Source organism: Salegentibacter holothuriorum, from assembly GCF_900168045.1.
Classification (GTDB): domain Bacteria; phylum Bacteroidota; class Bacteroidia; order Flavobacteriales; family Flavobacteriaceae; genus Salegentibacter; species Salegentibacter holothuriorum.
Map to the genome: position 1 here is coordinate 576715 of NZ_FUYY01000002.1, position 57671 is coordinate 634385.

47 protein-coding genes (2 of these 47 only partly in view) are annotated in these 57671 nt (G+C 37.8%); 40 read left to right on the forward strand and 7 right to left on the reverse strand.

The window, feature by feature from the left end; genetic code table 11:
* Nucleotides 1–2319: the 3' portion of a phosphoenolpyruvate carboxylase gene (locus tag B5X51_RS06955; protein ID WP_079720292.1), read on the forward strand. Its footprint begins 363 nt before the window's first position; only the last 2319 of its 2682 coding nucleotides appear in the window; its start codon lies off the left edge, out of view; the stop codon is at nucleotides 2317–2319.
* Between the two features lie 52 nt (nucleotides 2320–2371).
* Here B5X51_RS06955 and B5X51_RS06960 read toward each other — a convergent pair whose 3' ends face one another.
* From B5X51_RS06960 to B5X51_RS06975, 4 genes are all read right to left on the reverse strand, one after another.
* A complete protein-coding gene (locus B5X51_RS06960) occupies nucleotides 2372–3121 on the reverse strand; it encodes a succinate dehydrogenase/fumarate reductase iron-sulfur subunit (protein WP_079720294.1) in 750 nt (249 codons plus the stop codon).
* A gap of 74 nt (nucleotides 3122–3195) precedes the next feature.
* The gene (locus B5X51_RS06965; protein WP_079720296.1) at nucleotides 3196–5118 is read right to left on the reverse strand and encodes a fumarate reductase/succinate dehydrogenase flavoprotein subunit; all 1923 of its coding nucleotides are present in this window, start codon (nucleotides 5116–5118) and stop codon (nucleotides 3196–3198) included.
* Entirely contained in the window at nucleotides 5115–5789 is a 675-nt protein-coding gene (locus B5X51_RS06970; RefSeq protein WP_079720298.1) for a succinate dehydrogenase cytochrome b subunit, read from the reverse strand. Before B5X51_RS06970 ends, B5X51_RS06965 begins: the two co-directional genes overlap by 4 nt.
* Before the next feature lie 31 nt (nucleotides 5790–5820).
* On the reverse strand, nucleotides 5821–6909 hold the full coding sequence (locus tag B5X51_RS06975) for a porin (RefSeq protein WP_176132734.1): 1089 nt from the start codon (nucleotides 6907–6909) through the stop codon (nucleotides 5821–5823).
* 438 nt (nucleotides 6910–7347) lie between these two features.
* Between B5X51_RS06975 and B5X51_RS06980 the strand changes: the two genes are divergently transcribed.
* The 12 genes from B5X51_RS06980 (at nucleotide 7348) to B5X51_RS07035 (ending at nucleotide 29105) form a co-directional block, all read left to right on the forward strand.
* Nucleotides 7348–8136, forward strand: a complete 789-nt coding sequence (locus B5X51_RS06980) for a universal stress protein (protein WP_079720302.1) — start codon at nucleotides 7348–7350, stop codon at nucleotides 8134–8136.
* An 11-nt stretch (nucleotides 8137–8147) separates the two neighbouring features.
* On the forward strand, nucleotides 8148–9977 hold the full coding sequence (locus tag B5X51_RS06985) for an SLC13 family permease (protein ID WP_079720304.1): 1830 nt from the start codon (nucleotides 8148–8150) through the stop codon (nucleotides 9975–9977).
* Between the two features lie 19 nt (nucleotides 9978–9996).
* Complete coding sequence (gene pckA / locus B5X51_RS06990; protein ID WP_079720746.1) at nucleotides 9997–11631, forward strand: phosphoenolpyruvate carboxykinase (ATP); 1635 nt, start codon at nucleotides 9997–9999, stop codon at nucleotides 11629–11631.
* Nucleotides 11632–12029: 398 nt separating this feature from the next.
* The gene (locus B5X51_RS06995; protein WP_079720305.1) at nucleotides 12030–14798 is read left to right on the forward strand and encodes a helix-turn-helix and ligand-binding sensor domain-containing protein; all 2769 of its coding nucleotides are present in this window, start codon (nucleotides 12030–12032) and stop codon (nucleotides 14796–14798) included.
* A gap of 238 nt (nucleotides 14799–15036) precedes the next feature.
* Nucleotides 15037–18063 (forward strand): SusC/RagA family TonB-linked outer membrane protein, encoded by a 3027-nt coding sequence (locus tag B5X51_RS07000; RefSeq protein ID WP_079720307.1) that lies wholly within the window; start codon nucleotides 15037–15039, stop codon nucleotides 18061–18063.
* A gap of 11 nt (nucleotides 18064–18074) precedes the next feature.
* Nucleotides 18075–19538, forward strand: a complete 1464-nt coding sequence (locus tag B5X51_RS07005) for a RagB/SusD family nutrient uptake outer membrane protein (protein WP_079720308.1) — start codon at nucleotides 18075–18077, stop codon at nucleotides 19536–19538.
* A gap of 12 nt (nucleotides 19539–19550) precedes the next feature.
* The gene (locus tag B5X51_RS07010; protein ID WP_079720309.1) at nucleotides 19551–21614 is read left to right on the forward strand and encodes a hypothetical protein; all 2064 of its coding nucleotides are present in this window, start codon (nucleotides 19551–19553) and stop codon (nucleotides 21612–21614) included.
* A gap of 17 nt (nucleotides 21615–21631) precedes the next feature.
* On the forward strand, nucleotides 21632–23269 hold the full coding sequence (locus B5X51_RS07015; RefSeq protein WP_079720311.1) for a glycoside hydrolase family 16 protein: 1638 nt from the start codon (nucleotides 21632–21634) through the stop codon (nucleotides 23267–23269).
* A 122-nt stretch (nucleotides 23270–23391) separates the two neighbouring features.
* The gene (gene bglX / locus B5X51_RS07020; protein ID WP_079720313.1) at nucleotides 23392–25668 is read left to right on the forward strand and encodes a beta-glucosidase BglX; all 2277 of its coding nucleotides are present in this window, start codon (nucleotides 23392–23394) and stop codon (nucleotides 25666–25668) included.
* 2 nt (nucleotides 25669–25670) lie between these two features.
* The gene (locus tag B5X51_RS07025) at nucleotides 25671–26429 is read left to right on the forward strand and encodes a glycoside hydrolase family 16 protein (RefSeq protein WP_079720315.1); all 759 of its coding nucleotides are present in this window, start codon (nucleotides 25671–25673) and stop codon (nucleotides 26427–26429) included.
* 137 nt (nucleotides 26430–26566) lie between these two features.
* Nucleotides 26567–28657, forward strand: coding sequence for an ATP-binding protein (locus B5X51_RS07030; RefSeq protein WP_176132735.1), 2091 nt, complete (start codon nucleotides 26567–26569; stop codon nucleotides 28655–28657).
* A gap of 259 nt (nucleotides 28658–28916) precedes the next feature.
* Nucleotides 28917–29105, forward strand: coding sequence for a PID-CTERM protein-sorting domain-containing protein (locus tag B5X51_RS07035; RefSeq protein WP_176132736.1), 189 nt, complete (start codon nucleotides 28917–28919; stop codon nucleotides 29103–29105).
* On the opposite strand, the gene B5X51_RS07040 is transcribed toward B5X51_RS07035, so the two are convergent.
* Nucleotides 29106–29693, reverse strand: coding sequence for a riboflavin synthase (locus B5X51_RS07040; protein WP_079720321.1), 588 nt, complete (start codon nucleotides 29691–29693; stop codon nucleotides 29106–29108).
* Nucleotides 29694–29838: 145 nt separating this feature from the next.
* Between B5X51_RS07040 and pdxA the strand changes: the two genes are divergently transcribed.
* The 9 genes from pdxA to B5X51_RS07085 all read left to right on the forward strand — a co-directional run bounded on the left by pdxA (nucleotide 29839) and on the right by B5X51_RS07085 (nucleotide 37537).
* Complete coding sequence (pdxA, locus tag B5X51_RS07045; protein WP_079720323.1) at nucleotides 29839–30885, forward strand: 4-hydroxythreonine-4-phosphate dehydrogenase PdxA; 1047 nt, start codon at nucleotides 29839–29841, stop codon at nucleotides 30883–30885.
* Nucleotides 30886–30981: 96 nt separating this feature from the next.
* Nucleotides 30982–31521, forward strand: coding sequence for a YceD family protein (locus B5X51_RS07050; RefSeq protein ID WP_079720747.1), 540 nt, complete (start codon nucleotides 30982–30984; stop codon nucleotides 31519–31521).
* 9 nt (nucleotides 31522–31530) lie between these two features.
* Nucleotides 31531–31728: a 50S ribosomal protein L32 gene (rpmF, locus tag B5X51_RS07055; protein WP_079720325.1), complete on the forward strand. Its 198-nt coding sequence runs from the start codon at nucleotides 31531–31533 to the stop codon at nucleotides 31726–31728.
* 176 nt (nucleotides 31729–31904) lie between these two features.
* Nucleotides 31905–32900, forward strand: a complete 996-nt coding sequence (locus B5X51_RS07060; RefSeq protein WP_079720327.1) for a beta-ketoacyl-ACP synthase III — start codon at nucleotides 31905–31907, stop codon at nucleotides 32898–32900.
* 20 nt (nucleotides 32901–32920) lie between these two features.
* On the forward strand, nucleotides 32921–33430 hold the full coding sequence (gene accB, locus B5X51_RS07065; RefSeq protein ID WP_079720329.1) for an acetyl-CoA carboxylase biotin carboxyl carrier protein: 510 nt from the start codon (nucleotides 32921–32923) through the stop codon (nucleotides 33428–33430).
* Between the two features lie 54 nt (nucleotides 33431–33484).
* Nucleotides 33485–34837 carry an acetyl-CoA carboxylase biotin carboxylase subunit gene (gene accC / locus B5X51_RS07070; RefSeq protein WP_079720331.1) on the forward strand — a complete coding sequence of 451 codons (1353 nt, stop codon included), beginning with the start codon at nucleotides 33485–33487 and terminating at the stop codon, nucleotides 34835–34837.
* Nucleotides 34838–35161: 324 nt separating this feature from the next.
* The gene (locus B5X51_RS07075) at nucleotides 35162–36277 is read left to right on the forward strand and encodes an NAD(P)/FAD-dependent oxidoreductase (RefSeq protein WP_079720334.1); all 1116 of its coding nucleotides are present in this window, start codon (nucleotides 35162–35164) and stop codon (nucleotides 36275–36277) included.
* Nucleotides 36274–36945 (forward strand): monofunctional biosynthetic peptidoglycan transglycosylase, encoded by a 672-nt coding sequence (gene mtgA / locus B5X51_RS07080; protein WP_079720336.1) that lies wholly within the window; start codon nucleotides 36274–36276, stop codon nucleotides 36943–36945. Before B5X51_RS07075 ends, mtgA begins: the two co-directional genes overlap by 4 nt.
* 139 nt (nucleotides 36946–37084) lie before the next feature.
* Nucleotides 37085–37537, forward strand: coding sequence for a transcription elongation factor (locus B5X51_RS07085; protein ID WP_079720338.1), 453 nt, complete (start codon nucleotides 37085–37087; stop codon nucleotides 37535–37537).
* 399 nt (nucleotides 37538–37936) lie between these two features.
* Here B5X51_RS07085 and B5X51_RS07095 read toward each other — a convergent pair whose 3' ends face one another.
* Nucleotides 37937–38905, reverse strand: a complete 969-nt coding sequence (locus B5X51_RS07095) for an ABC transporter ATP-binding protein (protein ID WP_079720341.1) — start codon at nucleotides 38903–38905, stop codon at nucleotides 37937–37939.
* Between the two features lie 54 nt (nucleotides 38906–38959).
* Nucleotides 38960–40006, reverse strand: coding sequence for a ferredoxin--NADP reductase (locus B5X51_RS07100; protein ID WP_079720343.1), 1047 nt, complete (start codon nucleotides 40004–40006; stop codon nucleotides 38960–38962).
* Nucleotides 40007–40201: 195 nt separating this feature from the next.
* Here B5X51_RS07100 and B5X51_RS07105 point away from each other — a divergent pair, with 195 nt between their 5' ends.
* The 18 genes from B5X51_RS07105 to B5X51_RS07190 all read left to right on the forward strand — a co-directional run.
* The gene (locus B5X51_RS07105) at nucleotides 40202–41686 is read left to right on the forward strand and encodes a DUF5687 family protein (RefSeq protein ID WP_079720345.1); all 1485 of its coding nucleotides are present in this window, start codon (nucleotides 40202–40204) and stop codon (nucleotides 41684–41686) included.
* Nucleotides 41687–41698: 12 nt separating this feature from the next.
* Nucleotides 41699–42427 (forward strand): ABC transporter ATP-binding protein, encoded by a 729-nt coding sequence (locus B5X51_RS07110; RefSeq protein ID WP_079720346.1) that lies wholly within the window; start codon nucleotides 41699–41701, stop codon nucleotides 42425–42427.
* 87 nt (nucleotides 42428–42514) lie between these two features.
* Nucleotides 42515–45025 (forward strand): type IX secretion system periplasmic lipoprotein PorW/SprE, encoded by a 2511-nt coding sequence (gene porW, locus B5X51_RS07115; protein ID WP_079720348.1) that lies wholly within the window; start codon nucleotides 42515–42517, stop codon nucleotides 45023–45025.
* Between the two features lie 18 nt (nucleotides 45026–45043).
* A complete protein-coding gene (locus B5X51_RS07120; RefSeq protein WP_079720350.1) occupies nucleotides 45044–45274 on the forward strand; it encodes an AtpZ/AtpI family protein in 231 nt (76 codons plus the stop codon).
* On the forward strand, nucleotides 45264–45647 hold the full coding sequence (locus B5X51_RS07125; RefSeq protein WP_079720352.1) for a hypothetical protein: 384 nt from the start codon (nucleotides 45264–45266) through the stop codon (nucleotides 45645–45647). The genes B5X51_RS07120 and B5X51_RS07125 overlap by 11 nt, the downstream gene beginning before the upstream one ends.
* A 134-nt stretch (nucleotides 45648–45781) precedes the next feature.
* The gene (gene atpB, locus B5X51_RS07130; RefSeq protein ID WP_079720748.1) at nucleotides 45782–46873 is read left to right on the forward strand and encodes a F0F1 ATP synthase subunit A; all 1092 of its coding nucleotides are present in this window, start codon (nucleotides 45782–45784) and stop codon (nucleotides 46871–46873) included.
* 23 nt (nucleotides 46874–46896) lie between these two features.
* Nucleotides 46897–47121, forward strand: coding sequence for an ATP synthase F0 subunit C (gene atpE, locus B5X51_RS07135; RefSeq protein ID WP_079720354.1), 225 nt, complete (start codon nucleotides 46897–46899; stop codon nucleotides 47119–47121).
* An 84-nt stretch (nucleotides 47122–47205) separates the two neighbouring features.
* Entirely contained in the window at nucleotides 47206–47700 is a 495-nt protein-coding gene (locus tag B5X51_RS07140) for a F0F1 ATP synthase subunit B (protein WP_079720355.1), read from the forward strand.
* Between the two features lie 6 nt (nucleotides 47701–47706).
* Nucleotides 47707–48261, forward strand: a complete 555-nt coding sequence (atpH, locus tag B5X51_RS07145; RefSeq protein WP_079720356.1) for an ATP synthase F1 subunit delta — start codon at nucleotides 47707–47709, stop codon at nucleotides 48259–48261.
* Between the two features lie 75 nt (nucleotides 48262–48336).
* Nucleotides 48337–49917, forward strand: coding sequence for a F0F1 ATP synthase subunit alpha (gene atpA / locus B5X51_RS07150; protein WP_079720358.1), 1581 nt, complete (start codon nucleotides 48337–48339; stop codon nucleotides 49915–49917).
* A 119-nt stretch (nucleotides 49918–50036) separates the two neighbouring features.
* A complete protein-coding gene (atpG, locus tag B5X51_RS07155) occupies nucleotides 50037–50897 on the forward strand; it encodes an ATP synthase F1 subunit gamma (RefSeq protein ID WP_079720359.1) in 861 nt (286 codons plus the stop codon).
* Nucleotides 50898–51012: 115 nt separating this feature from the next.
* Nucleotides 51013–51456 carry a hypothetical protein gene (locus B5X51_RS07160; protein ID WP_079720749.1) on the forward strand — a complete coding sequence of 148 codons (444 nt, stop codon included), beginning with the start codon at nucleotides 51013–51015 and terminating at the stop codon, nucleotides 51454–51456.
* 25 nt (nucleotides 51457–51481) lie between these two features.
* A complete protein-coding gene (locus B5X51_RS07165; protein WP_079720361.1) occupies nucleotides 51482–52933 on the forward strand; it encodes an oligosaccharide flippase family protein in 1452 nt (483 codons plus the stop codon).
* Nucleotides 52934–52935: 2 nt separating this feature from the next.
* Nucleotides 52936–53370, forward strand: a complete 435-nt coding sequence (dut, locus tag B5X51_RS07170; protein WP_079720363.1) for a dUTP diphosphatase — start codon at nucleotides 52936–52938, stop codon at nucleotides 53368–53370.
* A gap of 87 nt (nucleotides 53371–53457) precedes the next feature.
* Nucleotides 53458–54474: a sugar phosphate nucleotidyltransferase gene (locus B5X51_RS07175; protein WP_079720750.1), complete on the forward strand. Its 1017-nt coding sequence runs from the start codon at nucleotides 53458–53460 to the stop codon at nucleotides 54472–54474.
* A 170-nt stretch (nucleotides 54475–54644) separates the two neighbouring features.
* Entirely contained in the window at nucleotides 54645–56021 is a 1377-nt protein-coding gene (locus B5X51_RS07180; protein ID WP_079720365.1) for a tetratricopeptide repeat protein, read from the forward strand.
* The gene (locus B5X51_RS07185; protein ID WP_079720367.1) at nucleotides 56022–56792 is read left to right on the forward strand and encodes a lipoprotein insertase outer membrane protein LolB1; all 771 of its coding nucleotides are present in this window, start codon (nucleotides 56022–56024) and stop codon (nucleotides 56790–56792) included.
* On the forward strand, nucleotides 56792–57671 hold the 5' portion of the coding sequence (locus B5X51_RS07190) for a murein hydrolase activator EnvC family protein (RefSeq protein WP_079720369.1). The gene runs 344 nt beyond the window's last position; 880 of the gene's 1224 nt are visible here — the first part of the coding sequence; the start codon lies at nucleotides 56792–56794; its stop codon lies off the right edge, out of view. The genes B5X51_RS07185 and B5X51_RS07190 overlap by 1 nt, the downstream gene beginning before the upstream one ends.

Consider the following 57671-nt stretch of genomic DNA (forward strand, 5'->3'; position numbering starts at 1 on the left):
ATAAGTGTGACTCCTGTACTTACCGCTCACCCTACCGAGGCTAAGAGAATATCTATACTGGAATTACACCGGGAGATCTATCTCAAACTCATCAAGTTGGAAAATAACGCCTATTCCTCGGCAGAAAGAAAGCTTATTGGCGATGATATTATGACTCTCCTGGAAAGATGGTGGAGAACCGGGGAGATCTACCTGGAAAAACCAACAGTAGAAAAGGAAAGGAATAACGTGGTGCACTACCTTAGTAAGGTTTTTCCTTTAGCACTTAAAAAAACCGATATTCAACTTAAGCAAAGCTGGGCTGAAATGGGTTTTGATCCCGAAAAACTTATTTATCCAAGACTGCAATTTGGCTCCTGGGTGGCTGGAGACCGGGACGGGCATCCATATGTTACTTCTGCTATCACCGAAAATACCCTTGTAGAACAAAGAAAAACGGCTCTGGAATTAATCTATAGCCAGTTAAATGAGCTCGTTTCACATCTTAGCTTTTCAAAAAAACGAAATCCCACACCAGAGATCTTAAATAATGCAATAGAGAATAAGCTGGACCTATTAGGAGAATCTGGCAAAGTGGCTGCGGAAAGAAACCCTTATGAACCATGGCGGCAATTCCTGGCGTTGATGCTGGTGCAGTTAACAAATACAATGGAAGAGCAAAATTTCCAAAACCAGGAAATTTATAATAGTCCGGAAGATTTTCTTGAAGATTTACTAGTTTTAAAGTCCTCCCTACTGGAAATAGGTGCTAAAAGAATTGTTGAGGATCTTATTTTTCCAACAGAACGTTTGCTGCAGTGTTTTGGGTTTCATTTGGCTCGTTTAGATATAAGGCAAAACAGTGAATTCCATGACAAGGCAATGGAGCAAATTTTAAAAGCTACCTATCCAGACCTCCCGGAATATAGAACCTGGAGTGAAGAGGAAAAGATTGAATTTTTAACCGAAGAATTAAAAACGAACCGGCCATTTGGCATTGCAGGTAAATCTTTTGAACCGGAAGCAGATAAAGTATTGGATTGTTACCGTGTGGTAAGAAATCATTCTGAAAAATACGGTCCCCAGGGAATAGGTGCTTTTATAATAAGCATGACCCGCGGTTTAAGTGATCTCCTTCTGGTGTATGTGCTTATGAGGGAAGCCGGCCTTAGCTCTAATACTTTCCAGGTAGTTCCTTTATTTGAAACTATTGACGACTTGTTGGTTTCGAATAAAGTTATGGATAGTTTTCTAAAACATCCCGCTTACAAGCAAAGTAAAGATGGAGTACAGGAAGTAATGCTGGGTTATAGCGATAGTAATAAAGACGGAGGTATTATTGCCAGTAGATGGCATATTTACCAGGCAGAAGAAGCACTTACCAGAACAGCGAAAGAAAATGATGTACGCTTTAAATTCTTCCACGGGATTGGAGGTACTATAAGCAGGGGTGGAGGTAAGTATCACCGTTTCCTTGAAAGTATGCCGCCCGGAAGCCTAAGTGGGGAAATTAAATTAACAGTACAGGGAGAAACTATTTCCCAGCAGTTTGCAAACCGACTTACAGCGAGTTATAACCTGGAGATGTTACTTTCTGGTACTGCCTTGCAAACGGGGCATAACAGCTTTCCACAGCGCGCAACCACTTACCCTGTGGCAGCTTTGCGAAAATTGGCTCAATATTCTCAAGAGAAGTATCAGGATTTGATACAACACCCTTCTTTTCTGGAATTTTATGGAGAGGCAACGCCTATTGATGTATTAGAATTAAGTAAAATAGGATCTCGCCCTGCACGTCGTACTGGTACAAGAACCCTGGGAGATTTACGAGCCATTCCGTGGGTTTTCAGCTGGAACCAATCGCGATTTAATATTACAGGTTGGTTTGGAATTGGATGTGCACTGCAAAAGCTAAAAAAAGAGGATAATGAGAGCTATATGCAGCTTAAGGAATTTGCTGAACAATGGCCTTTGTTACGCTATATTCTAATTCAAGTGGAGACTAATCTAATGAATGCTTCGCCAGCTATAATGAGTCTTTATGCCGATTTGGTTAAGAGCGAAGATGTAAGACAGGAACTTACAGAGATTATTAAAACCGAACATTCTGAGAGCCTTGCCCAGATAGATGCTATGTTTGATGAAAGCAGGGAAGAACGCCGTCAAAGTCTGCTGGACAACCTTAGCCGAAGAGAAGATGCTTTAATGGCGCTACACCATTTGCAAATTAAGAATCTTAATCTATGGAGGGAAAGCAAGGACCGTAAGGAAAGTAACCAGGTAACACTTTTACTGGAAATAACAACAGCCCTTGCTAGCGGACTTAAAAATACCGGTTGATAACAGCGTTTTTTAAGGATTTGGTAGCTAAAAAAAATGAAAATTCTTAAAACTATTTTTTAAACAGAATTTTTGCCCGGTTATATTCATAGTTCATTCTTGCGATTGTGAGCACCGAAATATTTTCCGGGCATTCAACCTGGCAGGCTTCAGTATTACTGCAATGGCCAAAATTTTCTTGTTCCATTTGATCTACCATTGCCATTGTTCTGGAGGCGGTTTCTTTTTCACCCTGTGGTAAACGTGCCAAATGGGTAATCTTAGCGCCTGTGAACAAAGCGGCACTCGAATTTTTACAACTTGCTACACAAGCCCCACAGCCAATACAAGCTGCAGCGTCAAAAGCACTTTCGGCTTCTTCATAGGTAACAGGAATATTATTAGCTTCCGGTGCCTGGCCTGTATCTACTGAAACATATCCGCCAGATACGATAATATGGTCCAGAGATGAACGGTCAACTTTCAGGTCCCGTACCACTGGAAAAGCACTTGCTTTAAAAGGTTCTACATAAATGGTATCACCATCTTTAAATTCCCGCATATGCAACTGGCAGGTGGTTGTATTCTTAAGGGAACCGTGGGCTATTCCATTAATCATTACTCCACATTGGCCACAAATGCCTTCTCTGCAATCATGATCAAACTCTACAGCGCGATCTCCTTGCTTTACGAGTTTGTTATTAAGCATATCTAACATTTCCAAAAAAGACATATCCCTGGTCACATCCTCCAAAACATAATCACAAAATTCACCTTTGTCTTGCCTGTTCTTTTGTCTCCAAATCTTTAAAATTATCTTCATCCTAATGTTTTTAATTCATTGCTGTTTTTAAAATTTCTTTCCCAATTATCTTAATTGCAAAAGCATGCAGTTTCCTATTTGTAGCTTCTTATGGTTGGGGTCACTGTCTCAAAAATTAATGGTTCTTTTTTGAGATTAGGAGCAGAAATATTTCCGGTCCATTCCCAGGCTGCGGAATAACTGAAATTTTCATCATCCCTTCTTGCTTCGCCTTCTCCCGTCTGGTGTTCTGCTCTAAAGTGAGCACCACAGGATTCTTCTCTTTCCAGGGCATCTATACACATAAGCTCTGCCAGTTCCATATAATCTGCAACCCTTCCAGCTTTTTCCAATTCGCTGTTAACCTCTTTTGCATCCCCGGGCACCATAAGATCTTCCTCAAACTCCTTTCTTATTCTACGTATGTTTTGAATTGCTTCCTCCAGGCCTTTTTTGGTTCGGAGTAGGCCGCATTTATCATACAATTCCCTGCCGAGAATTTTATGGAAATCTTCTGCTGTTCGTTTTCCTTTACAGCTTAAAAATCTTTCCATTTGCCTGTTTACTTTGTCTTCTGCTTCTGCAAAGGCAGGATGGTCTATTGGAGGTGTTGATCTATCTGTCTCATTTCCAATATAATTCTGTAACGTATAGGGTAGTACAAAATACCCATCTACACAGGCTTGCAATAGAGAATTAGCTCCCAGTCTGTTTGCACCGTGGTCAGAAAAATTAGCTTCACCTATAGCAAAAAGCCCTGGAATAGAGGTCATAAGTTCATAATCTACCCATAAACCTCCCATAGAGAAATGGGCAGCCGGAGAAATTTTCATCGGTTCTTTATACGCGTCTATTCCTGTGATTTTTCTATACATGGTGAATAAGTTCCCATACCTTTCAGCAATAATATCTTTTCCGTTTTCTTCAATAGCTTTTGAGAAATCCAGGTATACCGCATTCTTTAAAGGACCTATACCTTTTCCCAGGTCTATTTGTTCTTTTGCTGCCCTGGACGCAATATCCCTTGGTGCAAGGTTCCCGAAAGATGGGTATTTTCGCTCCAGGTAATAATCCCTCTCTTCTTCGGGTATTTCTCCGGGAGGTCGCGTTTCACTTTTTGCTTCGGGCACCCATATTCTTCCATCATTCCGAAGGGACTCACTCATTAAAGTTAGTTTAGACTGATATTCTCCACTTTGTGGCAGGCAGGTAGGATGAATTTGAGTCCAACTGGGATTAGCCATATACGCCCCTTTTTTATGAGCCCGCCATATAGCCGAAGCATTGCAGCCCATGGCCAGCGTAGAGAGGTAATATATCTTACCAAATCCGCCGGTAGCAAGAACTACAGTATTTGCGGCGTATCGTTCAATTTCTCCGGTGTCCAGGTTACGTGCAATTATTCCGCGCGCCTTGCCATCAATGAGTACCAGATCTAGCATTTCGTGACGGGTATAAAGCTTTACCTTACCTTTTTTTTGCTGCCTAAGTAGTGCCTGGTAAGAACCAAGAAGTAGTTGTTGTCCGGTTTGTCCCCGTGCATAAAAAGTTCTGGATACCTGCACTCCGCCAAAAGAACGGTTCCTTAGATATCCCCCATATTCTCTTCCAAAGGGAACACCCTGGGCTACTGCCTGGTCTATAAGACTTGCAGAGCATTCGGCTAAACGATAGGTGTTTGCTTCCCGGGATCTAAAATCCCCTCCTTTAATAGTATCATAGAACATTCGGTATACGTTGTCACCGTCATTCCTGTAATTCTTGGCGGCATTTACGCCTCCTTGTGCGGCTACAGAATGTGCTCTTCTTGCTGAATCCTGAAAACAGAAGCTTTTTACATTATACCCCATTTCTGCGAGGGAAGCAGCGGCTGAAGCACCCGCCAGACCGGTGCCCACTACGATCACCTCAAACTTTTTTCTGTTATTTGGACTCACTAATTTTGCGGTTGCCTTATAATTGCTCCATTTCTCAGCCAGCGGTCCTGCCGGTACTTTAGTGTCTGTTATTTTAGTCATGTCTGGTGATTTATATAAATGAAAATCGGAATAATAATATAGCCTATGGTAATTACAAGCGCGAAAATAATTCCCAATACCTTAATTATTGAGTTATAAACCGGATGGTATAAACCTATGGATCTGTGGGCGCTAAAGACCCCATGAAGTAAATGGTAACCCAGGGCAACTATTGCTATCACGTAAAGAATTACATACCATAATTGTTCAAAAGATACTATTACCAGTGTATAAAGGTCTTTATTGCCATTCTCATCTAAAGGCAGTTCACCGAATTTATACCTATACCAGTAATCTTTAAAATGGATAACTAAAAAAACAAAGACTATTATTCCTAAGGCCATCATATGCCGGGAATACCAGGTGCTTGCTCTTCCCCTCTTGTCTTTTGAACAGGAAACTCCATTGGCCTTTTTTCGCTTTATTCCCAGATAAATAGCATCTACAGTGTGAAGAATTATACAGGCATAAAGAACAAAAGAAATGAGTATTACCAGGGGATTGCCACCCAGAAATTGGCTATAAGCATTGTACTGCAGTTTAGCCTGCACTTCTGGAAGCAGGAGTTGCAAATTTCCGGCAAGGTGGACGATCAAAAAGAATGACAGAAAAAGACCGGTTAAGGCCATAAGGTTTTTCCGTGTAACTGAGTTTTTAATAAACCATATCATAGGTAGAAGGTTTTATTGTTACTTATTCATTTTAATAAGCAACTTGAAATTGTATTAACATTTTACTGGAATCGTATTGGGTAGTATTGGGTATATTTAGTTTATAATCATTAATTACTCCTACAAGAGATAATTTAGCATCATAAGTTCCGGCAAATACCAGGCTTAGCATAGGTACATAAGTCACAATCTCATCATCTTCAAAAGAAGTGTTTTTGTCCAGGTATTCGTGCCTTAAACTTAATTCTAATGCTCGTAAACGCGGTGCGTCAAGCCTATATCTAAGTCTATAAAGAAAATAAAAGCCTTCCATCATGTAATTGTCAAGTTTTGCGAGGGGTTCTTCTGTCATTCGGAAAGCCTCAAAATTTGTCCCCTTTTTAAACTCCGCATTAATATCAAGATCAAATCTATTTCCTAATGGCTGTTGGAGCTGAGCGTCTATACCATAGGCATTGGCTTTTTGACCCTTATAACTTGCTCTACCGCCGTTTAGTCCAATTTGAAGTACTGGAATAGGCATATATTCCAGGCGTAAAGTCAAATTCTTAGAACTGTCGTTATCTCCCATTATGTTTTTATTATTACCATTATAAACGGTAAGATAATAGGAGAAGATATTTGATTTAAGCGACCCAAAAGCAGCAGCTCCAATTTGAAAACTTTGCCACCCGTTTCTGCCGAAGAGGGAATACTGCCGGGACCATGCATATGAATTATCAAGCTGGAAAGGATGTAAATCTTCAAGTCCAAAAAATGGCCTGAACTGGCCAGCCCTTAATTTTAGATAAGAATTATGATAATAAGTAACAAAGGCATTTTCCAATACTTTTCCCCTTACATTTTCTTTTTTAAAATCGGCTAAATTTACCAGAATGGAAGTCGAGATCCTGTCATTAATAAAAAAAGTGGTGGATAAGCGTGCGTACTGCATTTCAAAAGAGTTGCTCACAAAATCTTCACCGGTATAGTGCTGCCCCATAAAATCTACATCCTTATTAAGGGAGGTGGTATATCTACCTACCACCAGTGCGTTTAATTTGAATTTTCTTTTATAATAAGAATAATCATCAATCAGGCTGTCATTTTGCCCAAATCCATTAAAATTACCTAGAAACAAAAAAAATATTATGTAAAATACGGGTATACTGTGTTTTGAACAGCTTTTCATAGTGGGGATACTAAGGTTAGTAAAACAAGATTAATTTTTATAAAAGTATGTAATACGGTGAGGCCAAAAATTGATCGTAATCAGTTTTTGAAGCATTTTAAATTTAGAATGATTCTTAATTTAGATTAAGGTTTTTTGGGCATAATTTTGCTTTGTAGACCTCCCTTTTAAGGCCTTTTTTAAAATCCCTCTCAACTATATCGTTTTCGCTAATAGCAAGGGCTTGCAGCGCATTTTCATCCTTATGGAAACAAGTGAAATATGATCTTCGTCATATTTTTGAGGTAAGAGTAAAAGTACCTTTAATTACTTTCTGAAACCAGTTTTTTTCTTGAGGATTGTAAGGAAAGTAGAGTATTCTTTTTTAACAGTTCAAAAACAACAATCATGAAAAATTTATTAATTCCCTTCGACTTTTCTGATGTTTCTATGAATGCACTGGATTATGCCACGAAATTTGGATCCAAGTGCCAGAAAGCCACAATTCATCTGCTATACATTTCTAAGTCAAAATTGGAAAAGGATAAAGAAAATGAGCTAAAAAGCAATTTTGAAGAATTGCTAGAAAAGTATCAGGGACCTGGTGCTCCTCCTATAAGCTACTATTTTCGTACCGGAAATTTTTCAGATGCTATAGTTGATGCTCATAAATCTCTGGATACTGATCTTGTATTAATGGGAACAAGTGGTGCTGAAGAAGGAGCTGAATCTCCAGTTACCAGAACTTCCAGATTGGTATTGGAAGCAGATTTGCCGGTATTGGTCATACCCGTAAGCCATAAATACTTTAAACTGGATAAGATATTGCTAGCCCTGGGAGAAGATGTGATGCACGATACTTCCACCTTAAATTTATTACTTGATGTCTCCAGTAGGTCTGAAGCAGAGGTAGATGTGCTTACGGTGAGTCGTAATCCAGAAGGCGCAGGATACTCTGAAGCTGATGAAATAAATGAAAACACGCTGCAGTACTATCTTGAAATGTTCTATTCGCATCATAGCTTTGCTGAAAATGAAGATATACTGCAAGGAATTGACGATTATATTAAAAAACACCAGGTTGATATGCTTGCTATTATGCCTAAAACCCATTCAAATAACAGTACTCCTTCAAAAGGAAAATTAACAATGGAAGTTACATTGAAGAGTGACATTCCTGTCCTAGTTTTGGATTAATACTATAAAAAATGTATCTACTAATAGTTATTCTTGCAATTACCATAGTTCTTTTTGTTTGGGATAAATACCCACCAGATGTTGTTGCCTTAATGTCTATGCTGGCTCTTTTCCTCTTTGGGATTCTAGATCTTTCTGAGACACTTAGCGGGTTTAGTAATCCTACGGTAATCATGATTGCCGCTTTGTTTATTATTGGCGAAGGACTTTCCAGAACAGGATGGACTGCTCTCGCTGGCAGGAAGTTTGTAAAGCTCGCAAAAAAGAGCAACAATAGGCTACTTATACTTATTACATTGGGCTCTGGATTGCTTTCAGGTGTAGTGAGTAACACCGGAGCCGTAGCGGCACTTATGCCAATGACGGTTTCTGCGGCCTGGACTGCAGGAACCCTGCCTTCTAAATTACTTATCCCAATGGCTTATGGTTCTAATACAGGTGGGCTTCTCACATTAACGGGTACTCCCCCAAATATCATTGTGAGCGATACGCTTATCCAAAATGGTATGGATGGCTTTTCCTTTTTTGAGTTCAGCCTTATAGGTATACCACTACTTATAGTTACGCTATTGTATTTTAGATATTTAGGTCAAAAGCTTCTTCCTTCAAGAGAGAGTAAAGACCGACCTATAAATATTGATTCTGAAATGCATAAGTGGATTGAAGATTATAGTATAGGAGATAATTTATACCGTTTAAGAATAAGGTCTATGTCTCCGCTTCTAAATACCAAAATTTCAGATTGGGATCTTGAAGAAAAATACGGTGTATCTATTGTGAGACTTATACGTAGGCATCCTAAACCTTTTAAAAGGAAATCGAAATTTGTGGAGTTACCGTCGCAGGGTACTAAATTACTTTACCATGATATTATTGTAGTAAAAGGTAGTACAAAAGACGTAGATAAGCTAATTCTTAATTTTCATCTTAATATTATTCCCAATGCTAAAGAGCTCAAGGAAGAATTGATAAATCTGGAAGTTGGTATGGCCCAAATGGTGATTACCCCCAACTCGAGGCTTGTAGGACAAACCGTTGCGCTAGGTTCTTACCTTGAGCAAGCAGGAATCCAATTATTGGGAGTTTCCCGCGCAAATAAGCCTTTTAGGGAAAATAAAATAAAAATACAGGCAGGTGATAGCTTTGTTGTAAGAGGTTCCTGGAAGAATATAGATAATTTGAAAACTATTCACGAAAATCTTGTGGTTGTTGGTAGTCCCGAAGCTATGAGTAAAGACGTGGATACGCTAAATTACAGATCCTTTATTGCAATGGGGGCGCTGTTGATGCTTATACTATTATTGGTCTTTAATGTTATGCCGGGATCTGTAGCAGCTTTAATATGTGCAGGAATAGTGATGCTTACCGGTTGTGTGCCTATAGCAAAGGCCTACAGAGGTATTAGCTGGACCAGTGTAGTGATGATTGCCGCCATGATCCCAATGGGTCTGGCTTTGCAAAAAACCGGCCTGGCACAAATTGCAGCCAATGGCCTGGTGAACTCCCTGGGTGCTATTCATCCTACTGCTCTTCTTGCCGGCATATTTCTGGTGACCTCCCTTTTTAGTCAGGCTATCAGTAATTCGGCAACGGCTATACTTATGGCTCCAATAACTTTATATGCTGCCAATAAACTTGGGTTATCAGTAGAACCTTTTTTGATGGTGGTGGCAGTAAGTGCATCTACCGCCTGTTTAACGCCAGTTGCAACCCCAACCAATGCAATGGTGATGACAGCAGGGAATTACAAATTTGCTGATTATTTTAAAGTTGGAGCTCCTCTACTTTTATTGCTTTTCATTATTACCATTATCCTAGTGCCATTAATATGGCCATATTAACATGATTAAATTTGAAATTATGGAAACACAAGTGAAAAATTTCGATGCCAACCTTTTAAACAAGTACGGATTAAAAGACACTGTAGCCCACCGCAACCTTTCGGGAGAAGAGTTACAGAAGATCACCGTACAAAACAATTGGGGTGAAGAAACAGAGAACGGTACATTAGTAGTTCGAACTGGGAAATTTACAGGACGATCACCACAAGATCGCTTCCTGGTAAAGGATGATTATACAAGAGAAAAAGTTTGGTGGGGTAAAATTAATAAACCCCTTTCTCCAGATAATTTTGATGAGCTTTATAATAGAGTTACGGGCTATCTAGGCGGGAAAGAAGTCTACGTTCACGATGGATACGTTGGAGCATATCCTGAATACCGCTTTAATGTTAGAACAATTGCCGAGTATCCATGGTCTGCTTTCTTTGTAAAAAACATGTTTCTTCGTTTAGATGATAAGGAACTAGAAAATTTCACTGAGGACTGGCTGGTAGTTTGTGCTCCTGGTTATGTAGAGCAAGATCCTGAGAAGTATGGATTAAGACAGGGGAATTTCAGCATACTTAACTTTAGTAGAAAAATTGCTTTAGTGGCAGGTTCGGCTTATACCGGTGAAATGAAAAAAGGTATATTCTCTGCGCTTAACCTTATTTTGCCGATAGAAAAAAATGTGTTGCCTATGCACTGTTCGGCCAACGTTGGAAAAGATGATGATACTGCCATTTTCTTTGGGCTTTCCGGTACGGGTAAAACAACCTTATCTGCAGATCCTGAACGCAAGCTTATTGGCGACGATGAACACGGCTGGACTAATGAGGACATCATTTTTAATTTTGAAGGCGGTTGTTATGCTAAGATTATAGATCTTACCGAAGAAAAGGAACCGGATATTTACAGAGCTATTAAACCTGGTGCTATGTTAGAAAACGTGGTGTTTAAGAAGGATAGCAAAGAGGTAGATTTCGAAGATAGCAGCATTACCCAGAACACTCGGGTAAGTTATCCTATAGATCATATTGAAAATATAAAGGAACCTTCTTTTGCAGAGAATCCTACTAATATTTTCTTCCTAACCTGTGATGCTTTTGGTGTACTCCCTCCGGTTTCTAAACTTACTCCCGGGCAGGCAGCTTATCATTTTATCTCAGGATATACTGCTAAAGTAGCCGGAACAGAAGCAGGAATTCACGAACCTGTTCCTTCTTTCTCTGCTTGTTTTGGAGAACCATTTATGCCATTGCACCCAACGGTGTATGGAGAAATGCTAAGTAAAAAGATGACAGAATCAAATGTGAATGTTTGGCTTATAAATACAGGCTGGAGCGGTGGTTCTTATGGAGTTGGTTCCAGGATTAAGCTAAAATATACACGCACAATGATCTCAGCAATTCTTGAGGGACAATTGGAAAACATGAAATTTAAAGTTCATCCAATTTTTGGTCTTCATACACCTGAGTATTGTCCAGGAGTCCCAACAGAGAAACTGGATCCTATAAACACCTGGGAAAACAAGGGAGCTTATATTCAAAAGGCGATTCAGCTAGCTCACTCATTTCATTTAAATTTTGAAAAATTTTCCAAGGAGGCTTCTAGTCAGATTTTATCAGGGGGGCCACTTATTGATGAACACCATCATTTGGAAGAACATTTTTAAATGAAAAAGAAGGATAATTGAATGGTGATTTTAAAAGCTTTGGATGCCTGTTAGTTGGTATCCGAAGCTTTTTTTATTGAGATGGGATAAGCATGGTTTTAAGCAGCTACACTAATATTATATATGACGGTTTAAAAAAGCTATATTAGCTTTACCGTCATATTCGAATTTAAAAGAAAAGTTCCCAAAAAATCATAAGGCTACCGGATGAAAATATATTCCACCAACTAGAGGAGGATAATTCTTTTAAATCTTAAAGGATTCTAAAAAGTCTGCTTCAATAATTGCGATTAGGAATTCCGAAATTCAAACTCTTTTACTACTTTATAAAAAGTCAAAAAAAAAATCTTCTTAGTAAAAGCCCATTTTATTTAGTAATTTCCGTTTTTCACTAAACTATGCGCTTACTAGCCTTTTTTATCTTTTTTAGTTATAACCTGTTTGCGCAGGAATTACCGCCAATTACCAATTTTGATCCCGGTATCTATAATGCTGGCAATCAAAACTGGATGATCTCTCAGGGATCTAATAATCATATTTTTATTGCAAATAACCTTGGATTACTCAGTTTCAATGGTCAGCAGTGGAACCTTCACAGAGTCCCTAATGCTAGCGCAGTTCGCTCGGTATTAGCTCATGACGATAGGATTTACACAGGTTCTTATATGGATTTTGGCTTTTGGAAGCACAACAAAAAAGGAGAACTAACTTATACCAGTCTTACTAATCTTTCTAAAGAAGCACTGCTAGACGGCGAACAATTTTGGCATATTGCCGCCCTGGAAGAGTATATTGTTTTTCAAAGCTTACGTAGATTGTATAGTTATAATAAAAAAACCGGGCAAATAAGTACTATTGCTGCGAGTGATATTATTTCAAATTTATTTAGCTTAAACAATAAGTTATACTACCAGGTGGCTGATGATGGTCTATATGTTATAGATAACGGCCTAATAGAACGCGTTATTACTAATTCGAAAATTAAGGATAAACCAATTGTTGGCCTTTTCCCATTTGAGGAAAATAAAATATTGGCTGTGACCCGTGACGACGGACTTTTTACGATAGAAGGAAATAATTGGAAACCCTATAAATTTGAGAATTACCCTATAGACGAAAGTATTTTTACCGCACAATTCCTTGAAGATAAAACATTGATTCTGGGAAGTATTGGAAATGGATTACACGTTTATAACCTTGAAACTTCTTTAAATTATCAGCTACTACAACCTGTAATTAATAATAATACGGTTTTATCAATAATGGTAGATAAAGCCGGTAATATTTGGGGTGGCCTGGACAATGGCCTGGTACTTATTAATCGCAAAAGTCCGTTTAGATTGTTTACAGATATTTATGGAAAAGTAGGCACGGTATATTCCAGTTATAAATTTCAGGACTATTTATATTTAGGTACTAATCAGGGTTTGTACGTTAGTAGTGATACCTCCAAAAATTATGAACTTATTTCTGGTACCAGTGGGCAGGTTTGGAGTATTAATGAAATAGGCGGGAAATTATTCGCCGGTCATGATCGGGGGGTTTTCGCTATACAAGGCATTAAAGCGACTCACATTTTTGATGGTCCAGGAGTTTGGGAAATCAAAGAGTTTAAAGATGGATTGCTTCAGGGACATTACGATGGAATTAGTTTTTGGGAAGATGATAAGTTTGATGAGGATCCCGAGTATTTAGCTAATTTCGATCTATCTTCACGTAACCTTGTGGTTGAAAACGATTCGGTAATTTGGGTGGGGCATGATCACAAAGGAATTTTTAGACTGGAGATAGATACTGAGGTAAGGGAAGTACAGGATGAAGAAAATTATATCGTATCCTATCAGGGAGGAATGGGCTTAAAAGTGTTTGAGTTTAATGATTCTATTTATTACTCTACCGAAGATGAGATTTATAAATATAATCCTTCTAAAAATAAATTTATTCAGGAAAATAATTTAAGTACACTCATTAAAGAACCTAGAATCACTGGAATTTCTGAGGTTCTGCCAGATAATACATGGTGGGGTTTTGGAAAGGAAAATCTTATTTATGCCACTAGAGACGCCTTTCAGGATAGGTTAAGTATAAAATCAGTGCGCATTCCTATAGAATATAGAACGATATCAAAAGGTTTTGAAAATATCTCTCTAATTAATGAACGGGAATACTTGGTAGGTTCTAATTTGGGCTACACTATTTTTTCTACGCCTTTAGGTCTTCCTGATATGGAGAAACTTAGCATTAATAAGGTTTCTACGGCTAGTTTAGAAAATAAATTTAATAGTCATGAATTGCAAATTGAGGAATTGGAGTTGCCAAACTCGATAAACAATATCAACTTTGAATTTAGTATGCCTGTTTACTCAAAACTTACAGAACCGGTATACAGCTATAGAATTAAAGGCTATAGCACTGGTTGGAGTGATTGGCAAGCCGAAGGAAATGCTACTTTTGAAAATCTGCCTTCTGGCGATTATGTTTTTGAAGTAAGAGGTAAATACAATAATAAACTTAGCGATATAGCTTCTTATGCTTTTAGTATTGCACTGCCCTGGTATGCCACTACTACGGCGATTATCATTTATGTTTTGTTATTTTTACTCCTCATCTTTATTTTGCATAAAATATATACTGGATATTTCCGAAAGCAACAAAACAGGTTAGTGGAGCGTAACCGAAAGCAACTTGAAATAAAACAGTTGGAATCTCAACAGGAGATAATCACGCTTCAAAATCAAAAATTAGAGTCAGATATGGAATCTAAGAATCGGGAACTCGCCGCTTCTACGATGAACCTAATTAAGAAGAATGAATTTTTAAATGAGCTCAAGAAAAAGTTAAGTTCAGCAAATAGTGATGCCGATATACAAACGGTAATTTCAGTAATTAATAAAAATATTGCCGAAAAAGATAATTGGAAATTGTTCAAAGAGGCATTTGATAATGCTGATAAAGACTTCCTGCAATCGGTAAAAGAAGCACATCCAAATCTTACTTCTAACGATCTTAAACTTTGTGCTTATTTAAGATTAAATTTATCTTCAAAAGAGATCGCTCCATTGCTAAATATTTCTGTACGAAGTGTCGAAATAAAACGATATCGATTGCGTAAAAAGATGGAATTAGACCATGATCAGGGTTTAGTGGAGTACATCCTCAAGTTTTAAGCACTTAACATTTAAGCATTTTACCACAACATCGCCTCAACATTCTTGTTAAAAGCGCTAAAATCAATACTTCAAGGGATTTTTTTTGAAACTGCGTGATCTTCGGTTTCAGAGCTCTATAATACTAAATTCATAATTTTTGCCCTTTAAAATTGTAATGTTGAAGTATTGTAAAGGTGCTTTTTTCCTTGCCTTAACAATTAATTAATACATTGAAATCGAATTAAAATCTCAACAAATGAATAGAATACTTGTACTAATTTTGTTTTGTATTGGAAGCTTTTCCTTACAAGCACAAAACTTCTCGGTTTCGGGAACAGTAGATGAAGCAGACACGGGTCTTCCGCTCCCGGGGGTGAACATTATTGTTAAAAACACCAGTAACGGAGTAGTAACCGATTTTGACGGTAACTATACCATCAATAATATTTCTGCAGGAGATGTTATTGTTTATTCTTATGTAGGTTTTCTACCGCAGGAAATAACTGTAGAGGAAAATCAAACCACAATTAATGTGAGTCTAAAAACAGATTCTGCTGCTTTAGATGAAGTAGTAGTAATTGGATATGGAACGCAACAAAAGAAGGATATTACAGGAGCTGTTTCTGTGGTTTCTAATGAAACCATTGAGCAACTTAATCCTATTAAGGTAGAACAAGCTTTGCAGGGTACTGCAGCTGGGGTTAATGTTACACCATCTTCGGGTGCACCCGGTGCAGGTATTAATGTAAATATTCGAGGTATTGCCTCTAATAGTGAGAATGGTCCACTTATTCTTATAGATGGTTACCAGGGAGATCTAAATACTATAAACCCCAATGATATAGAATCTATTTCTATTCTAAAAGATGCCCAGGCTGCTATATATGGTATTGCGGGTGCTAATGGGGTAGTTTTAGTAACCACTAAATCTGGTAAAAAGAATACCGCACCTACTATTCAATACGATGCCTACGTAGGGATGCAGGAAACTTCAAGAAAGCTTCCCCTGCTTAATGCCAGGGAGTATGGGTTGATTTTAAATGAGAGTTACGCCAACAACGGTCAGGCTTTGCCCTTCCCAAATGTTAGCGAACTAGGCAGAGGAACCAATTTCCAGGATGAAGTTTTTGATACTTCTCCAATTATGAGTCACAACCTTACCTTAAACGGGGGTTCAGAAAAAGTGACTTATTCTTTTGGGGTATCACATCTTGACCAGGAAGGTATTATTGGTGCTGAAAAATCTGATTTTCAGAGAAGCACCGCCAGGTTTAATATTGGAGTAGATATTTCAGATGCATTTAAGTTTACAGCCAATTCTATTTATACCAGTATAGATAGAAGGTCTATTAACGAGAATGGTTTAGGTTCGGTACTTTTTAATGCCTTAAACATTCCACCAACTTTTGGACTGGACCAGGAAGATGTTGATGGTAGCTTGGGGAACGAGATCATTAACCCGCTTTCACAAATTGAAAATACGTTTAATGATTATAACCTGAATAAATTTAATGGGTCATTTAGCTTAGACTATACACCTATAGAAGAATTGACTTTTACCTCAAGAATAGGGTATAGTCTTGCTAACTCTAAAGGGAAAGATTTCTCGCCAATTATAGATTACGGTCCCGGTAAGGTTTTTAATAGTGTGCGTAGTACAGTAAACCAAAATAGAATTAACGATAATTCTTATACGTATGACCTTTTTGGAACTTACGAGAATACTTTTGACGAGACTCATCATTTAACCGGAACTGCCGGGATGACGGTAATTAGAAACTGGGGAGATGGTTTATATGCTACAGGTTATGATGTTCCTAATAATTCCTGGGATTTTGCCGATATAAGCTTAACTACTGGAACAAATGATGGTTTAAACAACAGTGCCTATAAATATGATGTTAGAAAACTATCTTTCTTTGGTAGGGTGCAGTACGACTATAAAGGAAAATACCTTGTTTCAGGTATGCTTCGTAGAGATGCCTCTACGAGGTTTGGACCAGAAAATCGTGTGGGATACTTTCCTTCAGCAACAGCAGGGTGGATTCTTTCTGAAGAAGATTTCTTAAGTAGCTCTAACGTGATTTCATTCTTAAAATTAAGAGGTAGTTTCGGTATACTTGGAAATGACGAGGCAGGAGGCGCCGAGTTCTACCGATCTTTATTAAACGGGGAAGCGACCTATGTTTTAGATGGAAGTTTGGTGAATGGTACCGCTTTGGGTAGAATTGCCAACCCTGCTTCAGGATGGGAGGAAGCCGAGAAAACTAACATTGGTGTAGATCTTAGGCTTTTAAACAATAGAATTGATATTTCTGCCGATGTATTTAGAGAAGATCGTAAAGATCTTTTAGTAGCCGGTATTCCTGTTTCCGGAATCTTTGGCGGTGGCGCACCAGGCTCTGGCGCACCAACCATTAACGCGGGAACTACCCGAAATGAAGGCTTGGAATTTGCTATAAATTATAAAGAGAATTTTGGAGACGATATTCGTGTTGGAATTGGTTATAACGCCACTTTCCTTAGAAACGAAGTAACCGAAGTGAATGGAACAGAGTTTCTTCCAGGCGGGCAGTTTGGAGTGGGTCAACCACAACCTTCACGTTTCCAGGAAGGTTTCCCAATTGGTTATTTCTACGGATATGAAACCGATGGAATCTTTCAAAATCAGGCAGAAGTAGACGCACATCCTTCACAGGCAACTCTAGGCGCACCTGCTTCTCCCGGAGATATTCGATATGTAGACATCAATGGAGACGGGGTTGTAGATGTAGACGACCGTACCAATATTGGAGATCCTATTCCTACCGCTACAATGGGGTTAAATCTTAGTTTTAATTATAAGAATTTCGATTTTACAGCTTATACCTATGCATCTTTAGGAAACGATATGGTAAGAAATTACGAGCGTAACCAGCCAAATGTAAACCGTCACGCATACTATTTAGAAAGATGGACGGGGCCGGGAACCAGTAATGAAGTGCCACGTGTAACTACAGGTGCAACTTCTAACGTAGCTTTTTCAGATTTTTATGTGGAAGATGCTTCTTACGCAAGGATTCAGAATGTTCAAATAGGGTATAATTTACCCGGAGCATTTCTTGAAAAAACAGGAATTCAGCGTTTAAGGATTTACACTTCGGTGCAAAACCTTTACACATTTACCAATTACAAAGGCTTTGATCCTTCGGCTTCAACCGGGGAAGCCATTGGAGGTGGAATTGACTATGGTTTTTATCCGGTACCAAGAATTTTCCTAGCAGGAGTAAACCTTAATTTTTAAAAAATAGCACAATGAAGAGATACAATAACATATTCAATAAAATGCTTTTGTTGCTCCTGCTGGCTTTCAGTTTTGGTTGCACAGAAGATTATCTTGATGATACCGAAGAATACACTATAGATTCAGAAAATTATTTTAATTCTGAAGAAGATTATTATAATGCCATGATTGGTGTTTATGATGTATTACAATCTACATACGTGAACGTATTATTAGGCGAGATCGCCTCAGATAATACCCTAAGTGGAGGTGAAAGCGCTAATGATGTAATAGGCTTTCAACAGGTAGATGAGATGACGCATACTCCTGTAAATGATAACCTGGACGATGTTTGGGATTGGAATTTTGCAGGGGTGCAGCGCGCAAACTATGTTTTAGAATTTCAGGACAAAACAGATTTTGAAGGTCGCGAAATGATTATTGCTGAGGTTCGCTTTTTACGAGCTTATTTTACTTTTGAATTGCTAAAATGGTTTGGACCAATTCCAATTAAAGGAGATGAGCGTTTTGTGTTGGGTGACGAAAAATCTATCCCAAGAGCTTCTACTGAAGAGGTTTACACGCAAATAGAAAACGACTTACAGTTTGCTATAGACAATCTTAATTACACAGCACCTGCAACCGGGCGCGCCACCAAAGGTGCTGCAATGGCTCTACTTGGTAAAGCACATTTATACCAGGAAGAATTTGATGATGCTGCAAATGTATTAACAGAATTAATTGATAATGGTCCTTACGCATTAGCCGATTTTGATATACTTTTCTTAGAGGAAGGTGAGAATAATGAGGAGTCTGTTTTTGAAGTGCAATATACAGGTGAAGAAGGAGCTGGTTTTGACTGTTTGCAATGTAGTGAAGGTAATGTAGCTGTAGGTTTTCAGGGAATAAGAAATTATACTGGTCCTGTTTTTGAATCTGGATTTAGTTTTAATATTCCTACTCAGGAAGCTTACGATATGTTTGCTGAAAATGATATCAGGAAAGACCTTTCTGTTTTAGATATCGAAGCCTGGGCTGAAGAAACTGGCGCAACTTACGGAGAAGGCTATAAGCATACCGGTTATTTTAACCGAAAATACCTTCCGCGTAAAAACGATAACGTAGGTGATGCAAATCTTACCCAGCCTAATAATTACCGATCTATTCGTTATGCCGATGTGTTATTAATGGCTGCTGAAGCCTTGAACCGCGGCGGAATAGACGATAGTGAGGCAAGAATTTATCTAAACGAAGTACGCGAAAGAGCAGGTTTACAGGAAGTAGAAGCTGCAGGAAGTGTTCTTACCGAACTTATCTTCGAAGAAAGAAGAAAAGAATTGGTAGGCGAAGGTCACCGTTTCTTCGATTTAGTTAGAACAGGCAGAGCCGCAGAGAATATTGATGGGTTTACAGCAGGTAAAAACGAATTATTCCCAATTCCGTTAGAAGAAATAGAATTTTCTCAGGGTAACTGGGAGCAAAACCCTGGATACTAAAAAATTAGCATTATGAAAAAACACTATAAAATAATTTTCGTATTCCTACTCACACTGCCTTTTATTGGCTGTGAGAGTGATGACGATTCACTTGTAGATCTTAGTAGCATAGCTACTCCGGCAAATCTTGGAGCTAGTTTTGAGATCACTCAAGATAATTCAGGGTTGGTAACTATTACACCAAAGGGCGAAAGTACCAATTTGTATACCGTAGATTTTGGAGATGGAAGTGAAGTTTCTTCAGAAATAAGACCGGGAGAAACTGTAGATCATATTTATGCTGAAGGCGATTATGAGGTAGAGGTTATAGGAACTAATTTAAATGGTGTTTCTGCAACCGGGACACAACCTCTTACTGTTTCTTTCCGTCAGCCTGAAAACCTTGAAGTAACAATTACCAAGGCAGAAGACGACAATTATGCTATAACTGTATCAGCTACAGCTGATTTTGCTGCGATGTTTGAAGTTTATTTCGGGGACGTGGCAGAAGAAGAGGCTACACCGTTTATGATCGGGGAGTCTGTTACGCATACCTACGATGCTATTGGCGATTATGATGTTAGGGTTGTGGCTTTAAGTGGTGGCGCTGCTACTACCGAAGCTACACAAACGGTAAGTATTACAGATCCATTGTTCTTACCTATAGGTTTTGAATCACCAACAAAGAATTATACGTTCTTTAATTTTGGTGGAGGTGAAGGTGCAGGAGCGCCTGTAATTGATAATCCAGATGCAAGCGGAATTAATACTAGCAATAGAGTGGCTTCTTATACTAAGCCAGCAGGCTCTGAAGTATGGGCAGGAACAAATATAGCGCTTGATGAGACTATAGATTTCTCTTCAGAAAAGTATATTAGTGTAGATGTATGGTCTCCAGCTGCCGGAACCCCGGTTATCTTGAAGATAGAAAATCTTGATGATGCTGATATTTTTGTTGAAAGTACAGTAGAAACTACTGTTGCCAATGAATGGGAAACATTGATCTTTGATATGACAACAATAGACCCGGCCATTGATTATGGAAGACTTGTTTTATTCTTCAACTATGGAACTCCTGGAAATGATGAAACTTATTATTTCGATAATATTCAAACCACCAATTTAGAGCCGTTAAAATTTCCTGTAACATTTGATAATGATGCTGTAGACTATACACCTGCTCTTTTTAGTGGAGCTTCATTTGAGGTGGTTACAAATCCAGATCAATCGGGAGCGAATAACTCAGATTCAATGGTTGGTGCAATTACCAATATTGGAAATGCTTATGAAGGTGCTTCCTTTAATCTTGAAGAGCCTGTAGACTTCAGTGGTGATAATAAAACAATCACTATGAAATTCTGGTCAGATGTTGCGCTACCTATATTACTGAAATTTGAAGGTGGTGTTACTGGCGAACGTCAAACTGAAGTATCAGCTAACCATACCGGATCCGGTTGGGAAGAAGTGACTTTTAACTTTAGTACAGATGCGATTAAAAGTTATATTGATGGATCACAGGGAGTTGGTGAGGCATTTGTTCCAACTGGGCAATACGCGACAATGACCATTTTTGTAGATGGTCCTGGAAATACAGCCGGAACATTCTACCTGGATGATATTGGTTTCCAAATGGGAGAAACCACTTTTATCTCTCTTTTTAGTGAATTCGGTGATGATGTTAATGTAGATACCTGGTTAACAGAATGGTCTAATTCAGATTATGAAGAAGTAGAGTTTGACGGTAGGCTTACCAAGCATTATTTTAATCTTGGTTTTGCAGGAATTGAGACTTTAGCTGAACCGATTGATGCTAGCGAAATGACACATTTCCATACTGAAATCTATACCGGTAACGCCACAGAATTCAAAATCAAATTAGTTGATTTAGGCCCTGACGGTGTTTATGCGGGGGATGATCTTTCTGAACACGAGATTGTAATAGACAATCTGGCACAAAATGAATGGGTTAGTTTAGATATTCCATTATCAGATTTCACCGGCCTTCAGGATACGTCAAATATTGGTCAACTTATTTATTCTGGTGTGCCTACTGCTGAAGCAGATGTATATCTGAACAATATCTATTTCCATAACTAGAATTAAAATAAATTAAAATGAAAAATATACTAAAAACAGGTCTTGTAGCACTTTCGCTGGTATTTGCCAGCGCATGCTCCAATGATGATTACGATATTGGCGAAATAGCCGCTCCTACCAATCTACAGGTAGAAACTAATGTCGTTGGGCAATCAGAAGACATGCCCGATGGAGATGGTAGTGGTGAGGTAACATTTAACGCCACTGCAGATGGCGCCATGACCTATAAATACGTTTTTGGAAATGGAAGTTCGGTAACTACTTCTAATGGTGTATATACGCATCAATTTTCTGAAACCGGTACTAAAGTTTATACGGTTAACATTATAGCTTATGGGCCGGGAGGTACTGCCAGCTCAATGTTAGTAGATGTAGAAGTGCTTGTAACTTATGCGCCACCAGCCGATCTATTAGAGAAATTAGTAGGAAAAGAATGGCGAATTAAAGCTGAAGTTCCTGGTCACTTTGGCCTTGGACCCGTAGGTGGTTTAGGGGGACCTGAATTTTTTGCGGTGAGTGCAAATGAGAAAGCGGAGGTTGGAATGTATGATGATAGATATATCTTCAATGAAGATGGCACTTTTACTCATATTACAAATGCTAATAATGATGAATCAGGGATGGATCCATCGGGAACCGTTTTCGGAAGAATAAACCTGGTAGATCAACTAGGAGTGTCTTGTGCTTGCGAAGTTCAGGGAGCAGATGTTCTTAACATACCTTATAATGATTACACAGAGAATTGGTCTATATCAGCCCCGGGAGGTAATGAAACCATTAACCTTACTGGATTAGGCTTTATTGGCTATTATATTGGCGGTAATCATAGATATGAGATTTTTGACCGCTCAGGAACTAATGAGCTTACTCTTAGATCTACAGATGGTAATGGCGAATTTGACTGGTGGTTTATTCTTACCTCAGATTCCGTAGAAGAAGAGGAAGAGTTTGAGAGCCAGTTTAATACCGAGATCTGGTCAGATGATTTTGATGGTGATGCGCTTAATACCGATAACTGGAATTATGAAATTGGTAACGGAGACAATGGCTGGGGTAATGGAGAAGCTCAATATTATACAGATGCTGAAGACAACGTAAAAGTTGAAAATGGAAACCTGGTAATTACAGCAAAAAGAGAAGCTGAGAGTGGTTTCGATTTTACTTCTGCGAGAATAACCACTAAAGATAAATTTGAATTCACCTTTGGTCGTGTAGAAGTTCGTGCAAAATTACCTGCAGGAGGAGGAACCTGGCCTGCAATATGGATGCTTGGTGCTGGATTCCCTGAAGAGTCCTGGCCTGGAGTCGGTGAAATAGATATTATGGAGTTTGTAGGAAACAATCCTGATAGAATTTCATCTGCCTTGCATCTTCCGGGTAATTCAGGCGGAAATGCTGTAGTAGGTGACACAGAAATATCTGAGGCAACAACAGAATTTCATATCTACGAAGTTGAATGGACTGCAGAAAAAATCACTTTCCTAATGGATGGTGAGCCGCATCTTGAGTTTGATAACGATGATTCAACTCCTTTCCAGGACGACTTTTATTTACTGCTAAATATTGCCATGGGAGGAACCCTTGGAGGAGATATTGCTGATGATTTTCAAGAGTCTACTATGGAAGTAGATTACGTGAAAGTTTACCAGGAATAATATTATTTTAAAAAACAGACTGCCTGATTACTATGTAATTTTACGGTTGAAAATAATTTGTTTGTAGGCCGCAAACTGAATTACCACACATAGTCCAGGCAGTTTTTTTATACCCAAAAACAATGAAAGAACTATATCTGTTAGGTTTTTTCCTGTTCAGCTTTTTTATAGCAAAAGGCCAGGAATCAACCATAAAAAGTTCAGTTAAAAATGTAGAAACCAAAGTAGATTCGGTTTTAGCATTAATGACCCTTGAAGAAAAAGTTGGACAACTTGTTCAATACAATGGCAGCTGGGACCTTACCGGTCCTGCTTCCGCAATGAATAACAAACAAAAGGAAGAAAATCTTAAAGCGGGAAAAGTAGGCGCTATGCTAAATGTTCTTTCGGTAGAAGCTACCAGGGAGGCACAAAAGCTGGTTATGGAAAATTCTCGTCTGAAGATTCCTTTAATGTTTGGTTATGATGTAATACACGGGTATACTACTATTTTTCCAGTACCTCTGGCAGAAACAGCTAGTTGGGACCTGGAAGCTATGGAGAGAACAGCAGAAATTGCTGCTGTAGAATCTGTGGCTAACGGGGTTAACTGGACCTTCTCGCCTATGATAGATGTTTCACGCGATGCACGTTGGGGAAGAATTATGGAGGGATCTGGTGAAGATCCTTACCTAACCTCTAAAGTAGCTGTTGCCAAAATAAAAGGCTATCAAAGTAACGATCTTGCAAATCCGCGTAGTATAGCTGCAACCGCCAAGCATTTTGCTGGTTATGGTTTTGGGGAAGCCGGTAGGGATTATAATACTGTGCATATTGGTGAGAACGAACTTCATAATACCATTCTTCCGCCTTTTAAAGAAGCTGCCAAAGCAGGTGTTGCTACTTTTATGAATTCCTTTAATGATATTGATGGTACACCGGCAACGGGGCATAAAATCCTGCAACGAGATATCCTAAAAAAGGATTGGGATTGGAACGGATTTGTAGTTTCAGACTGGGGTTCTATACCGGAAATGATCGCACATGGTTTAGCCAGAGATAAAAAACATGCAGCTCAAATTGCTTTAAACGCAGGTAGCGACATGGATATGGAAGGCGGTGCTTACGAGTCTAGCCTGGTAAGCCTTGTGGAAGAGGCTAAGGTAAGTCAGGAGTATATAGATGATGCGGTAAAACGTGTTCTTCGTGTAAAATTTAAACTAGGCCTTTTTGAGGATCCTTATTTATATGCTAATCCAGAGCTTTTAAATGAAATATCTTTTGAAGAGCATAAGAATGTAGCTCGGGATGTAGCTAAAAAATCTATTGTGCTGCTAAAGAATGAAAATGATCTACTTCCTATTCAGGATTCTATTAAAAAGATTGCTGTTATTGGGCCGTTGGCCGATGATAAAGATACGCCTATAGGAAATTGGAGAGCACAGGGAGAGGCTAATTCGGCTGTTTCTTTACTGGAAGGTTTAAAAAACAATGTGAGTGAAGATGTGGCGATTAGTTATGCTAAAGGTGCAGATCTTGGCATGGGTGAAAGAAGTTTTTTAATGCCCTTAAAAATTAATGAAACCGATACATCCGGATTTCAGGAAGCCATTAATAAAGCTTCAGAAGCCGATATGGTAATTATGGCACTTGGTGAAGATGCATTTCAAACCGGAGAAGGAAGAAGTCAGGTGAATATTGGTTTGGCCGGTGTTCAAAAGGATTTACTTAAAGAAATTCACAAAGTGAACAAGAACATTGTTTTGGTGCTTATTAACGGGAGACCAATGGAGATCACGTATGCTTCAGAAAATATTCCGGCTATAGTTGAGGCCTGGCAATTAGGTTCAGAAAGTGGAAATGCGATTGCCGATGTTTTACTGGGAGATTATAATCCTTCAGGAAAACTTCCGGTTTCATTTCCACGTGCTGTAGGTCAGGAACCTCTTTATTATAATCAAAAAAGTACAGGACGTCCTTCTAACCCTACGCATGTGACTTATTCTGGTTATACCGATGAGAAGAAAGATGCACTTTACCCTTTTGGCTTCGGACTTAGTTACACCTCTTTTCAATACGGAGATTTATCAATTTCTGAAGAAGAATTAACTCCTGGCAGCCCTATTGAAGTTAGCTTTAGTCTAACTAACACCGGTGAGAATGCAGGTAAAGAGATCGTTCAGTTATATATAAGAGATCTTGTAGCAAGTACTACGCGCCCGGTTAAGGAACTTAAAGGTTTTGAAGCGGTACAATTAGCTGCGGGAGAAACAAAGACGGTTACTTTTGAAATTAACGAAGAGATGCTTCAGTTTTATACTGCCAATGAAAAATGGGAGTCTGAGGCCGGTGAATTTGAAGTTATGATTGGCGGAAACTCCCGTGATCTGCAAAAACTTAAATTCAGTTTAAAGAAATAAATATGAAGAAGAGAAGTATAATTTTAGGACTTTTTCTATTTGTAGGTCTACAGCTTACCGCCCAGGAATTGATTTGGGAAGAAAATTTTGAAGGTGACTCCCTTAATATGGAGAACTGGAGCTACGAAACCGGTGATGGCTGCCCCGATCTTTGCGGCTGGGGAAATAATGAGCGCCAAATTTACAGCAAAGATTATGTTGCTGTAAAAGATGGGAATTTAGTAATTACCGCAGATAAGGTTGAAGATGCTTATTATAGCGGAAAAGTTAATACCAAAGATAAGTTCGAGTTTCAATATGGAACTGTGGAGGTTAGAGCTAAGTTGCCCGATGGGCACGGACTTTGGCCTGCAATCTGGATGTTAGGTGCTAACATAAATGAAGTGGGTTGGCCGGCTTCAGGCGAAATTGATATTATGGAATTTGTAGGCAGACAGCCAGATACTATTCATAATGCATTACATACACCTGCTAGTCATGGAGATACCGAAAATATTAAAACAACGCCAATTGATGATGTGACTTCAGATTTTCACGTTTTTAAAATGAACTGGACTAAAGATGCTATAACTTTTTATATAGATGATGAGAAAACCTATACGTTCTCGCCATCAGAGAAAAATGAAGAAACTTATCCCTACAGGCATCCGTTCTATTTTTTACTGAATCTTGCTGTAGGTGGTAATTTTGGTGGGCCTGAAGTTGATGATTCCATTTTTCCGAAGCAATTCTTAATAGATTATGTGAAGGTTTATAAATAATAGAATAAGCATTTTCTAAAGTTTTTGATACCCTGTAGACTTAGGTTTACGGGGTTTTTTAATCTATAATCTTTAGCACAATCCTAGCCTTATACCTTTGCTTTTTTAATATATTTGTCCCTTCATAAATGCCCCTTATGAACAACACCAACAATAAAGATATTGAAGAGATAAAAAGGCTTCAAACCTTACTCTCTTACAATATTTTAGACACTCCCTACGAAGAAGATTTTGACGAACTGGCGCAGCTTATTGCGCTTATTTGCGAGGTGCCAATTGCCGTTATTTCTATGATAGACGATAAGAGGCAATGGTATAAAGCCAAAGTGGGTGTCGATGGAAGCGAGACACCAATAGAAGAAACTTTTTGCCAATACACCATTGTTCAGGATGAGCTTCTTGAAATATCTGATGCTTTGTTAGACGAACGTGTTAAGGATAATCCACATGTAACTTCAGAAAATGGTATTCGTTTCTATGCGGGAATGTCGTTAAAAGCCGAAAACGGTCGTAATATTGGAACCGTATGTGTAGTTGATGGTGAGCCAAAAGAACTCAGCGAAAAACAAAGAAAAGCATTAAGATTGCTCACAAAGCAAGCTATGCACCTTATTGAGGCCAGGCAGAAGAATAAAAACCTTACAACTGAGCTGAATAGTATTCTTGAAAAAAGAATTGAGCAGACCCAAAGAAAACTTGAAATTAAGGAGATTGAGAATAAGGACCTTATGAACGCGGTCAAGAATTCTAGTGGAGTGGTAGAATTTAAACCTGATGGTATTATAATTTCAGTCAATCAAAATTTTGAAGAGATTTCTGGTTATACTGAAAGTGAACTTCTGGGCAGTCATCATAAAATGCTAGTAGAGCCAGAGGATTATACTGAAAGTGATGAACTTTGGAAGTCTTTAGGGCGGTGTAAATCTAAAACCGGCCGGGTACGTAGAATTGCAAAAGATGGTTCTGAGATATATTTGCAGGCTTCCTACAACCCGATTCAGAATATTGAGGGAGAAGTGATAAAAGTTGTAAAAATCTCTCAAGACATTACCAAAGAAATTGAAGCCAGATTATCATTGCAGAAAGCTAAAGAAATGGCTGAAAATCTTAATGAGCAAAAAGACAATTTTATTACCAATGTAAGTCATGAGATTAGAACGCCAATTCATGCAGTACTTGGATTTACAGATCTTTTACTGGAGAATGAAGGCGATGCGCACAAGGTTAATTACTTAAATGCGGTGAAAATTGCCGGGGATTCTCTATTGTTTATCGTAAATGATATTTTAGATCTATCAAAGATGGAAGCCGGCTTACTGCAAATAGATAAAGATGTTTTTGATATTAGAGATGCAGTGACCAGGGTTTTTTCAATTTTGCATCTTAAAGCGCACCAAAAGAAAATTGAGTTTGAACCGCTTGTTAGCCCAGAGGTTCCAACATTATTGATAGGTGACAAAAACAGGCTTTCTCAAATACTTATTAATCTTTTAAGCAATGCTATAAAATTCACCTCCCAGGGTAGCGTAAGCCTGGAAATTACTGTTAGACAGAATACGCCAGAAAAAACGATTTTAGAGTTTAAGGTTTCAGATACGGGAATTGGAATTCCGAAGGATAAATTAGAAACTGTTTTCCAGCGATTTTTGCAGGCAGATGAAGATACCTCACAGAAGTACGGAGGAACCGGCCTTGGACTTAATATTTCCAGGCAGCTTATAGAAAAGCAGGAAGGTAGTATTGAGGTGAAAAGTGAACATGGTAAAGGAACCGATTTTATTTTTGATATATCTTTTGAAAAACCGGTAGAAGATATTGAACTCTTGAAAGTTGAGGAGAAAGAGGCTCAAAGAGAGTATAAAGGTAAAATATTAGTTTGTGAGGATAGTGAATTAAACCAACGTTTAGTAAAAGCTATTTTAAAAAGAAAGGGTCTACTGGTAGATATTGCATCAAACGGTGAAGAGGCACTCTCATTTTTAAAAGAAAATAGTTACGATCTAATTTTTATGGATGTGCAAATGCCTGTTAAAAATGGCTATGAAACTACCAAAGTTATTAGAAATCGTTTGGGACTTACTACTCCAATTGTTGCTTTAACGGCAAATTTTATGGCTACAGAAAGACAAAAATGTAAAGAGGTTGGAATGGATGATTATTTAGCAAAGCCTTTTCAAAAAAAGCAATTGTTCGAAAAAGTTGAAAAATGGGTTAGTGCCCAAGAATAATTGACATACGGATTAAAGAGAAAATAGGTGCACTAGATTGATAATAAAATAGTTCGATTACAGGGAAGCACATAATAATTAGCAGGAATTGTTAAAGTTAAGCGAATTTTCATTATTTTTATATGGTGTTGCCCCCCGCACAAAACTAACGTACCTACTTTCACGTTAATATACAATACAAAGTTTTTTAGTGATCAATATTATTACAGTACTTTACGTGCAAATTATGAGGAGCAAGATAAAAATCTTAGTTGCAATAATGGCCCTGCTTTTATCTGTTGACATAGCAGCCCAGGCGCAAAGCCATAAATTGCCGCAACCTCAAATGAATGAGGTGTCCAGTACAGATCTTCCTCCTCCTCCGGGCCTCCCCATAGACTTTGGTATTTCAGCTTTAATTGCTGCTGGGCTAGGTTTGGGAATTAGACATATTAGCAAGAGGAAATAACTATTTTAATTCCTGGATGCGCTTCACATATTTTCCTATTACATCAAATTCCAGATTTACGTTGTCTCCTGCCTTTAGAGATTTAAAGGTGGTGTGTTTATAAGTATAAGGAATTATGGCTACGCTAAATTCGTTCTTTTTTGAATTTACCACGGTAAGACTCACGCCATTTACAGTAATAGATCCTTTTTCTATGGTAATATTCTGTAAAGCGGGATCATATTCAAAAGTAAATTCCCAGCTACCGTCTTTTTCCGTTACTTTTTTGCAAACAGCGGTTTGATCTACGTGCCCCTGTACAATATGCCCATCGAGTCTGGCGCCCAGTTTCATACCGCGTTCCAGGTTTACCGGTGCATTTTCCTGTAGCTGCTTTAAATTGGTCTTCTCTAAAGTTTCAGCGACTGCGGTCACGGTATATTCATTTTCGGCAATAGAGACCACCGTGAGGCAAACACCGTTATGCGCTACGCTTTGGTCTATTTTTAATTCTGGCGTTATTGCTGCTTTTATGCTGAAATGCATATTTCCACCTTCAGGCTGGATACGGCTAACTTCTCCTACTTCTTCAATAATTCCGGTAAACATATCTTTGGATTATTCTTACATTTGTGATGTAAAAATAGAAATAAACAAGAGAAGTTTAATGAAATATCCAGGAACAAATTCAGATTTATACCTGGATTGAGATTGGTGAAATTCATAGAATTGTAACCCAGATAATTTTAAGCAGATGAAGCACGCAGAAAAGGTGAAATTAGGAATTAGTATTGGAGATTTAAATGGAATAGGCAGTGAAATAGTGCTCAAAACCTTTGATGATTCCCGAATGCTGGATTTTTGTACACCGGTTATTTTTGCTTCTACCAAAGTGCTTACTTTTTTAAAGAAACAATTTAATCTTTCTTTAAATTACCAGGGAATAGACGATGCCTCTAAAGCGATAGACGGGAAAATAAATGTGGTGAATGTCTGGAAAGAAGGTGTAAATATAAATTTTGGTGAGGAAGATCCTAAAATCGGTGAATATGCATTTAAATCTTTACAAGCAGCTACAACTGCGCTAAAGGAAGACCAAATTGATGTTTTGGTGACCGCCCCGATAAATAAACACAGCATCCAGTCGGCAGAATTTAATTTTCCAGGCCATACAGATTATTTGGCAAAAGAACTTGAGGGCGAAAGTTTAATGTTTATGATTACCGACACCTTAAAAATAGGCTTACTTACAGATCATGTAGCCTTAAAGGATATAGCAAACACAATTACTCCTGAATTAATTGAAAAAAAATTAAAGATTATCCAGGATACTTTAAAACAGGATTTTAGAGTTCAAAAACCTAAAATTGCTGTTTTAGGCATAAATCCGCATAGCGGAGATAATGGAGTGATAGGTAAAGAAGATGAAGAAATTTTAAAACCAACGCTTCAGAAGTTACGTGATAAAGGCGATTTGGTTTTTGGTCCATTTTCAGCAGATAGTTTTTTTGGTTCAAAAAATTACGTGAATTTTGACGCAGTTGTGGCTTCTTATCACGATCAGGGCTTAATTCCTTTTAAAACTTTATCTTTTGGAAACGGAGTTAACTTTACCGCAGGGCTTAGTAAAGTGAGAACTTCGCCAGATCATGGTACCGCTTTTGAGATAGCTGGCACTAATTCGGCAAATATTAACTCATTCAAAGAAGCCGTTTTTCGTGCTATAGAGATTTATAAGTGCCGCGAAGAATATAAGGAGCTCACTAAAAATCCTTTAAAGAAACAGAGTAAAAAGTTATAAACAAAAATTTGTTTATAACAGCGCTCTAATTTATTAATTTTTATATATTTGCACCCGCCTAAGCAGAAGCTGCTCGGGCAAGAAACTGATGATGAGATGAGGAATTTAGCAGCGTATACAATCCCGTTTGTAGGGTTAAAGCTGGGAAAACACCAGTTTGAATACGATATTGAAAATGAGTTCTTTGAGCATTTTGAGTACGACGATCTAAACAGTGCCAATTTAAAGATTGATTTGTTGTTGGAGAAAAAAACAACAATGATGGAGCTTACTTTTAAAGCTTCTGGTTCTGTAAACGTGAATTGTGACATTACCAATGAGCCATATGACCAACCTATTGAGGGAAGTTTGTTTTTGGTGATAAAATTTGGTGATGAGTTTAATGATGAAAATGAAGATTTGCTAATTTTGCCGCATGGGGAATTTGAAGTAAATGTTCAGCAATATATTTACGAACTTATTGTGCTTTCTATACCATTAAAGAGAATTCACCCCGGAGTAGAAGACGGAACTTTAGATTCAGACATACTTGATAAACTTGAAGAATTAAGCATTAGTAATAACGAGAATAAAAATGATGAGGATGATATAGATCCTCGCTGGGATAAATTAAAAAACTTATTAAACGATAAATAATAGCAAGCCATGGCACATCCAAAGAGAAAAATCTCTAAAACAAGAAGAGATAAAAGAAGGACACATTATAAAGCTTCGGTACCTAAAATAGCTACAGATCCTACAACAGGAGAGGCTCATTTATACCACAGAGCACACTGGCATGAAGGTAAATTATATTACCGCGGCCAGATCTTAATTGATAATACTGAAGAAATAGAAGCTTAATTTAACATAGAGCTTTAACTTTTATAAAAACTCTCACCCACGTGAGAGTTTTTTGTTTCAAGTTGAATAAGTGCTAAAAAGACCTTAATTTGCACGCCCAGTCAAAGAAAAATTAGTACTTTTCTTTAGACAATTTTACGTTTTATAAGCGTAAAATGGGTTTAAAAGTCAAATCTATGAATAAAATCACAGCAGCCATTACCGCTGTGGGCACCTACGTGCCCGAGGATGTGTTGACCAACAAAATGTTGGAAGAGATGGTGGAGACCAACGATGAATGGATCTTCAGCAGAACCGGAATTAAAGAACGCCGAATACTTAAAGACCCTAGTAAAGGGACTTCATATTTAGGAATAGAAGCAGCCAAAAATTTAATAGAGAAATCCAACCTGGATCCAAAGGAGATAGATTTGGTGATTCTCGCATCTGTAACTCCAGATTTACCTGTAGCTGCTACAGGTGTCCATATAGCTACTCAAATTGGCGCCACAAATGCCTTTGCATACGATCTTCAAGCTGCTTGTTCAGGTTTTTTATATGCGATGTCTACCGCATCAGCTTACATAGAATCTGGACGTTATAAAAAAGTATTGGTGATTGGAGCTGATAAAATGTCTTCCATAATTGATTATACCGATAGGACTACTTGTATTATCTTTGGTGATGGTGCAGGCGCAGTACTTATGGAACCCAATGAAGAAGGTCTTGGTTTACAGGATGAAATTCTTAGGAGCGATTCTATAGGAAGGGAATCCTTAAAAATAGAAGCTGGTGGTTCTTTAATGCCCCCAACCGAAGAAACTGTAGCCAGAAAATTACATTATGTAAGACAGGATGGTAAAACCGTATTTAAATTTGCGGTGTCTAATATGGCTGGAGTAAGTGAACAAATTATGGAACGCAATAAATTAACAAATGATGATGTAGACTGGCTTATTGCGCACCAGGCGAATAAAAGAATTGTAGGAGCAACGGCTCAGCGTATGGGTCTTGAAGATAAAAAAGTGCTTATGAATATTGAGCGCTATGGAAATACTACATCGGCTACTTTGCCTTTATTGCTTGGCGATTTTGAAAAGCAATTCAAAAAAGGAGATAATTTAGTTTTTGCTTCATTTGGAGGCGGCTTCACCTGGGGAGCTACCTACTTAAAATGGGCATATAATTCTTAAAAAACCAACACCCTAATATTATGGATTTAAAAGAAATTCAGAATTTAATAAAGTTTGTTGCCAAGTCTGGTGCCAGCGAAGTAAAACTGGAGACGGGCGATGTGAAAATCACTATTAGAACAGGCTCAGACGAGAAAGAAACTATTGTTCAACAAGTGCCTATGGGTGGCCAAATGCCACAAATGCCTGCACAACAACAACCACAGCAACAACAAGCCCCGGCACCTGCACAGGAGAATACAGCTGAGAACACTAATGAGCAAAAATCGGCTGGAGAAGACGATTCAAAATATATCACGGTAAAATCTCCAATCATTGGAACTTTTTATCGAAAACCATCTCCAGATAAACCAACATTTGTAGAAGTTGGTGACTCAATTAAAGAAGGCGATGTACTTTGTGTTATTGAAGCTATGAAACTCTTTAATGAAATAGAGAGCGAAGTTTCAGGAAAAATAGTAAAAGTACTGGTAGACGATGCTTCTCCGGTAGAGTTCGATCAGCCTTTATTTTTAGTAGATCCATCATAAATTACCGCCCATTTTGCTTAAGGAACTTTGTCCTGGGCCAAAAAAACAATAGGTATGTTTAAAAAAATATTGATTGCAAACAGGGGCGAGATAGCCTTGCGCGTAATTCGCACCTGTAAAGAAATGGGAATTAGCACAGTTGCGGTTTATTCTACCGCAGATGCTGAAAGCCTTCACGTAAGGTTTGCTGATGAGGCCGTTTGTATAGGCCCTCCACCAAGTAATTTATCTTATCTTAAAATATCCAATATTATCGCTGCCGCGGAAATCACCAACGCCGATGCTATTCATCCCGGTTATGGTTTTCTTTCTGAAAATGCTAAATTTTCAAAGATTTGCGAAGAGCACGATATTAAATTTATTGGTGCTTCTTCTGAAATGATTGGTAAAATGGGAGATAAAGCAACGGCTAAAGCTACAATGAAAGCTGCCGGAGTTCCCTGTGTGCCAGGATCGGAAGGAATCATAAAAGATTTTACCGAATGTAAAAAATTAGCTTTAGAAGTTGGCTACCCGGTAATGCTAAAAGCTACTGCCGGTGGTGGTGGTAAAGGAATGCGTGCCGTGTGGAAGGAAGAAGATCTTCAAGATGCCTGGGATTCTGCAAGACAGGAATCTGCTGCCGCATTTGATAATAACGATATGTATATGGAGAAGCTTATTGAAGAGCCTCGCCATATAGAAATACAGGTTGTTGGAGATAGTAGAGGTAAGGCTTGTCATCTTTCAGAAAGAGATTGCTCGGTACAACGTCGTCACCAGAAATTAACCGAAGAAACTCCATCTCCTTTTATGACCGATAGTCTTCGGAAGAAAATGGGAGAGGCCGCAGTAAAAGCTGCAGAATATATTAAATATGAAGGTGCCGGTACCGTAGAGTTTTTGGTAGATAAACACCGAAATTTCTACTTTATGGAAATGAACACCCGTATCCAGGTAGAGCATCCTATTACCGAGCAGGTGATAGATTACGATCTTATTAGAGAGCAAATTATGGTAGCAGCAGGAGTGCCAATTTCAGGAAAAAATTATTTCCCAAAATTACATTCTATAGAATGCCGAATTAACGCCGAAGATCCCTATAATAATTTTAGGCCTTCTCCCGGTAAGATCACTAATTTACACGCGCCAGGTGGTCACGGAGTAAGAATAGATACACACGTTTACAGCGGGTATATTATTCCGCCAAACTACGATTCTATGATCGCAAAATTGATCACTACCGCCCAAACCAGGGAAGAGGCGATCAATAAAATGAAACGTGCTTTAGATGAGTTTGTGATAGAAGGAATTAAAACTACAATTCCATTCCATAGACAACTTATGGATCACCCTGATTATATTGAAGGGAATTATACCACTAAGTTTATGGAAGATTTTAAAATGAAACCACTCGAAGAAGATTAAGTTTCACCGTCATTCTGAACTTGTTTCAGAATCTAACATCTAGAATACCTAAATATTAGACCTCACAGGTTTCAAAAACCTGTGAGGTCTTTTTATTGTAGGACTTATGACGTCATTCTGAATTTATTTCAGAATCTAACATGTTGAAAAATCCAGAATTTCCCTTCGTTACCCTGTCCCGAAAGCTTTCGGAATTATTTCAGGGTCTAAGATCTTGGAAACCTAAATGCGTTAAAAACTCAGAAAAACATCAAATTATAGCGCTTAGAGTTTTACGTTGTCTCATTATTTATTTCGTATTTTCATTGAAAATTAACCAATTCCATGAACCTATCTTACTGGGAAACCAAAACCTGGTTTTCAAATATTGATTTCTGTATTATCGGAAGCGGGATCACTGGTTTAAACTGTGCGCTAGACTTAAAACAACGTTTCCCCAAGTCTAAAGTCCTGATTTTAGAACGTAGTATTTTACCTAACGGTGCAAGTACTAAAAATGCAGGTTTTGCCTGTTTTGGAAGTGTTTCTGAGATCCTGGATGATCTAAACTCTCATTCCGAAGAAGAAGTGCTTAAACTTGTTCAAAAGCGTTTAAAGGGTTTAAAGTTGATTCGAAATCAGCTGGGAGATCAAAATATTGGTTATAAAGAATATGGCGGCTACGAACTTTTTACAAAAGAAGATGAGGCACTATTGGAGGAGTGTAAAGAGAAATTATTTCAACTCAATAAAATGCTAAAACCGGTGTTTGGTGCCGCGGTATTTAGTGTTCAAAACGATAGTTTCGGATTCCAAAATATCCGGCAAAAAATCATTTTTAATCAATTTGAAGGACAATTAAATACCGGGAAAATGATGGAAGCTCTGCTACATAAAGTGCAGAAGGCCGGCATTAAAATCCTTAATAATATTACCGTAGAAGAATTCACCGAGACCAAAAATTCTGTAAAAATAAAAACCGATAAATTAGAATTTTCAGCAAAGAAATTATTGATCGCTACTAATGGATTTTCAGAAAAATTAGGGATTGCCCAGGTGAAACCGGCACGCGCCCAGGTTTTGATCACCAAACCGATTAAAAATCTAAAGATCAAAGGCACGTTTCATTTAGATAAGGGCTATTATTATTTCAGGAATATTGACAATCGTATTCTTTTTGGAGGCGGAAGAAACCTGGATTTTAAAACCGAAGAAACTACCGAAATCGCTCAAACCGAACTTATTCAACAGAAGCTGGAAGAATTGCTTAATACCACCGTTTTGCCCAAAACGGCCTTTGAAATTGATCATCGCTGGAGCGGAATTATGGGCGTTGGGACACAAAAAAGTCCGATAGTAAAGCAAATTTCAGAAAACGTAGTCTGCGGAGTGCGGTTAGGCGGAATGGGCGTTGCCATTAGTAGTTTAGTAGGAAAAGAACTTTCAGAATTGATAAAATGATAAAAAAGCTATTCAAATTTATCCTGAAACTGATTAGTGTTTTAGTCCTATTTTCCATTTTTATGGTCTTACTATATAAATGGCTTCCGGTGCCGTTCACCCCTTTAATGGCCATTCGCTATTTTGAGAATCCCGAAGAGGAAATTCAACACACCTGGGTGCCGCGGCAAGATATTTCCCGGCATTTGCAATTGGGCGTAATTGCCAGCGAAGATCAAAACTTTGTAAAACATAGTGGTTTTGATATTGAGGCTATAGAAAAGGCTATTGAGGATAATCAGAAAGGAAAGCGAGTTCGGGGTGCCAGTACAATTTCCCAGCAAACCGCAAAAAATGTGTTTTTATGGCCGGGGAGAAATTGGTTGAGAAAAGGCCTGGAGGTTTATTTTACTTTTTTGATTGAAACTTTTTGGAGTAAAGAACGAATTTTAGAGGTTTACCTGAATAGTATAGAAATGGGAAGCGGAGTTTATGGTGCTGAGGCCGCAGCGCAACATTGGTTTAATAAGTCGGCTGCAAATCTTTCGGTTTATGAAGCCGCAGCGATTGCGGCTATTTTACCAAATCCCGGGGAATACAGGGCAAATCCGGCTAGTAATTATATAAATCAAAGAATAAACTGGATTGTAAGGCAAATGCAGAATTATGGAAGATTTACTTTGGAATAAATTTTCAATAATCTCATTTATCGTCAATCTGAATTTATTTCAGATTCTAATACATTGGGTTTACTAACATCTTAGATCCTGAAATAAATTCAGGATGACCACCGTAAAAACTATTTGTCGCTTTTAGCTAAAAAAACTTATGAATTCAATAAAAGAGAAACTTTTTAAGGCTTGCGAAGCCTATTTAGAAGAGCGTATACAGCGTATTGAGGGTTCTTTGGCAGGGCTTGAAGATGACCTGGGAAATGAAACCAAAAGCAGTGCAGGCGATAAATATGAAACCGGCCGGGAAATGATAAACCTGGAAATAAATAAACTGGCGGAGCAACTGCAGCAATTCAAAAGCCTAAAAAATACACTGAATGTTGCAAAAAGTAGAACTAACAATGGTTCTGCACAATTGGGAACTGCGGTAAAGACCAATATGGCTAACTATTTTATCGCGATTCCGGCAAATCGTATTATTATAGATGGCGATGAATATTTTGCCATTGGCGCCAATTCCCCTATCGCGCAATTATTGCTTCATAAAAAAGCCGGAGAAGAAATTACATTTAATGGAAAATCAACTGAAATTCTTGAAGTGTTTTAAATTACAAATACTTAGCCACGAATTCACGAATATTCTATAAAATCGCGCCCCTACTTTCATAGGAGGGGAATGAATTCAGCGCAGCTGAAGAAAGGGGTGGTTGACGACAATAAAACAATTCGTCATTGCGAAGAAGGCACGACTGAAGCAATCTGCACAACTGAAACTCTCATTGAAAAGATTACCGCGCTCCTTCGTTGCTCGTAATGACGATATTAAAGAAGGAAAAAGTAAGGAAACAAGTTCAAACCCCTTCGGTCTGCGGAAACCTCCCCTTGAAAAAATGGCGTTTATCCCTGGATAGTAGGCCTGGTTTTTTGCGCCATAATTTTCTATCTAACGGCTAATGACTACAGTCTATCGACTAGAATTATTCGTGTATTCGTGGCGAAGATTAAATTACTTTAACCTGGCTTCAATTAATTTCTTTGAAACTTTGAGATTTATCTTTTTACCTTCTTTTAATTCCTGTGAATGATTAAAATACACAGTTTTTCCGTTTAAACTGGCTTCAATTAACCAGATTTCGCCTTTAAACCATGATGTTTTTATTGATGCTGCTATGCCTGAATTTTTGGAAAGCTTTATTTCTTCAGGATAAAGAATCACTTTTTTACGGCTGTTTTCGCCTTCAACTAGATCCTTTAGCATAAATTCATTTACATCGCCAAAAAGGGAAGCCACATATTTATTCGGCGGATTTTCATATAATTCCTGCGGCGAATTTTCAGCATAGATTTTAGCATTTTTCAGGACGATGGTTTTATCGGCAAAAGAAAGCGCATCAGTACTATCGTGGGTAGCAACTATACAGGCAATGTTATGTTCTTTTAAGTAAGCGAAGAGTCTTCGGCGTAAATTATTTTTTCTAAAATGGTCTATATGGCTAAAAGGCTCGTCCAGTAAAAGCAATTCGGGTTGCTTGGCCAGCGCCCGTGCCAAAGCTACTCGCTGTTGTTGACCGCCGCTTAAAAGTTTCGCTTTTTTATCGGCAAGCTCTGTCATTTCAACTACTTCCAGCAATTCTTTTATACGCTTCTTCTTTTTCTGGGGATATTGATTGCTGAGGTATTTCCCAATATTATCGGCTACGCTTAAGGGTAACATTAGATCGAAATCTTGTGCCAGGTATTTGAAGGAGGGTTCTCCCGGAACCAGGTTAAAATTTGGGCCTAATAATTCCTTTTCTCCCCAAAAAATATTTCCATCAGTGTGAAGTAAGCCGTAAATAAGTCTAAGTAATGTGCTTTTTCCGCAGCCACTTTCTCCAATCACCGAGAGGTTTTCTCCTTTTTTAAGCTCAAAACCAATGTTCTTTAAAACCGGTTGTTCAGCATAGGCAAAGGAGACATTTTTGAGTTTCAGCATAAAATTGATTTGTACTTAACAAGATAATCTTTTCAGCCTTTCTTGCCAAAGAAACTATACATCGTCGTAATCTACCTTTAGTTTTGGAGTGAGCGGTTGTGCCTGGCAGGTAAGAATTAAGCCTTCTTCGATCTCTTCATCGGTTAGAATCTGATTTTTACGCATTTCGGCTTTTCCTTCTGTAATTCTTGCAATACAACTACTGCAAATCCCACCCTGGCAGGAATAAGGTACATCAAGATCGTGCTCTAACGCGGCGTCCAATACTGTTTCTTTAGTGTCCATAGAGAAAGTAGTTTCTTCGTCGTCTACCATTATGGTAAGTTCGGTTTGGCCTTCTACGTTGGTTTCTATCGTACCGGTATCTTCAGAAGTAAAGAGTTCGTAAAGAATTTTATCCTCAGTAACTCCGTTTTCTTTTAGGACATCACTTACCTGGTTGATCATTTCCTCTGGCCCGCAAAGGTAAAAAGCATCAAAAGCGTGATCTTTAAATTTATTTTTAACTATAAAATTCACCGTACTGGTTTCAATTCTTCCAAAGTGAGAATTATCTTCTCTTGTGCGGCTGTAAACAAATTCAATAAAAAGTCTGTCGGCGAATTTAGCTTGGAGGTCAAGTAATTCCTTAAAGAAGATGGTTTCTTCTGGAGATTTATTTCCGTAAGTAAGTACAAACCTACTTTTGGGTTCTTCGGCTAAAACCGTTTTTATAATAGAAAGTACTGGTGTAATTCCGCTTCCCGCGGCAAAGGCTGCATAAGTCCTGGCTTCACCGGTAGGTTTTAATATAAACTTACCTTCTGGTGGGTGAACTTCCAGGATGTCTCCTGCATTAAGCTTGTTATTAGCGATTACCGAGAATTTTCCGCCTTCTACTTCTTTCACGGTCACTTTAAATTCATCTGAATTTGGTGCCGAACAAAGAGAGTAAGCGCGTCTTAATTCTTCATCGCCTACTTTTGTTTTTATCGTGATATATTGACCCGCGTCAAACTTAAACTCTTCTTTTAAGTTTTCTGGGATATTAAAAGACAAGCTTACTGCCTGTGGGGTTTCCCTAATTACTTCTTTTATCTCTAAAGGAAAAAACGTACTCATCAAAAATTTATTTTTTGCAAAAATACAAAGTATGTGAAATTAAAGAGTGTAACAAATGCCTAAATTTCTATACTTGTAAGATAAGCGATATTGAAAATATTAATATGAACAATATATTAATCTAAATACGCCTTGATTTTTGGGGAGTGCCCTAAGCTTTTTTTAATCCCGATTAGCGGGTAAACTTTTAAAATTATGTTTCAACGGTTTTTATGGTTAGAGTGGAAGTCTTTTTTTCGTTCTGCTAGCCTTGGAAAAAGTATTGGACTAAAAATCCTGCTAATTTTCCTGGCCTTATATTTTTCGGTCGCTTTTCTTGCTTTGGGAATTGGACTCTATCCTTTATTACAGGAATATTTTCCTAATCAGGATCCATTGCAACTAGTAAACAGGTTTGTATTATTATGGCTGGTGTTTGAGCTTGGGTTTAGATTTTTTTTACAAACCTTGCCGGTCCTGGATATAAAACCACTCTTAAATTTACCTATTGCAAGACGAAAAGCAGTGAATTTTGTTTTGAGCAAATCTATATACTCCTTCTTTAATTTTCTGCCGTTATTTATTATAATTCCCTTCGGAATTTTCTGCATTTTTAAGGCTGAATATGGAACCTGGAACCTTATAGGCTGGATGCTTGCTATGATAGCCATTACACAATGTGTGAATTTCCTGAATTTTATTATTAAAAAGAAATTCACCGATGATTTAAAAGCATTAATTCCTGTGATCCTTACTGTTGTTGTGTTGGCAGCTCTGGAATATTTTAAGATTTTTGAAATTAGTTTCTGGTTTGGGAAAATGTTGGATTTCCTTGTTTTAAATCCTTATTTGGCTGTTATTCCTATTATCCTTACTGTAGTTTTGTTTAAATGGAATCAATATAACCTGGAAAGTAAATTTTATCTGGATGCCGGTTTAAAAGAAAAACAAAAGGATGCTGACACCAGGGATTTTGGATGGACTAAAAAATTTGGAGCGCTGGCACCCTTCCTTCAGCAGGACATAAAATTGATTTGGAGAAACAAAAGGCCAAAAACAACAATTTATATGTCTTTTATTCTACTGGGATATGGGATGTTCTTTTATCCTAACGAGGCTTACCAACAATTTGAAGCTTTCTATGTTTTTGTAGGCATATTTATGACCGGTATTTTTATGATCAATTTTGGGCAGTTTGTACCTTCCTGGGATGCTTCATATTATCCTCTAATCATGTCGCAAAATATTCCTGTAAAAGATTACCTGTCTTCTAAAGCTTTGTTGCTTAGCTTTAGTGTGATTATACTGGCTATTCTCACTACACCTTATATCTATTTTGGCTGGAATATTTTATTGATAAATATGGTAGCTGCTTTGTATAATATTGGTGTAAATGTTCCTGTTTTACTATATGCAGGATCCTTTAATAAGAAAAAAATAGACCTGGATAAAAGTCCGTTTATGAACTACCAGGGCACAGGGGCCGCGCAATGGTTGGTTTCTATTCCGTTAATGGTTGTGCCGGTTTTAATTTTCTGGCTTTTAGAATTCTTTATAGGTTTTGAAGCCGCTGTAATTGGGCTTGCAAGCTTGGGAGTGCTTGGGCTTCTTTTACGCGCAAACTTGATGGAATACATTTCGGGAATTTACCGAAAAAGAAAATACGTGATGATTAATGGTTTTAAACAAACCGGCGAATAAAATTTTATAATTATGATAACAGCTACAAACCTTAGTAAAATATACGGCGGAACAAAAGTTCTAAACATTGATCATTTGGATATCCCAACGGGAGAGAGCTTTGGCCTGGTGGGAAATAATGGAGCCGGGAAAACTACCTTTTTTAGCCTTTTGTTGGATTTAATACAGCCTACTACCGGTAACATTTTTAATCACGAAATCACAGTGAGTCAAAGCGAAGATTGGAAGCCTTTTACTTCTTCTTTTATAGATGAAAGTTTTCTTATAGGATATTTAACACCTGAAGAGTATTTTTATTTTGTGGGCGAATTACGTGGGGCTAATAAAGCTGATATCGATTCGTTTTTAGCCAATTTCGAAGATTTTTTCCACGGAGAAATTTTGGGTCGAAGAAAATATTTACGCGATCTCTCTAAAGGAAATCAGAAAAAAGTAGGTATTGTAGCTGCCTTAATAGGAAGTCCGAAAGTGGTGATCTTAGATGAACCTTTTGCCAATTTAGATCCTACCACGCAAATTCGCTTAAAAAAAATTATAAAAGAACTTACCGAAAACAGGGAAACTACCTTGCTAATTTCCAGCCACGATCTTATTCATGTAACCGAAGTTTGTGAGCGCATTGTAGTTTTAGATAAAGGTGAGCCGATTAAGGATATTAAAACCTCTCAAGCTACTTTAAGTGAATTAGAGCGCTATTTTTCTGGTGAAATAGAAGCAACTCAGGCTGAAGAACTATCTTAAATGCGTTTGCATTTGTAAAAAGAAGCGTATTTTTGCACACTAAACTTTCTGATTTTTAGTTATAAAGCCATCGAGAACCGGTTGATTTTGAATACAATTACCAAACTTATTTTACTATTACTCCTGGTAGCGAGTATCGCTGGCTGTTCCCGTAAAAAGAACACCTTTGTAAACCGAAACTGGCACGCAGTTACTACAGAGTATAATACGTTGTACAACGGTAATCTTGGCCTGGAACAGGGAAAGGAAGAGCTTAACCAAAACTACGCCGATAATTACTGGGATATTCTACCCATTGAGCGTATGCAAATTGATGAAAACATTGTTTTGCCTGACAGTATTCGAAATCAGAATTTTGGCTATGCCGAAGAAAAAGCGGTAAAAGCCATTCAGCGTCACTCGATGTTGATAGAAGGAAAAGAAAGAAACCCACAAATAGATGAAGCTTACTTATTACTTGGAAAAGCCCGGTATTTCGATCAGCGTTTTATTCCGGCCTTAGAAGCTTTTAATTATATCTTAAGACGTTATCCTGCCAGTAATAATATTATTCATGCCCGTGTTTGGCGAGAAAAAACGCATATGCGACTGGAGAATAATCGTCTGGCCATCAATAACCTTAAAAAAGTGCTGAATCTGGAGTATCTTGAAGAACAGGATATTGCCGATGCCAGCGCAACAATGGCTCAGGCCTATATTAACCTTCGGCATTTAGACAGTGCTTTGGTCCCGCTAAGTAATGCTGCAGAGTTTACCGGTAAAAATGAAGAAAAAGGCCGTTATTTTTATATACTGGGTCAGCTTTATAATCGTTTAGGGCAAACTGCCGAGGCAAATACTGCTTTTGATGCGGTTATTGAATTAAACAGAAAGTCTCCAAGGATTTATATGATCAATGCTTACGTTCAAAAGGCGCGTAATTTTGAATTAGGTCAGGGAAATAATTATGAATTGAGGGAAATGCTTCGGGATTTGGAAGAAGATCGCGAGAATAGACCGTTTTTAGATAAGATCTATTTTCAAATTGGCGAATATTATAATCGCTTAGATTCTACCGAAACTGCAGTAGATTATTATAAAAAATCGCTAAGAGAACCCGCCAGCGATATTTACCTGCGTTCTATTAATTATGAGATTCTAGCGAATATAAATTTCGACCGAAGCAATTATGTATTGTCAAGTAAATATTTTGACAGTACCCTGGCAGAGATGGATCCTAAACTTAAGGAGTTTAGAACCATAAAGAAAAAAAGAGATAATTTAGAAGATGTAATAAAATATGAAGGCGTGGCTTATAAGAATGATAGCATTCTGCGATTAAGCCAAATGACACCTGCGGCAAAATTAGATTATTTTAAAGATTATACTTCCGGTTTGCGGGCCCAGTTGGAAGCAGATGATGCTAAAGCGGTATTGCCTGCAACTCTGCCGGCAATAACTTCAGGGCAGCAAAATTCGGCGCGTACTTTTTATTTTTATAACGAAGCTAGAGTGCAACTGGGCAGGCAGGAATTTTTAAGTCAGTGGGGAGACCGCCCACTAGCCGATAACTGGCGTTGGGCAGAAGTGAATTTTGATAATGAAGATGCTGTAGCAGAAGAAGCGGGGCTTTCACAACAGGTTTTAGATAACGATCCAAGACTTGATCCTTATACCTATATAAATCAAATTCCGACCGATCTAGCGATTTTAGACTCCATAACCCGCGACAGGGATTTTGCGTATTATCAGTTAGGGATAATTTATAAAGAGAATTTTAGAGAATTTCAAATGGCTGAGGATAGACTGGAGGCTGTTTTAGAAATGTCTTTAGATGAGCGGCTCATTTTGCCTTCAATGTATAATCTATATCAGATTTATCAAACCACAAATCAGAGTTTTAGAGCTGAAGAAATAAAGCAGGAAATCTTGGGGAATTACCCGGATTCTCGTTACGCTGCCTATATTTTAAACCCTGAAAGCATCCTGGAAGATGAGAATTCTCCTGAAGCAATTTATACCGAGCTTTATCGTGATTTTGAAACGCAAAATTTCAAGGAGGTGATTGCAGAAACCAATAGATATACTTCTGAATTTGCCGGAGATGCAATTGTTCCTAAACTAGAACTTCTAAAAGCCCAGGCTAGCGGTAGACTTTTAGGTTTGGAAGCTTATAAAAGCGCATTGAATCACGTGGCTTTAACTTATCCGCAAACACAGGAAGGAAAAAAGGCGCAGGAAATCTTAAATAAAACGATACCGCAGTTAAGTGGTTTGGAATTTAATACCGATAGTCTTCAGCAAAATTACAAATTGCTTTATAAGTTTGAGATTTTAGAACAGGAAGCGGCTTTAGCTTTAAAAGAAAAAATAGAGACAGCAATTTCAGAAATTAAGTACGATCATCTTTCAGTTTCTATAGATGTTTATAGTCCGGAAGAGGTTTTTGTAATGGTACACGGCCTTAAAGATCTTAATAGAGCTAAAGGTTTTGCGGAATTGCTGGAGATAAATGAAGATTATTTAGTTGAAAAAGAATCAATTCAAATTTCAACAGAAAATTATAGAATCATCCAAATTCATAAGAATTTAGAAAAATATCCAAAACCAATCAAATAGGGTTTTTCAGCTTAAAATATGAAAAATGATAACTTAAATAAATACCTGGGTTTTGTGAATATTGCTTTCCAGATGGGAATCATTATTGCTGGCGGTGTTTTGTTGGGGATTTGGTTAGACGGGAAGTACCCCAATAAATATTCTGTATTTACAATTTCCTTATCGCTATTAGGTGTTTTTATAGCACTTTATCAGGTTTATAGAAGTGTAGTTAAAATGAGTGAAGAAGACGAAAAATATGAAAAATGATTTACTGGCTTTCCTAAAGCGATTGCTTCCTTTTACCTTAATACTATGGTTAATTCAGTTCCTGCTGCAGCATTATGTTTTGGAGCTTGAATTCTACTATAGCAGTTTTAGTATTTACCTTTTCCATTTCCTGGCTACATTTCTTATTTATTTAAGCCTGGTTTTTGTTTACCGCAATTTTACCGAAAACACAGGTTTTGCCTTCATGGGTTTAACTTTTTTTAAAATGGTTATGGCGGTAATTTTCTTGCTTCCCTTAATCTTAAGCGGCGTAGATACAGTATTTGTAGATATTCTTGCCTTTTTTATCCCTTACTTTTTGTATTTGATCTTTGAGACGATATATGCGGTGAAACTAATAAACAGAGCTTAAGGGGCTGTTTATCAGTTGTGATAATAAAAATAACGCTTTTGCTAAAATTTTAGTTGGGGTGCTTTCAAATAAAAATTAAAAGTATACCTTTGCACCCGAATTTAGAGCCCATAATTTTAAGCAGAACAGGTACTATGATAGCACATAAATCTTTAAAGATTATAGTGACGTTTACACTAGCCTTAGCCTTACTTCCTTTTAACGCTTTTGCCAAGGATGATTCTCAGGCAGAAGAAAGCAAAGATGAATTTAATCCTACCGATATGATTATGCACCATATTGGTGATTCTCACGGTTGGCATTTTTTTGGAGAAGGAGATAGTTCTTATACACTACCACTTCCGGTAATTCTTTTTACGGAAGAGGATGGTTTTGTGACTTTTATGTCTAGTGAGTTTCATCACGATACAGAAGGGCAATACGTTGTTGAGAAAGACGGAATGCGTTTTGTAAATTATCACGAAGATATTTACAAATTAGATGCAGGTGCTCAAGCTGTAGAGTTTGATGAGGAGCACAATGTATTAAATGCCAGTAAACCCTGGGATTTCTCTATAACCAAGAACGTAGCCGCTATGTTCTTAACGGTTATCTTAATGTTGATTTTCTTCTTTGGTTTGGCTGGGCATCACAAAAAGAGTAAAAATGCACCTGCCGGTTTTAATAATATTTTAGAGACTTTGGTGCTTTTTGTGCGAGATGAGATTGCGAGACCTCAAATTGGCGAAAAGAAATATATGAAGTTTATGCCGTTTTTATTAACTGTATTTTTCTTTATCTGGATCACTAACCTTTTAGGTTTATTGCCGGGTGCAGCAAACGTAACGGGTAATATAGCGGTAACTGTTTCTTTAGGACTTTTTACGCTTGCATTGATAGTGTTCAACGCGAATAAAGATTTTTGGCAGCATACTTTATGGATGCCGGGAATCCCTACTTTTGTTAAGCCAATCTTAGCCGTAGTAGAGGTTCTTGGGTTGCTTATAAAGCCTATTGCATTAATGATTCGTTTATTCGCTAATATTACGGCAGGACATATTATTATTCTGAGTTTATTAGCATTGATATTTATATTGGAAAATGCAGGAGTTGCCGGGATTTCGGTTCCTTTTGCACTTTTTATAACAGTACTGGAATTGCTGGTAGCATTCCTTCAAGCGTTTATTTTTACAATGCTGTCTGCCTTATTTATTGGGGCTGCGGTTGCGGAACATGAACATCATTAATTTTAATTTTTAATTTTTTTACTATGGAATTATTACACGTAGGTCTTTCAGCTTTAGGAGCTGGATTAGCAGTTATTGGAGCCGCTTATGGCGTAGGTAAGATTGGTGGTTCAGCAATGGACGCTATTGCCCGTCAGCCGGAAGCTTCTGGAAAAATCCAGACTGCAATGATTATTGCTGCTGCACTTGTAGAGGGTGTTGCTCTTTTTGGAGTTGTAGCTGCATTATTAGGGGTTTTAACTGCCTAATAAAATTTCAAAACCCATTCGTAACGGTTGGTTGCGAATGGGCTTTTTAAAAATGATGTTAACAGGTATTATAAATAAATAACTATGGATTTAATTACTCCTGAAGTTGGTCTGATTTTTTGGCAAACTATTGTTTTTCTAATATTGATGTTTATTCTTGCCAAATTCGCCTGGAAACCAATTCTTGGTGCGGTAAGAACTCGTGAAGAGTCTATTAATGAAGCTCTGGCTTCTGCTGAAGATGCGCGTAAGGAAATGCAAAATCTAAAGGCAGACAATGAGAAATTGTTACAGGATGCTCGCGCCCAAAGAGATGAAATTCTTAAAGAAGCTCGTCAGTTAAAAGAGAAAATGGTTTCTGAAGCTGAAGTAGACGCTCAGAACAAAGCCGATAATATTGTTGCCAAAGCCAAAGAGAGCATTGAGATGGAGAAGCGTGCAGCTATGGCCGATATTAAAAATCAGGTTGCGACCCTTTCTATAGAAATTGCTGAAAAGGTTATTGGGAAAGAATTATCTACCGAAGAAAAACAACATCAAATGATTGATAAGATGTTGAACGATGCTACCTTAAATTAAGAAATAATGAAAGGAACCAGGGCAGCACAACGTTACGCGAAAGCGATTTTAGATTTGGCTAAGGAGAAAAACTCTGCAGATATCGTTTTTACTGATATGCAGCAGATTTCTCAAACTATTGCAAAGAGTAAAGATTTAGCAGAAATGCTTAAGAGTCCGATTGTTAATACAACGGTGAAGAAAGCCAGTTTAAAAGAGATTTTTAAGGATGCTGGAGAAATTACCTTAGGTGCTTTTGATGTACTTATTGAAAACGGAAGAGTAAATATTCTTGATCTGGTCGCTCGAAATTATATAGTGCGTTACAATGAGATGAATCGTTCTCAGGAAGCTATAGTGACTTCTGCAGTTCCGTTAACGGCAGAGCTGGAAGAAAGAATTTTGGCCAAAGTGAAAGAATTAACTGGATCTGGAGCGAAAATTAAAAATGTTGTCAATAAAGATATTATAGGAGGTTTTGTTTTGAGAGTTGGCGATTTGCAATATGACGCCAGTGTATCCAGAAACCTTAATAGGTTAAAAAGGGAATTGAAAACAAACGCATATATTTCATCTATATAAATTGCCCATAATGGGCTTTCAAAAAGTTAATAAAAACCGTCGCGAAATTATCGGGGCATTTTATCTTAAATAATTATGGCAGAAGTAAATCCTGCTGAAGTATCAGCAATATTAAAGAAACAATTATCAGGTTTTGAAAGCGGAGCCTCATTAGACGAGGTGGGAACTGTACTTACTGTTGGTGATGGTATCGCTAACGTTTACGGTTTGGCAAACGCACAATACGGAGAATTGGTTCAGTTTGAAAGCGGCCTTGAAGGAATGGTATTAAACCTTGAGGAAGACAATGTAGGTATTGTATTACTTGGGCCTTCTAAAGATATTAGAGAAGGATCTGTAGTAAAAAGAACCGAAAGAATTGCTTCTATCAACGTTGGTGAAGGAATTGTTGGTCGTGTAGTAGATACTTTAGGAAATCCTATAGATGGTAAAGGTGATATTGAAGGGGAAACTTTTCAGATGCCATTAGAGCGTAAAGCGCCTGGTGTAATTTACCGTCAGCCGGTAAGTGAACCAATGCAAACAGGAATCAAATCTATTGATGCGATGGTACCTGTAGGTAGAGGGCAGCGTGAGCTTGTGATTGGTGACCGTCAAACTGGTAAAACTACCGTTTGTATTGACACCATTCTTAATCAAAAAGAATTTTATGATGCAGGGGAACCTGTACACTGTATATATGTTGCAATTGGACAAAAAGCTTCAACTGTAGCAGGAATTGCAAAGGTGCTTGAAGATAAAGGTGCAATGGAATACACTACCATTGTAGCTGCAAACGCATCAGATCCTGCTCCTATGCAGGTTTATGCTCCTTTTGCAGGTGCCGCTATTGGTGAGTACTTTAGAGATACTGGTCGTCCTGCTTTAATTATCTACGATGATCTTTCTAAGCAAGCCGTTGCATACCGTGAGGTATCTTTGCTTTTACGTCGCCCACCGGGACGTGAAGCTTACCCTGGAGATGTTTTCTTCTTGCACTCAAGATTATTGGAACGTGCTGCAAAAGTTATTGATGATAACGATATTGCACAGAATATGAATGATCTTCCTGATTCTCTTAAAGGAAAAATAAAAGGAGGAGGTTCTTTAACTGCACTTCCAATTATTGAAACACAGGCTGGTGACGTTTCAGCATATATCCCAACCAACGTAATTTCTATTACCGATGGCCAGATATTCCTTACTTCAGATTTATTTAACTCTGGGGTTCGTCCTGCAATTGATGTTGGTATTTCTGTATCTCGTGTAGGTGGTTCGGCACAAATTAAGTCGATGAAGAAAGTTGCCGGTACTTTAAAATTAGACCAGGCACAATATAGAGAACTGGAAGCTTTTGCTAAATTCGGTTCAGATCTAGATCCTACTACTTTAAGAGTGATTCAAAAAGGTAAACGTAACGTGGAAATCCTTAAACAGGCAGAAAACGATCCTTATCCGGTAGAAGAACAGATTGCAATTATTTATGCAGGTTCTAAGAACTTGCTAAAAGATGTGCCGGTAGAGAAAGTGAAGGAATTTGAAAAAGATTATCTGGAATACCTTAATACTAAACATAGAGATATGTTAGATACGCTAAAAGCCGGTAAATTAACCGATGAGGTTACAGATACCCTGGTTACAGTAGCGAAAGAGCTTTCAGCTAAGTATAAGAAATAGTATTGAGTATTGAGCTTAGAGTAGTTAGAAACTTAAGTTCATATTTAAACTTTAAATAAATTATAGGTATCGAGTATTTTGTCTAAAATCTAAATACTCGATACTCAATACTAAATAAAATGGCAAACTTAAAAGAATTACGTAGCAGGATTACTTCGGTATCATCAACGATGCAGATTACCAGCGCCATGAAAATGGTATCGGCGGCAAAGTTGAGCAGGGCTCAGGATGCGATCACGCAAATGAGACCTTATTCGGAAAAATTAACTCAGCTGTTACAGGATTTAAGTGCAACCCTGGATGATGATACCAGTAGCAAATACGCTGAAGAGCGTGAGGTTAAAAATGTGCTGGTTGTAGCTATATCATCTAATAAAGGTCTTGCAGGTGCTTTTAATACTAATATTGTAAAGGGTGTTAAGTACAAAGCCAAAAACGATTACAAGTCCCATAATTTAGCGCTATATACGCTTGGTAAAAAAGCCAATGATGTGCTAAAAAAGGACTATGAGGTTTTTAAGAATAATAACGAGATCTACGACGATCTTTCTTTTGAAAATGTTTCAGAGATTGCCGAAGAATTAATGCAGTTATTCTTAGATGAAAAATATGACAAGATCGTATTGGTGTATAACCAGTTTAAGAATGCGGCAACCCAAATTGTACAACACGAACAATTCCTGCCCATAGAACAATTTGAAACTGAAGAAGAAAAGCAACTCGATTACCTTTTTGAACCTTCAAAAATTGAAATTGTAAAAGAGCTTATTCCTAAATCTCTAAAAATGCAATTGTTTAAAGCATTAAGAGATTCTTTTGCTTCAGAACACGGTGCGCGTATGACGGCAATGCACAAAGCAACCGATAACGCAAAAGAGCTTCGTGACGATCTTAAATTGTCTTATAACAAAGCTAGACAGGCTTCTATTACCAATGAGATTTTAGAGATTGTTGGCGGTGCAGAGGCATTAAATGGATAAGACCAAATAATAATATTCCGGAAGTAATTCCGTTCTAAAAACCCGTAAGTTAACTACGGGTTTTTTATTTGGTATGCGTTTTGTTTTTGTACTTTTAAACAACAAACTTTCTATTATGAAGAAACTACTATTTTTATTCTGCAGTATATTCGCTTTGAGCCTATTTACGGGCTGTGGCGGCAATAAGGAATTACAGGAACGTGCGCCCGCACAGTTTCAGAATATTTATTATACTCAGGGTGAAAATGGGTTAAATCTCCACATCCCTGTGGCGGTTATACAGGATGACCGGGTAAGTTTAGATAGTGTTTATTTTAGAGGAATGAAATCTCCATTGGTTCAGGATAAAGAACAAACCAATCTCTTTACCGCCAATTTCAGCACTGCAGATGGAATGGATATAATGAGTTCTGATCCCGCTGAAGAAAACAAAAACAGGGTTCCACAGCGTACTGAGGAAATGCCTTTTGAGCTTGAAGATGACGAAGCTATTCTCGTGTTTTCTCAAAATCAAAAAACCGAATATTACAAGCTAACAGGAATAGTAGCTCAAAATTAAATCTTAAATCTAATTTTTCTTCCTGTTGAGTACCTTTAAGAAACTCTTTCAGCAAACTTTTGTATACGGCCTCGCTACGGTGTTGCCGCGTATGCTTAATGTGCTTTTAATACCGCTATATACCCACGTTTTGCCCAAAGAAGAATATGGCGAGGTTTCTATAATCTTCGCGTATTTTGTGTTTTTTAATGTCATCCTTGCTTATGGGATGGAAACTGCCTTTTTTAGATTTTACAATAAAATGAAGAACAGCAAAGAAGTTCTAAGTACTTCTGGCTGGTCTATTGTAGCTACTTCTATAGTGTTTTTTGCCGCAGCTTTTTTAGCTCAGAACTTTATTGCTGAAATAGCGAATATTCCGGTTAAATACATTCAACTGGTTATCTGGATTCTATTCCTGGACGCACTGGTTATCATCCCGTTTACCTGGTTACGAGCAGCCGAAAAACCTATGCGTTTTGCTGTAATTAAAATTATAAATGTTAGTATAAACCTGGGGCTAAATATTTTCTTCTTACTGTTTTTAGAAGATCTGGCCGTAGAGAATTCTCTTTTTCAAAGTATTTATGTGCCAGATTTTGAGATCAGTTATATCTTTATTTCCAACCTGGTGGCTAGTAGCGTAACGCTTTTAATGATGCTGCCTTTCTATTTCAAAATAGACTTCAGTTTTAATACCGGTTTATGGAAATCTATGATGTCTTATGCATTCCCGGTCTTAATCGCCGGACTTGCTTTCTCGATAAACGAAGTTTTTGACAGAATAATGTTAGATTATTTGCTTCCGCAGAATATAGCAAGAGAAGAAATTGGGGCTTATGCCGCTTGTTACAAACTAGCCCTGTTTATGACACTTTTTGCTACAGCTTTTAGGTTGGGAATAGAGCCTTTTTTCTTTAGTCACGCAGAAAATAAAAATGCACCGGAAACCTATGCGATAATCACCAAATACTTCGTGGTTTTTGGAAGTTTTATTCTTGTGGCCGTTATTGTTTTTATAGATATTTTAAAGGAACTTTTAATTCAGAATAGCTCTTACTGGGAGGCAATGCATATTGTGCCGCTTATTTTGTTGGCAAACCTTTTCCTTGGTATCTATCACAATCTCTCTGTTTGGTATAAGATTACAGATAGAACTCGTTTTGGCGGTTATATCTCTGTAGTAGGAGCTTTATTCACGCTTACGCTCAATATTATTTTAATTCCATATATAGGCTACACCGGTTCTGCTATTGCAACTTTGGTAGCTTACGGGGTAATGATGTTGCTTTCTTATTTCTACGGAAAAAAATATTATCCCATTCCATATAACCTTAAAAAAATAGGCGGCTATTTAGTACTTTCCGTCTTATTTTCGGTATTTTCCTTTTATGTTTTCCGCGGAAATTATTTCGTGGGAATTAGCTTATTAATAATCTTTCTTGGAACGGTATATGTTTCTGAAAGAAAAAAATTTATTAAAATCTTACAATCTTAACTATGCAAGTAAAGATCATCAATAAATCGGCACACAAACTGCCGCATTACGAAACTGAAGCTTCGGCAGGAATGGATCTTAGAGCCAATATTTCTGAAGCAGTTACGTTAAAACCATTAGAAAGAACTATCGTTAAAACCGGACTTTTTATAGAGCTTCCGGTTGGTTACGAAGCTCAGGTTAGACCACGAAGTGGCCTGGCCGCCAAAAAAGGGATTACCGTGTTAAACGCACCCGGAACCATAGATGCCGATTATCGTGGTGAAATAGGGGTGATTCTCGTGAATTTATCTAACGACGAGTTTACCATAGAAAATGGTGAGCGTGTTGCTCAAATGGTTATCGCCAAACATGAACATATTTCCTGGGATGAAGTTGAAACTTTGGAAGAAACCACGCGTGGTGCAGGCGGCTTTGGAAGTACGGGAAATACATAAAAAGCTATTTAATAAGCCATTTATTATGAATAAAATTAATTTTAATCAATGATTTCCGCCTGCGCGGAAATGACAAATATTAAAAAAATGAAGATTATAGTGCCTATGGCAGGTCGTGGTTCACGACTTCGTCCTCATACGTTAACAGTACCAAAACCTTTAATTCCAGTAGCAGGAAAGCCAATCGTGCATCGCCTGGTAGAAGATATTGCAAAAGTTTTGGACCAACCTATAGACGAGATTGCTTTTATTTTAGGAGATCCGGCCTTTTTTGGAGATGATGTTGTGGAGAGTTTAGAAAAACTTGCTAAGAGCTTGAATGCAAAGGCTTCAATTTACCGTCAGGATCAACCTTTGGGTACCGGTCACGCTATTATGAGCGCCAAGGAATCCCTTTCTGGCCCTGCGGTGGTTGCTTACGCTGATACTTTAATAAAAGCCGACTTTAAACTCGATAAAGATGCCGATGCGGTAATCTGGACTAAAAAAGTCTCTAATCCCGAAGCTTTTGGGGTGGTGAACCTTAACGAAAAGGACGAGATTATAGAATTGGTTGAGAAGCCAAAAGAATTTGTAAGTGACCAGGCAGTAATTGGTATTTACTATTTTAAAGATATTGCCGTTTTAAAAGAGAAGTTGGAAGAAGTATTGAATGAAAATCTTATGCACGGTGGGGAATACCAGATTAACGATGGTATTAAGAAAATGATGGCCGAAGATAGGATCTTTAAAACCGGAACCGTAGATGAATGGATGGATTGCGGAAACAAAAATGTAACCGTAGAAACCAATGGTAGAATGCTGAACTTTCTTCACCAGGATGGTGAAAAATTGATCTCAGATTCTGTAAAGATCACTAATTCTGAAATTACTGAACCTTGTTATATTGGTGAAAATGTAGAGCTGGTAAATGCTAAAATTGGTCCCAATGTTTCAGTGGGCGACGGAACTAAAATAACTGATGCTGAAGTGAAGAATAGCCTAATTCAAACTTTTGCTGAAGTGAGAAATGCAAAACTAGATAACGCGATGATAGGTAATTTTGCGAAATTTGATGGCAACTTTACCCAAATTAGCATTGGCGATTATTCAACTTTAGAATAAGCTTATTTAAGGGGTTGTTTGAAGAATCCGGTTTCGTCAAGCTGAACTGGTTTCAGCTTCTAACATGTTTTGACGAACAATAAATTAGATCCTGAAATAAATTCAGGATGACGGTCTTAAAAATTTTTCAAACAACCTCTTTATTTCAATTTTATCCTGAAATTTAATCTATGAAAAAGTATGTCTTCATTATTGCTATGCTTTCAGGAGCGCTGTTTTCCTTTCAGGGGAGTTCTGCCCAGGAAAAAGAGGTGGTGCTTAAAGATGTAAATCGGGATGATCTTGGGAATGTAACCGATGAATTTCAGGAGCAATTCTTTGAGGCTTTAAAACAAAAAGGTATTGAGAACTACGAAAAAGCCATTCTTGCTTTAGAAGAGTGCCAAAAGCTGGAACCTAATAATCCGGTAGTGTATTTTGAAATGGCCAGGAATTACAATGAACTGGAGGATTATGATAGGGCGATTGCAAACCTTGAAAAAGCCCATCAATTAGCACCTAGAAGAGAAGATGTTCTAAACCAACTATATAAATCGTATACGAGGGCAAAGCAATATGATAATGCTGTAGAAAGCCTGCTGAAATTGTTGAACTTTGACAATGATTACAAAGAAAAGCTTGCCAATATTTATCTGTTGAATCGGCAATATGAAGAAGCACTTCAAACTATAGATGAGCTAGACAAAGAGGAAGGCCCTTCTACTTACCGAAACCAATTACGCAGACAAATTTATGCCCGTACCGGCGACACCGCGGCACAAATAGAGAACCTGGAACAGGGAATTGCTAATAACCCTGAAAACGAACAAAATTACCTCAATCTCATTTATATCTACAGTGATATGGGTGAAGATGAACAGGCTTATAATACTGCTTTGCAATTATTGGAAGCCAACCCGGGATCTACTTTAGTGCACCTGGCGCTGTATAAATTTCACTTAAATAGAGAAGAAGCTGAAGAGGCTGTAAGTTCAATGAAAATTGTTTTTGATAGTGAAGAAATTGACCCCGAATCGAAGTTTAAAGTACTCAATGATTTTTTAAATTTTGTAGATAATAATCCCGAGTATGAAGAAGATTTAATGCAGGTAAGTAAAATGCTTAGTGAGCGTGAAAATGCACCAAAACTTTATGGGCAATTGGGTCAATATTATATGAAACGCGGGGAACTTGAAGACGCGTTAAATTTTTTTAATGCCGGTTTAGCCGAAAACACAGAAGATTTTCAGCTAGTAAAGAATACTATTTTTATTCAGTTGGAGTTAGAAAAGTATAAAGAGGCCCGGGATTTGAGTAAGGAGATGCTAGAGGTTTTTCCGGCGCAGCCTGTTTTGTTTTTATTACAGGGAATCGCACGAAACCAATTGGAAGAGCCTCGTGAAGCTATAGAAATACTTACATTTGGCCTGGATTATTTAATTGATAATCCCAGGATGGAAATTGACTTTTACATGCAGTTAAAAATAGCTCATGAAAAACTTGGAGAAGAAGAGAAATCGGCTGAATATTCACAAAAAGTAGAAGCTTTAATAAAAGAAATAGAATAGATGTATAGAAAGATTTTAGGACTGGTATTATTAAGCCTTTTTCTAGTTTCCTGCGGAAGCGGGAAAGGGGCGAAAGGAATTGCTACTAAAAATGCTGAGGCTGCAAATATTATAGAAAGTCATTATAATGCTGAAGCCAACTTTACCACGCTTACCGGGAGATTAAAAACGGTTTATCAAAGTGAAGATCGTACACAATCGGTTAATCTAAGCTTTAGAATGGAGAAAGATAAAGCGATTTGGATGAGTGCTTCGGTATTAGGGTTTCCCATTGCCAAGGCTTATATCACTCCCTCCAGAGTAAGTTATTATGAAAAGGTGAGTCAGACTTATTTTGATGGAGATTTCCGCTTGTTAAGCGATTTATTGGGTACGCCATTAGATTTTCAGAAACTTCAGAATTTACTCATAGGCCAGGCAATTTATGACCTTAGGGGAGAGGAGTTTGAATTTTCCCAAACCGCAAAAGGTTTCCAGTTTATGCCTTCTAAAGAAGGATTGATAAGAAAAATGTTTCTGTTGAATTCAGGAAATTTTAAAGCTGTTGCCCAGCAACTTGCACAAACAAGAGAAAATAAAAGTGTGACGGTAACTTATTCTGACTATCAGAACGTAGAAGGCAGGATTTTTCCGGAAGAGATAAGTATAATTGCTAATGAAGCCGGGAATAGCACAAGAATAGAACTTACTTACCGTTCACTGGAATTTGACCGGGGTGAATTAAGTTTTCCGTTTGATATTCCATCGGGTTATGAAGAAATTAGTTTGTAATGGAGTTTAAGAAGTTTTCTGTATTATTATTTTGCTTTATAGTCTTACTGCTTTCGGCGGGAGATCTGTCAGCTCAAACAACCAGGGAGACCCTGGAGAAAAAACGGGTGGAACTTAGAAATGAAATCCGCAGAATAAATGAGCTAAGAAGTAGTAACAAGCAAAAGGAGCGTTCGGTCTTAAGTCAGGTAGAAGACTTAGATCAACAGATAAGGAGTACAGAAAACTTAATAAAAATCACTAACCAGCAGGCAAACCTGTTAACCAATCAAATAAGCGCCAATACCACTAAAATTTCTCGCCTTAGACAGGAACTGGAAGAACTTAAGGAAGATTATGCCGGGATGATAGAGAAATCTTACAAAAGCAAATCTTCGCAAAGTAGGATAATGTTCTTGTTGTCTTCAGAAAACTTTTTGCAAGCCTATAAACGCTTGCAGTATATGAAACAATATACCAATTACCGAAAACAGCAAGGAGACGAAATTCAAAATAGAACCGAAGAACTTCAGGAGCTTAATGCCGATTTAGCCAATCAAAAAGAGGCCAAGGATGCGCTTATTGTAGAAAACAGACAAACCAGAGCACAACTGGAAAAGAATAAAAAGGCACAGCAGGATTTGATGCAGAATATTAGAAGTATGGAAGGTGAATTCGCTGCGCAGATTAGGCAAAAACAACAAGAAATTAATAAAATAAACGCTCAAATTGAGAAAATGATTCGGGAGTCTATTGCGAAATCTAATGAAGAAAGTGGCTCTAGTGAAAGGGATGTTTATGAATTAACTCCTGCCGCAAAAGCCCTTGCAGCAGACTTTGTGAAGAATAAAGGCCGTTTGCCGTGGCCGGTGCGTTCTGGCGTGGTTACTTCTCGTTTTG

Excerpts from the sequence above, each read along its gene's own strand:
- B5X51_RS06960 (WP_079720294.1), bottom strand. The coding sequence starts at position 3,121 with ATGAAGATAATTTTAAAGATTTGGAGACAAAAGAACAGGCAAGACAAA.
- B5X51_RS06965 (WP_079720296.1), bottom strand. The coding sequence starts at position 5,118 with ATGACTAAAATAACAGACACTAAAGTACCGGCAGGACCGCTGGCTGAG.
- B5X51_RS06970 (WP_079720298.1), bottom strand. The coding sequence starts at position 5,789 with ATGATATGGTTTATTAAAAACTCAGTTACACGGAAAAACCTTATGGCC.
- B5X51_RS06980 (WP_079720302.1), top strand. The coding sequence starts at position 7,348 with ATGAAAAATTTATTAATTCCCTTCGACTTTTCTGATGTTTCTATGAAT.
- B5X51_RS06985 (WP_079720304.1), top strand. The coding sequence starts at position 8,148 with ATGTATCTACTAATAGTTATTCTTGCAATTACCATAGTTCTTTTTGTT.
- pckA (WP_079720746.1), top strand. The coding sequence starts at position 9,997 with ATGGAAACACAAGTGAAAAATTTCGATGCCAACCTTTTAAACAAGTAC.
- B5X51_RS06995 (WP_079720305.1), top strand. The coding sequence starts at position 12,030 with ATGCGCTTACTAGCCTTTTTTATCTTTTTTAGTTATAACCTGTTTGCG.
- B5X51_RS07000 (WP_079720307.1), top strand. The coding sequence starts at position 15,037 with ATGAATAGAATACTTGTACTAATTTTGTTTTGTATTGGAAGCTTTTCC.
- B5X51_RS07005 (WP_079720308.1), top strand. The coding sequence starts at position 18,075 with ATGAAGAGATACAATAACATATTCAATAAAATGCTTTTGTTGCTCCTG.
- B5X51_RS07010 (WP_079720309.1), top strand. The coding sequence starts at position 19,551 with ATGAAAAAACACTATAAAATAATTTTCGTATTCCTACTCACACTGCCT.
- B5X51_RS07015 (WP_079720311.1), top strand. The coding sequence starts at position 21,632 with ATGAAAAATATACTAAAAACAGGTCTTGTAGCACTTTCGCTGGTATTT.
- bglX (WP_079720313.1), top strand. The coding sequence starts at position 23,392 with ATGAAAGAACTATATCTGTTAGGTTTTTTCCTGTTCAGCTTTTTTATA.
- B5X51_RS07025 (WP_079720315.1), top strand. The coding sequence starts at position 25,671 with ATGAAGAAGAGAAGTATAATTTTAGGACTTTTTCTATTTGTAGGTCTA.
- B5X51_RS07030 (WP_176132735.1), top strand. The coding sequence starts at position 26,567 with ATGAACAACACCAACAATAAAGATATTGAAGAGATAAAAAGGCTTCAA.
- B5X51_RS07035 (WP_176132736.1), top strand. The coding sequence starts at position 28,917 with ATGGCCCTGCTTTTATCTGTTGACATAGCAGCCCAGGCGCAAAGCCAT.
- B5X51_RS07040 (WP_079720321.1), bottom strand. The coding sequence starts at position 29,693 with ATGTTTACCGGAATTATTGAAGAAGTAGGAGAAGTTAGCCGTATCCAG.
- pdxA (WP_079720323.1), top strand. The coding sequence starts at position 29,839 with ATGAAGCACGCAGAAAAGGTGAAATTAGGAATTAGTATTGGAGATTTA.
- B5X51_RS07050 (WP_079720747.1), top strand. The coding sequence starts at position 30,982 with ATGAGGAATTTAGCAGCGTATACAATCCCGTTTGTAGGGTTAAAGCTG.
- rpmF (WP_079720325.1), top strand. The coding sequence starts at position 31,531 with ATGGCACATCCAAAGAGAAAAATCTCTAAAACAAGAAGAGATAAAAGA.
- B5X51_RS07060 (WP_079720327.1), top strand. The coding sequence starts at position 31,905 with ATGAATAAAATCACAGCAGCCATTACCGCTGTGGGCACCTACGTGCCC.
- accB (WP_079720329.1), top strand. The coding sequence starts at position 32,921 with ATGGATTTAAAAGAAATTCAGAATTTAATAAAGTTTGTTGCCAAGTCT.
- accC (WP_079720331.1), top strand. The coding sequence starts at position 33,485 with ATGTTTAAAAAAATATTGATTGCAAACAGGGGCGAGATAGCCTTGCGC.
- B5X51_RS07075 (WP_079720334.1), top strand. The coding sequence starts at position 35,162 with ATGAACCTATCTTACTGGGAAACCAAAACCTGGTTTTCAAATATTGAT.
- mtgA (WP_079720336.1), top strand. The coding sequence starts at position 36,274 with ATGATAAAAAAGCTATTCAAATTTATCCTGAAACTGATTAGTGTTTTA.
- B5X51_RS07085 (WP_079720338.1), top strand. The coding sequence starts at position 37,085 with ATGAATTCAATAAAAGAGAAACTTTTTAAGGCTTGCGAAGCCTATTTA.
- B5X51_RS07095 (WP_079720341.1), bottom strand. The coding sequence starts at position 38,905 with ATGCTGAAACTCAAAAATGTCTCCTTTGCCTATGCTGAACAACCGGTT.
- B5X51_RS07100 (WP_079720343.1), bottom strand. The coding sequence starts at position 40,006 with ATGAGTACGTTTTTTCCTTTAGAGATAAAAGAAGTAATTAGGGAAACC.
- B5X51_RS07105 (WP_079720345.1), top strand. The coding sequence starts at position 40,202 with ATGTTTCAACGGTTTTTATGGTTAGAGTGGAAGTCTTTTTTTCGTTCT.
- B5X51_RS07110 (WP_079720346.1), top strand. The coding sequence starts at position 41,699 with ATGATAACAGCTACAAACCTTAGTAAAATATACGGCGGAACAAAAGTT.
- B5X51_RS07120 (WP_079720350.1), top strand. The coding sequence starts at position 45,044 with ATGAAAAATGATAACTTAAATAAATACCTGGGTTTTGTGAATATTGCT.
- B5X51_RS07125 (WP_079720352.1), top strand. The coding sequence starts at position 45,264 with ATGAAAAATGATTTACTGGCTTTCCTAAAGCGATTGCTTCCTTTTACC.
- atpB (WP_079720748.1), top strand. The coding sequence starts at position 45,782 with ATGATAGCACATAAATCTTTAAAGATTATAGTGACGTTTACACTAGCC.
- atpE (WP_079720354.1), top strand. The coding sequence starts at position 46,897 with ATGGAATTATTACACGTAGGTCTTTCAGCTTTAGGAGCTGGATTAGCA.
- B5X51_RS07140 (WP_079720355.1), top strand. The coding sequence starts at position 47,206 with ATGGATTTAATTACTCCTGAAGTTGGTCTGATTTTTTGGCAAACTATT.
- atpH (WP_079720356.1), top strand. The coding sequence starts at position 47,707 with ATGAAAGGAACCAGGGCAGCACAACGTTACGCGAAAGCGATTTTAGAT.
- atpA (WP_079720358.1), top strand. The coding sequence starts at position 48,337 with ATGGCAGAAGTAAATCCTGCTGAAGTATCAGCAATATTAAAGAAACAA.
- atpG (WP_079720359.1), top strand. The coding sequence starts at position 50,037 with ATGGCAAACTTAAAAGAATTACGTAGCAGGATTACTTCGGTATCATCA.
- B5X51_RS07160 (WP_079720749.1), top strand. The coding sequence starts at position 51,013 with ATGAAGAAACTACTATTTTTATTCTGCAGTATATTCGCTTTGAGCCTA.
- dut (WP_079720363.1), top strand. The coding sequence starts at position 52,936 with ATGCAAGTAAAGATCATCAATAAATCGGCACACAAACTGCCGCATTAC.
- B5X51_RS07175 (WP_079720750.1), top strand. The coding sequence starts at position 53,458 with ATGAAGATTATAGTGCCTATGGCAGGTCGTGGTTCACGACTTCGTCCT.
- B5X51_RS07180 (WP_079720365.1), top strand. The coding sequence starts at position 54,645 with ATGAAAAAGTATGTCTTCATTATTGCTATGCTTTCAGGAGCGCTGTTT.
- B5X51_RS07185 (WP_079720367.1), top strand. The coding sequence starts at position 56,022 with ATGTATAGAAAGATTTTAGGACTGGTATTATTAAGCCTTTTTCTAGTT.